Origin of the sequence: Actinosynnema sp. NPDC059797, assembly GCF_042732085.1 — a bacterium.
Taxonomy (GTDB): Bacteria; Actinomycetota; Actinomycetes; order Mycobacteriales; family Pseudonocardiaceae; genus Actinosynnema.
Window position 1 is genome coordinate 1 of record NZ_JBHWIE010000012.1, and the last position, 57,671, is coordinate 57,671.

A 57,671-nucleotide genomic window follows, 5' to 3' on the forward strand; every position below is an offset into this window, starting at 1 on the left:
CGGCCACGGGCTTCACCCGGTCGCTGTCCTCGTCCACGTGGTAGTCGTCGGCCTGGGTCTCGTCCGTGCCGTTGAACGCGCGGACCTTCTTCGCGATCAGCGTGACCACCACGGCGACCAGCAGGTTCGCGACGACCGCCACCGCGCCGACGTAGATCTGGACCGTCGAGCCGGCGAACGGGTGCCAGCCGAACAGCGACAGGTTGCCCAGCGGCAGCGCCGAGCCGGCGAAGTGCGCCTTGCCGATCGCGGGGTTGCCGATGGTGTAGAGCAGCCACATGCCGTAGCCCATGCCGGCGGCCCAGCCCGCGATGAGGCCCCACAGGTGGAACCACCGCGTGTAGAGCGCGATCGCCACGGCGGGCAGCGTCTGGAGGATCATCACGCCGCCGATGAGCTGGAGGTCGATGGAGAACTGCGGGTCGACGAACACGATGAACGCGACCGCGCCGAACTTCACCACCAGCGACGCCAGCTTGGCCTGCTTGGCCTCCTGCGCGGGCGACGCGTCCTTCTTCAGGTACTCCTTGTAGATGTTGCGCGTCCACAGGTTCGCCGCCGCGATGGACATGATCGCGGCGGGCACCAGCGCGCCGATGGCGATCGCCGCGAACGCGATGCCGGCGAACCAGTCCGGGAACTCCATGTCGAACAGCACCGGCACGATCGTGTTGGTGTCGGCGCGGCCGGTGGCCTGGTTGGTGATGGGCTTGACGCCGGCGCTGATCGCGACGAAGCCGAGCAGCGCGAGCAGGCCGAGGAGCAGCGAGTACGCGGGCAGCGCGACCATGTTCCGCTTGATCACGTTGCGCCCGCGCGACGCGAGGATGCCGGTCAGCGAGTGCGGGTACAGGAACAGCGCCAGCGCCGACCCCAGCGCGAGGGTCGCGTACTGGAGCTGGTTGTTGCCGTTGAGCAGCACGCCGTCGCTCGCGGCCTGGGACGCGTCGAACTTGGCCTGCGCGGCGTCCGCGATCGCGCCCCACCCGCCGAACTTGGTCGGCAGGTAGATCACCGCGACCAGGATGACGATGTAGATGAGCGTGTCCTTGACGAACGCGATCAGCGCGGGCGCCCGGAGCCCCGACTGGTAGGTGTAGAGCGCGAGGATCACGAACGCGATGAACAGCGGCAGGTGGCCGAGGATGCCGGAGCCGTTGAGGCCCATCGTGCGCAGCACGGCCTCCAGGCCGACGAGCTGGAGCGCGATGTACGGCATGGTCGCGACGATGCCGGTGATCGCGATGAGCAGCGCCAGCCAGTGCGAGCCGTAGCGGCCCCGGACGAAGTCGGCCGGGGTCACGTAGCCGTGCACGCGGGACACGGACCACATGCGCACCAGGGGCAGGAACACGATCGGGTACAACACGACCGTGTAAGGCAGGGCGTAGAAGCCCAGGGCCCCGGAGCCGAAGACCAGGGCGGGCACGGCCACGAACGTGTAGGCGGTGTAGAGGTCGCCGCCGACCAGGAACCAGGTGATCCAGGAGCCGAACTTGCGGCCGCCGAGGCCCCACTCGTCGAGGTGGTCCAGCGTGTCGCCGGCCTTCCACCGCGCCGCCACGAAGCCGAGCACGGTGACGAGCAGGAACAGGGCGGTGAAGACCACCAACTCGGTCCACTGCATCTACTTCGCCCCCTCGTCCAGGTCGTCCACGCCGAGCAGGTCCGGCTTGCCCTGGACCACCGGTTCGTCCTTCGTCTTCACGTACACCAGGCCGACGCACAGGACACCGACCGGGACCCAGGCGAACTGGTACCAGTAGAAGAACGGCAGCCCGAACAGCCTCGGCTCGTCCGAGTTGAACCACGGGGTGACGAGCATGAGCAGCGGGACGAGCAGGAGCAGGTTCCAGTTGCTCCAGCGGAGACTGGATTTTCGAGCGGTCGGCATGTGCGCCCTCCGAACGGCCCTGGTAACACGGTGACGCGCGATGCTAGGCCTGAAGGGGGATCGCAGTCACCATGTCGTGTGGGTTACCTACGGATGACGTAGCTGGATCGTGACCATCTGTCAGGCGTCGCGCAATCCGGTCGCCAGGTGCTCCTCGGCGCGGTCGAGGTAGCGGAGCATCGCCTGCTCGGCCTCCTCGACGCGGCCGGCGTCGAGGTGGGCGATCATCTCCTCGTTGAGGGTCAGGTAGTCCTCGTAGAACATGCGCGAGTCGCCCATGACCACGAACGCGAGGCGCAGCTCGGCGAGCAGGCGGCGCATCTCCTCGTCGAGGCGGGAGCTGCCGGCCAGGGCGGTGACGGCCTGGTGGAACCTGACGTTCGCGGTGCCGACGCCGGGCCAGTCGTCGCGCTCGCGCTGCCCGACGCCGAGGGCGACGGCGTCGCGGACGGCCTGCCGGGCGGCTTCGGGCGCGCGGTCCCAGCAGCGGATGGCGCCGCACTCGATGACGCGGCGGGCGGCGTAGAGGTCCCGGATGTCGGCCACCTCGGGGACGCGCACGAACACGCCCTTGCTGTACTCGTGCACGAGCAGGCGTTCGTGGGTGAGCAGGCGGAACGCCTCGCGCAGCGTGTTGCGGGAGACCCGGAGGGCCTCGCCGAGCGCCTTCTCGTTGAGCTGCCTGCCGGGTTTGATGTCGCCGGCGAGGACGCTGTCGCGCAGCTTGTCCGCGACCCGGTCGGCGGTGGTGGACCGGTCGAGGTCGGCCCGCTCCCTGGCCAGGGTGCTGAGCCAGTCGTCGGACTCGACGCTCGTCATGGCCGCCAAGTCTAGTCGTTGAACAACTCCACCGGAGCATTGCAGGATTGTTGAACGATCTGCACACTGAACGATACTACGAGAGGAGGGTCACCGTGGACCTCAACGCGGACCTGGGAGAGGGTTTCGGCCGTTGGTCGCTGGGCGACGACCGGGCCCTCCTCGACATCGTGACCAGCGCGAACGTGGCGTGCGGCTTCCACGCGGGCGACCCGGAGACCATGCGGCGGACCTGCGGGCTGGCGGCGGCGCGCGGGGTGGCCGTCGGCGCGCACGTGGGCTACCGCGACCTCAACGGCTTCGGCAGGCGGTTCGTCGACGTGGACGCCGCCACGCTCACCGCCGAGGTGCTCTACCAGCTGGGCGGCCTGGACGCGTGCGCCCGCGCCGCCGGCACCCGGGTGGCCTACGTCAAGCCGCACGGCGCCCTCTACAACGCGCTGGTGGAGCACGAGGCGCAGGCCGACGCGGTGGTGGACGCGGTGCGGGCGTACGACCCGGCGCTGCCGGTGCTCGGCATGCCCGGCGCGGTGTGGCTGAAGCGGGCCGAGGTGGCGGGGCTGCCGGTGCGCCACGAGGCGTTCGCCGACCGGGCGTACTCGCCGCGCGGCGCGCTGCTGGACCGGCGGCTGCCCGGCGCGGTGCTGCACGACCCGCACGAGGTCGCGGCGCGGTGCGTCGCGCTCGCCGTGGACGGGCAGGTGCGCGCGGTGGACGGCCGGCTGCTGCGGATCCGGGCCGACTCGATCTGCGTGCACGGCGACACGCCGGGCGCGGTGGGCATCGCGCGGGCCGTGCGGGAGGCGCTGACCGGGGCCGGGGTGGTGTTGCGGCCGTTCGCGGGCGGGCTGGAGCCGGCGGTCGCCTGAGGCCGGCGAGCGGCCCGGCCGGCGAACGCCCCGATCCGGTGGCCGCCCGCCACGGCGAACACTCCACCCGGCGAGCAGCCCACCCGGCGAGCAGCCCGCCCCGGTGGACGCCCGATCCCCGGACGACCGAATTCCCCCGGTGCCCGAATTTCCGGAGCCGATCGGGGGTTCCTCGGCGCGGGGTGAGTCGGGAGCATCGCGAGCGTGATCAGAAAACTCCGCACAGTGATCCCGCTGGCCGTGGGCCTGTCCGTGTTCTCGGCGGTCCTCTCGCCCACCGCCCACGCGCAGCCGGCGCCGTGCTTCGACGCGAACGCGCCCACCACCGTGGAGGAGCAGCGCCTGGCGGACCGCCTCACGCCCACCGGCCCCGAGGTCGGCCCCGAGCTGGTCCGGCTCGGCGGCTTCGACGACGACGTCGCCCTCTTCACCACGCGGCTCTGCGCCGCCACCAGCCGCACCGCCGCGCAGCAGCTCGCCGGCGGCGCGGGCACGAGCCTGTGGCGGGCGGCCGTGCAGCGGGCCCGGTCGCCGCAGACCTGGGACGCCTACGACGACCGGCCCCTGTACTGGGCGCGCCTCCAGGCGACCAAGGCGCTCCGGCAGTGGCAGCCGCCCTTCGCGCTCACCCCCGCCGAGCGCGCGGACCTGGTCGACCGGTTCGACCGGGCCTCGCGCGGCGTCACCGACGCCCGGTTCGGCGCCGGGGTCAGGCGGATCGCGGTGACCGGGTTCGACCCGTTCCAGCTGACCGGCACGTCCGTGCGGCGCAGCAACCCGGCCGGCGCGGCGGCGCTCCAGCTCGACGGGCGGGTCGTGGACACGCCGACCGGTCGCGTGGTGTTCCAGGCCGCGGTGCTGCCGGTGCTCTGGGGCGCGTTCGACCGGGGTGTGGTGGAGCGGTTCTTCGGCACGGCGGCGGATCAGGCGCCGCACGCGTTCGTGACGGTCAGCCAGGGCCGGCCCGGCCGGTTCGACGTCGAGCGGTGGGCCGGCCGCTGGCGCGGCGGGTTCTGGGACAACAACGACGTCGGCGCGTTCGGCCCGGTGCCGGACGCGGCCGGCTGGCCGCAGCCCGCGCACGAGTTCATCGAGACGACCCTGCCGGTCGACCGGCTGGTCAACGCGGGCACCGCGCCGTTCCCGGTGCTGTTCAACCGGTCCTTCTGCGAGTGGGTGCCCGGGTTCCCGCCCGGCGAGGGCCCGGTGGACTGCCGCGAGGACGAGCCGACGCCGGGCGCGGCGGCGGCGTCGGGCAGCGGCGGCGACTACCTGTCCAACGAGTCGATGTACCGGGCGAACCGGCTGCGCGTCGGGCTGGGCGCGACCGGCGTCGCGGGCGGGCACCTGCACACGCCCGAGCTGCGCCAGCCGGTCGACCCGGCCGCGCTCACCGACGCGGCGTTCGAGCAGGAGCGCAGGGCCATCGCCGATCAGGTGGTCGCACTGGTGTCAGTAACCTGACCGGGTGAGAGGACGGCGGGCGGCGGTCGCGGCGGTGGCCGCGCTGTCGCTCGTCGCCTGCACCGCCCACGTGCCCGGCACGCCGGACGCCGAGGTCGTCCGGCCCTCGCTCACCCCGTCGCCGCAGGAGTTGCCGCAGGTGGGCGGGTGCACCGACACCGGCGTCGAGGTGCTCGACTGCGCCTCGCCCCACGAGGCCGAGGTGACCTCGGTGGGGCGGCTGCCGGACCTCGGGGCGGCCTACCCGGAGGAACGCGACCTGCGCCGCGCCGCCGTGCCCCCGTGCCGGACCGCGCTGGCCGAGCACGTCGGCAGCGCCGACCACGACGCCACCCGGCTCCGGGCGCGGGCGTTCTGGCCGAGCCTCGACGGGTGGGCCCGCGGCGACCGGTGGCTCGTGTGCGCGGTGGTCGAGGTCGCGCCGGACGGCACGCGGGTGCGGCGCACCGGCAGCCTCAAGGGCGTCCTGGCGGCGGCGGGCTTCGGCACCCTCCAGCTGTGCGCGACCGGCTCGCCGGGCGTGGACGAGGACGCCGGGCTCACCGGCTGCGACCAGCCGCACCGCGCCGAGGCCGTGCCCGGCGTGCTCGACATCGGCGAACCCCAGGACCCCGCGCCGTCACTCGAACAGGTCAGGCAGCAGGCGGCCGACCACTGCGCGCGAGCGGTCACCTCCTACGTGGGCGCGCCGCGCGAGGACGTGTTCGCGTCGTGGCGCTCGTTCGGCAGCCTCGCGTGGTCCGAGGGCTACACGTCGGTGATCTGCTTCGCCGAGGCGACCCGCCCGTTCACCGGCCGCCTGTGGGGCCTGGGGCGCAACCCGCTGCCGCCCTGACCGGTTGTCCACAGGCCGCGGCGCGCGTCGGCGGAGTTGTGCACACCACCCACAGGCTGTGCACAGTTCTGTCCACAACCTGTGGACAACTACCGCCGGTGGACCGCGCAGACGACCAGCAGCACGCCCGCGAAGACCGGCGCCCCGCCGTCGAACACGGGTCTGAGCACCGGCAAGAGGGTGACGAACCCGAGTTCGTACACCACCGAACAGGTGATTGCGGCGATCCCCGCCGCCAGGGGCGCGGCTGGGGACAGCTTCCCCCGGCACACCAGACCCACCAGCAGGCCCGCGAGCCCCAACGCCACCAGGCCGCGCGCCCGGACCTCGTTGAACTGGTCGATCCCATAGCCCCACGCGAACGCCGCGACCACCGCCGCCACCGCGCCGAGCAGCGCCCCGGAGAGGTGCCACCACGCCGTTACCCGCTTCTCGCCCGTTTCAACCGGGTAATGGCGAACGATGCCCGGATCGGGTCCGACACGCGCCTCTCGTGGCAGGTCGTAGTGCAGTCCGCCGAGGAAGTCGTCCCGCTGCGTCACCCTTCCTTGGTACGCCCGAGCGGGTCGGAACTCACCCGCGGCAATGAAAAAGAGACCCGGTGGGCGTCGTTGGCCACCGGGTCCCTTCACCGCGGGAGCACCCACCGCGGGGGTTCGGGGATCAGCCGAGCCGGAGCTTCAGCGCCTCCAGCTCGTCGCGCAGCGAGGTCGGCACCTTCTCGCCGATCTTGGCGAACCACTCCTCGATCATCGGGATCTCGGCCCGCCACTCGTCGGCGTCGAACGCCAGCGCCGCCTCGATGTCCTCGCGCGACGCGTCCAGGCCGTCCAGGTCGAGCGCGTCGGCGGTCGGCACGTGGCCGACGGGGGTCTCGACGGCGGCGGCCTTGCCCTCGATGCGCTCGACGGCCCACTTCAGCACGCGCGAGTTCTCGCCGAAGCCCGGCCACAGGAACCGCTTGTCCTCGCCGCGGCGGAACCAGTTGACGTAGAAGATCCTGGGCAGCTTGTCCGCGTCGGCCGACTTGCCGGTGTCGATCCAGTGCTGGAAGTAGTCGCCCGCGTGGTAGCCGATGAACGGCAGCATCGCCATCGGGTCGCGGCGCACCACGCCGACCTTGCCGGTGGCCGCCGCGGTCGTCTCGCTGGACAGGGTGGCACCCATGAACACGCCGTGCTGCCAGTCGCGCGACTCGGTGACCAGCGGGATCGTGGTGGCGCGCCGGCCGCCGAAGAAGATCGCCGAGATCGGCACGCCCTTCGGGTCCTCCCACTCGGGCGCCTTGATGTCGCACTGGGCGATCGGCGTGCAGTAGCGCGAGTTCGGGTGCGAGGACAGCTCGTCGCCGCCGGGCGTCCAGTCCTGCTTCTTCCACGAGGTCAGGTGCGCGGGCGGCTCGCCCATGCCCTCCCACCACACGTCGCCGTCGTCGGTCAGCGCGACGTTGGTGAACAGCGAGTTCCCCTTCTCGATGGTGCGCATCGCGTTGGGGTTGGTGTGGTAGTCGGTGCCGGGCGCGACGCCGAAGAAGCCGTTCTCCGGGTTCACCGCGTACAGCCGGCCGTCCTCGCCGAACCGCATCCAGGCGATGTCGTCGCCCAGGGTCTCGACCTTCCAGCCCGGGATGGTCGGCTCCAGCATGGCGAGGTTGGTCTTGCCGCAGGCGCTGGGGAACGCGGCCGCGATGTAGTAGGTCTTCCGCTCCGGCGAGGTGAGCTTGAGGATCAGCATGTGCTCGGCCAGCCAGCCCTCGTCGCGCGCCATCACCGAGGCGATGCGCAGCGAGTAGCACTTCTTGCCCAGCAGCGCGTTGCCGCCGTAACCCGAGCCGTAGGACCAGATCATCCGCTCTTCGGGGAACTGGGTGATGTACTTGGTCTCGTTGCACGGCCACGGCACGTCGTCCTGGCCCGGCTCCAGCGGCGCGCCGATCGAGTGCAGCGCCTTCACGAAGTCGGCGTCACCGCCAAAGCGGTTGAGGGCCTTCGTGCCCATGCGGGTCATGATGTGCATGGAGACGACGACGTACTCGGAGTCGGTGATCTCCACGCCCAGCATCGGCTTCTCCGCGTCCAGCGGGCCCATGCAGAACGGGATCACGTACATCGTGCGACCGCGCATCGAACCGCGGTACAGCTCGGTCATGATCCCCTTCATCTCGGCGGGATCCATCCAGTTGTTCGTCGGGCCCGCGTCCTGCGGGTCGACCGAGCAGATGAACGTGCGCTCCTCGACGCGCGCCACGTCGGTGGGATCGCTGGCCGCCCAGAACGAGTTGGGTTTCTTCTTCAGCGGGACGAACGTGCCCGCGTCCACGAGCTTGGCAGTGAGGCGGTCCCACTCCTCCTGGGAGCCGTCCGCCCAGACGACCTGGTCGGGACAGGTGAGGTCGGCGACCTCCCGCACCCAGGACAGCAGGCGCGCGTGGTCGGTGGGTGCCTGGTCGAGACCGGGGATAATCACTGCCGTCATCTCGTCTCGTCTCCTAGCTGAGCGCCAGCCCACGGTGGACGTCGATGTCCGGTGGGACGTCTCCGGGAATGGCTCCGCCCGCCCGGTGGAGGGCGTGCCGTTTAAGGGGATAGACGGAGGTTAGCCGGGTTAATCACCGGTAACGCACATCTGACCTGTCGGCTGCCTCACAAAACCGATTCTGGAATCGATTCAGCACCCGATCACCTTAAAACCTCGTGTGACCTGGGCTTTAGTTGGTGGAATGCAAGGGCGCGGAGGTGCGTCGATCACCACACGACGACGTGACCACCACGTTACGCCCTGGGACCGCTCCCAGTTCAGGTACAGGAATTTTCCCGACCCCGACTTGACGAAATGACCGAATTTCTCGACCGTTCCAGAAATTCACGTGGAACGGTCCAGCGGCGGCGCGGACGGATCAGCGGTCCAGCACCTTGTAGTACCGGACCTGCGGGAACGCGGTGAAGCCGGCCTTCTCGTAGGTGCGGCGGGCGGGCGCGTGGCCGGGGTCGCCACCGGTGCCGACGACCACGAGGGTGACGCCGGTCTCGCGCAGCCGTTCGACGGCGTAGTCGGTGAGGGCGCCGCCGATGCCCTGCCGCTGGTGCCCGGGGTCGACCGCCAGCATGTGGATCTCGCCGTCCCCGGGCCGCACCGCGACGAAACCCACGGCGCGGTGCCCCCGGTCGGCCACCCACACGCTCGTCGCGGGGTCCCGGCAGACGTCCTCGACGGCCTCGGCCTGGGTGGTCCGCCAGTCCGGGAACAGCGCCGCGTAGACCGGCCCGCCCAGGGCGGCGCGGAACGACTCGAACACCGGCTCCCAGGCGCGGAGCGAGAACTCGACCACGGTGGCGACGTCGTCGGCCGTCAGCGGGCGGATGACCATGCGGACATCATCGCGGCCGGGCGGTCGCCCCCGCACGTCGATTCCCGACTCCCGGGCCGGGCCGAACCGGGTTCGACCGGATCGGGTTCGACCGGATCGGGTTCGACCGGATCGGGTTCGACCGGATCGGGTTCGACAGCCCTGCTCGGCGCGCGCGACGATGCGGGCATGACCGCACCGGCGCCAGGACGGCCTCCCCGCTCGCGCGCAGGGGGGTGGCCCCACCCCTTCCGCGAGCAGCCCTGGGACCGCATCGCCGCCTGGTTCCACGAGGTGGCCGCGCAGAACCGGCACTACCGCCACATGGCCGACATCGTCGACAGCGTCCGGGCGTGCGGCGGTGAGGAGCGCCTCGCCGGCCTCACCTCGATGCACGACCTCGTGGTGACGCCCCGCCCGGTGCGGGCGGCCCCGCCCGTCGAGGTCGTCGTCGTCCGCGCGCCCTCGTCCGGGCTCGTCGGCGAGGGCGGGGTGCTCATCGCGCACTGGTCCACCACCGGGCGCGACGACGAGATCCACCGGCCCGCCGACGAGGCCGTGCCGCTGTTCTGGCGCTTCGTGATCGAGAAGTTCGGGGTGGAACCGGTGCGACCGCTCAGTTCGGGCTGATCCACTGCCCGGTCACGGAGTCGATGCGCACCACGCCCGACACCGTCACCTTGCCGTCGCCGCCCCACGCACCGTCGCTGTCGGGCGAGTACTTGCCGTCCTCGCCGATGCGGCCGTGCTCGACCTCGGTCCACTCGTCCTCGCCGGTGTGCCGCGAGACCGTGACCTCGCCGTCGCCGGTGATCTCGGTGGCCAGGTCCGCCCGGCCGTCACCGTCGGAGTCGGTGAACAGCCAGGTGTCGCCCTCCTCGTCGGTGACGACGGCGGTGTCCGCGCGGCCGTCGCCGTCGGTGTCCTCGGTGGCCGGGCCGACCTCCTGGTCGGGGCCGTCTTCCACGTCCACCACGATCGACCGGCCGGCGTTGGTGTTGGTCCGCTGGTCGCGCCCGTCGTCGTCGGGGTCCACGGCCACCCAGTCGCCGGAGTCCTCGTCGAACTCGGCCTGCCCGGTGACCTCGCCCTCGGCGTCGAAGCTGGTCATCAGGTCCGCGTCGCCGTCGCCGTCGGTGTCGCTGAACGCCAGGTGACCGCCGTCGTCGGTCTCGACCACGGCGCTCTCCTCGACCCCGTCCTGGTCCAGGTCGTAATTCGCCTCGGCGGTGTACTCCTCGTCGCCGACCGTGACCTTCAGCTCGCCGTCGGTCGTGCCCGTCTCGTCGATGTACACCGTACCCCACCCTCCCGCGTTCGTGTGCCGGATATGACTCACGTTATGCCGGTTCGGTTCCACCCGGAAGCTCCCCGGCGCGAGCCGGGCGCACCGGGCGGCGCGGTCAGACGCGGTCGCGGACCGCCCTGATCCGCGCCAGCAACTCGTCGACCTTCACCCGTCCGGCGGTCAGCTCCGCGAGCCGCTTCGTCACCGCCTGCAACGCCCGCGTCCGCTCGCCCGCGCTCATCCGCAACGCCTTGTCCACCTCGCGCAGCTCCGCCTCGATCGCGTCGACCCGCCTGCCCAGCGCGTCGTCCAGCGCCAGCGAGAGCTGCTGCTCCGCCTCGATCAGCTGCTCGGCCACGAGCTGGTCCAAGGTGGACCGCGCGTCGGCGATGGCGTCGGACAGCCACTGCTTGAGGTGCTGCTTGTCGGCCGAGTGCTTGCGCGTGCGCGCCATCCACCAGCCCGCGCCCAGGCCCAGCGCGATCGTCACCGGCAGCACGACCGGGTTCAGCGCCGCCACGCCCAGCCCGGCCAGCGGCATCGCCGCGAGCCTGCCCGCGCCCAGCCCGCCGGACACGCCCATGAACACCAGCAGCTTGTCCTCGGCGGTCGGCACGCGCTTCTCCGGCGGGCGCAGCACCACCGGCGGCGTGGCACCGCGCGCGAACTGGCCCCGGATCACGGCCAGCTCGTCGGGCGAGAACAGGTCCGCCAGCGCCGCGTCCGCCACCCGCGCCAGCCGCGCGCCCAGGCCCGCGCTGATCCGCCCGGACACGAGCTGGAGCGCCGCGTCCACCTGCTGCGGCAGCGCGGTGAGCTGCTCGCGCGACGCCGAGTCGATCGCCGTGCGGAACCACGTCTGCACGTCCCGGACCTGCCGGCTCACCTCGTGCGCGCCCTCGACGCGGGCCCGCTGCACCTCGCCGCGCAGCCGCACCTGCCAGCTCCGCGTGGACGAGCGGCGCTGCGAGTTCAGCTCGTCGCGCCGGGCCCGCAGCGACTCGGCCTCCTCCTCGCCGGACGACAGGGCCCGCTTGTCGGCCTCGGTGCGGGCGACCAGCTCGTCCAGCACGGTGGCCAGCGCGCGCAACCCGTTGGCCTCGCCGAGCATCGCCGCCCGCCCGACCACCAGCTCCTGGAGCGCCTCCTGCAGCGCGCCGACGCCCGAGCGCTCCCGCAGCATCGCCGCCGCGTCCGGGTTCGGCGCGGTCGCGGCCAGCTCGAACAGGCGCGACGACACCGGGTGGAACTTCGCGTCGCGGAACCTCGGCGCGTGCTCGGCCAGCAGCGCCCGGTCCGCCTCCAGCACCTGCTGCCAGCCCCGGTACTGGTCGACCTTGGCCAGCGCGAACACCACGGTCTCCACCCGCTGCCCGAGCGCGCGCAGGAAGTCCAGCTCACCCCGCGTGAACGGGGCCGAGGCGTCGACCACGAACAGCAGCGCGGTCGCGTCCGCGGCGGCCTCGGCGGCGAGTTCGCCGTGCGCGGCGTCCAGGCCGCCGACACCGGGGGTGTCGACCACCGACAGCCGCTCCAGCAGCGGGATCGGGGCGTCCACCTCGACGTACCGGGGCGGCAGCATCCCCTCGGGCAGGTCGTGCGCGGCGGACACCCAGCGCGGCAGCTCCTCCCGGTCGAACGGCACCGGCGACATCGACCCGGCGTAGCAGGCCCGCGCCGACCACTCCGCGCCGTGCCGGAACACCAGGTACGCGGCGGTCGCCACCTCCGCGTCCACCGGGGACAGGCCCGGTGTCGCCAGCAGGGCGTTGACCAGGGAGCTCTTCCCGCGGTTGGTCTCGCCGACGACGACCACCGACGCGGGCCCGCCGCGGCGGGTCTCCACGAACGACGCGGCGGCGGGGTCCAGCGAGCGGACCAGGCCGGTCAGCTTCTCCCTGGTCTGCCGGACGGTCTGCGGCAGGCCCGTCATCGGGCCGTGTAGACGGTGACGACCGGGGCGCGCAGCGTGCGGCCGCGGTCGACGAAGCCGACCACCTCGGTCTCGGCGACCACGCCGTCCAGCGCCACGTCGTCCGTGGGCACGGTGCCGCCCGCCTCGTGCCGGGCCGGGTCGAAGCGCTCGCCGTCCGGGCGCAGCGCCGTCACGCCGATCCCGGCCAGGCCCTCCTCGATCCGCTCGACGATGCCGGAGCTGCGGGCCCGGTCCAGCGCGTACAGGCAGAGCTGCACCAACGCGCGCCGCTCGGCCAACGCCTGGTCCAGCAGCTCATCGGCGATGGTGCTGTTCACACCGGCATCGGACGCCGCCGCGCCCGGTTCCGTTCCGCCACCCGGTTCCAATCCCGTCACCGCCGCCCCCGCAGTTGTTGCCAGATCAGGAAGTACGCCCGGTGCACCACGTGCGCCACCCGGCTCTGCGCGGGCGTGGCGCCGAACGACGCGAAGGACCGCCACCAGCCCGCCCGCTCCAGCGCGTGGGCGATCAGCTCGTGCGGCGGCCTGCCGGGCAGGCCGAGCTGCTCGGACACGTCCCGCGAGCTGCCGAACCTCAGCACCTCCTCCAGCAGGTCGTCGGGCATCGCCACGGCGCCGGAGGAGACCAGCGTCAACGCCTCCAGCAGCCGGAGCTGGTGCGCCTCGGGCTTGGCCAGCAGCACCTCGATGGCGTTGTGCACGCGCTGCCGCTCGTTGGGGTCGCCGGACGCGGCGGCCAGCGCGGTCACCGACGCCAGCGCGGCGGCGGCCTTGATGCCGTCGGCGCGCGCCCGGAACACCGCGTTGAGCTTGGCGCGCACCCCGTCCAGGCCGGAGGCGTCGAGCAGCTTGCGCCGCAGCGCGCCCGCCGTGATGCCCGGCTCCGCGTCCAGGGCCTCCAGGGCCCTGCGGACGCCGTAGAGGTCCAGCTTCTCCAGCAGGCGGGCGCGCACGCCGGCCGGGACGCCGCACTCCCAGGAGGTGAACAGGTCCGCCGAGATCAGCACGGTCTCGCGGGTCGCCGCGTCCAGCCCGGCCAGCGCGCGCAGCGCGTCCGCGTCCGCCGAGGTGAAGCCGCCGGTCTCGGTGGACTCGGCGACCAGGCCGATCACCGGCAGCACGTCCGCGACCCGCGGCTTGAGGGTGAGCGCCTGGCGCTCGGCGAGCAGCACGGCCGCCCGCCACGTGTCGCCGTCCGAGCCCGACACGGTCTCCGCGGCGATCGTGTCGGCCTTGTTGAGCACGGCGATCGCGTTCACCGGCCCCGCCTCGCGGCCCGCGGTGGCGGCGGTGAACGCGGCCAGCGCCTGCTGGTCGTCGGCCCGCACGCCCTGCGTGACCACGTACAGCACGGCCTCCGCGCCCGCGACCGCGTTGCGCGACACCGGGTCCAGCTCGCCGGTGTCGGCGCCCCGGCCCAGCAGCGCCTCGGTCCGGGCCACCGACGCGGCGTCCAGGGAGCCCAGGCCCGGGGTGTCGATCACGGTGAGGTCCCGCAGCACCGCGTTGGTCAGGTACGCCTCCACGTGGGAGACGCGCTCGACGTCCACGCCCAGGTCGCGCGGGATCGACCCGTCCGGCTCGAACGGCAGCACCTGCTTGCGGCCGTCGGTGAACACCACCTCGACCCGGTCCACGGTGCCGTACTGGAAGCGGGTGACCAGGCGCGTGCACTCGCCCACGTCGGTCGGCGCGACCCGGCGGCCGATGAGCGCGTTGACGAGCGTCGACTTGCCCGACTTGATGCGGCCGGCCACCGCGACCTGCAGCGGGGCGGACAACCGGCGCAGCACCTCGCCGAAGCCGGCCGCCGTCGCCGGCGAGACCTGCGGGCGCAACCCGGCGCACAGGTTCGCCACGGCCGCCGAGAGCGGTCCGGCGAGCGGCTGGGCCTGGGTCGTCACGCCCGAATCGTGCCACGTGCGGGTGACGTCCAGTTTGTGAACGGCGGTTCGGGGGTATTTCCGGCGGTGACGAGGGAGGTCACGTCATGGAACAGGGTTACGCTGCGTTCCTGCTGCTCGGCGTGGTGCTGGTGCTGATCGACGGCCAGCTCATCTACCGCAGCGGCAAGGGCTACATGAACCGCGCGTACGGCGACCCGGAGGCGGCCAGGTCCATGACCCGCCTCGCGACAGTTCTCTTCCACCTGGTGGTCCTGGGCCTGCTGGCGCTGGTGTCGATGATCTCGATCGAGACGGGCGACCCGGTCAAGGACGTGGTGGCGAAGCTGGGGATCGTGCTGCTGGTGCTGGCGCTGGTGCACGCGGTGACGATGGTCATCCTCGGCCGCATCCGCGACCGGCAGATCCAGCAGCAGCTCGCGGACGAGATGGCCGAGGACCACCGCCAGTTCGAGCAGCAGCAGCAGCACCGCGTGCCGGTGCAGAGCCGGATGGAGCCGCTGGCCCACCCGACCACCACGTCGCCCGCGGCCACCGCGCCGACGGCGACCCCGGCGGCGCCGCAGCCCCGGGTGGAGCAGCCCGCGCCGACCGCCGAGCAGCAGGTGGACCCGACGCAGGTCAAGACGATCCGCTAGCCCCACCGGCCCCCGGTCCTCCGGTCGTCCGACCGGAGGACTAGGCCGGGTCAACCCGTGGCGCGACGCGTGACGGGACCCCTCCTGCCTAACCTGGTCGCGTGCGGCGGCTGAGCCTGTGGATGCGAGCGCACCCGGCGTTCGGGGACTCCCTGATCGCCGGGTTGCTGTTCGTCATGGACCTGGGCACGATCGTCGCCGCGTCGGTGTCCGTGTCGCCGGGCACGATGCTCCTCGTCGGCCTGCTGATGGTCGTGCCGGTGGTGTTCCGCCGCAAGCACCCGCTGGGCTCGGCCTACGTGGTCCTGGCCGGCGGCGTGCTCCAGCTCCTCACCCACGGCGACCTCCAGACCGGCGTGCCGGTGCGGGCCTCGGACTTCGCGCTGGCCGTCGCGCTCTACACGGTCGTGGCGTACGCGGGGCGGCGGCAGGGCCTGCTGTACGCGGCCTGGCTGGCCCTCGGCACGTTCGTCTGGGCGTTCTGGCGGCTCGACCTGGGCATCGACACCGTCTTCGTGCTGTTCGTGATCACGGTCGTGTTCGGGTTCAGCTGGGCCCTGGGCGAGTTCGTCGGCGCCCGGCGCGCCTACCACTCCGAGCTGGAGCAGCGGTTGCGGCTGCTGGAGACCGAGCGGGACCAGCAGGCCCGGATCGCGGTCGGCGAGGAGCGGTCGCGGATCGCGCGCGAGCTGCACGACGTGGTGGCGCACGCGGTGAGCGTGATGGTGGTGCAGGCGGACGGCGCGGGGTACGCGATCCGCGCCAACCCCGAGCTGGCCGAGGCGGCGGTGCGGACCATCGCCGACACCGGGCGGCAGGCGCTGACCGAGCTGCGGCGGCTGCTGGGCGTGCTGCGGTCGGAGGACGGGTCCGGCACGCAGTGGGTGCCGCAGCCGGGCGCGGGCGACCTGGGCGAGCTGGCCGAGAACTGCCGGGCGGCCGGGCTGCCGGTGCGCCTGGAGGTCGCGGACGACCTGGGCGCGCTGCCCGCGGGCCTCGGGCTGGGCCTCTACCGGATCGTGCAGGAGGCGCTGACCAACACGCTCAAGCACGCCGGGTCCGGCGCGTCGGCGGTCGTCCGGGTCGCGCGGGAGGGCGAGCGGCTGACCGTCGAGGTGGCCGACGACGGGTTCGGCACGCCCCACGACCTGGTCGCGGTGTCCGGCGGCAACGGCCTGATCGGGATGCGCGAGCGCGCCGGCGTGCTGGGCGGCACGCTGGAGGCGGGCCCCAACCCCGGCGGCGGGTGGCGGGTCCGGGCCGTGCTCCCCCTGACGCCGTCATAGGGTGGTTCGGTGATCCGGGTACTGCTCGTCGACGACCAGGAGCTCATGCGGATGGGCTTCCGGATGGTGCTCGGCGCCCAAGACGACATCGAGGTGGTCGGCGAGGCCGGCGACGGCCTGGACGCCGTGCACCTGGCGGCCTCGCTCCAGCCGGACGTGGTGCTGATGGACGTCCGGATGCCCGTGCTCGACGGGGTGGAGGCGACCAAGCGGATCGCCGAGGCGGGCACCGCGAAGGTCCTCGTGATGACCACGTTCGACCTCGACGAGTACGCGCTGTCGGCGCTGCGCAACGGGGCGTCGGGGTTCCTGCTCAAGGACACGCCGCCGGGCGACCTGCTGTCGGCGCTGCGCGCGGTGGCCAGCGGCGACGCGGTGGTGTCGCCGTCGGTGACCAAGCGGCTGCTGAGCCGGTTCCTCGGCGACGGCGGCGGCGAGCTGCGCGACGCGTCGGTGCTGGAGGTGCTGACCGAGCGCGAGCGCGAGGTGCTGGTGCTGATCGCCAAGGGCCTGTCGAACACCGAGATCGCGCGGAAGCTGTTCCTGTCCGAGGCGACGGTGAAGACGCACGTGGGGCGCATCCTGGCGAAGCTGGAGCTGCGGGACCGGGTGCAGGCCGTGGTGCTGGCGTACGAGACGGGGCTGGTCCGGCCCGGCGACGTGTGAGCCGCCGGGCCGGGTGCGGTGTTCCCGGCGTGCCGCTCAGCGGTACTTCGAGGCGTCCGCGGTCGTCGGGTCGACGCCCGGCTTGAACACCTCCTCGTACCAGCGGCCCCAGTCCGGCTTCGAGCCGTCCACGTCGGTGAAGCCGTACTCGCGCATGAGGGTCCACGACGCGAGCGCCTTGCCGTTGTGGCGGTGCCGGTCGGGGTCGGCCGCGAGCGCGGCGATGCCGCGGCCCACGTAGCGCGGCGACTCCGCCATCGCGTAGTGCGGCTCCTTGGCGATCGCGTCGCGCCAGTTCTCCTCGGTCACGCCGAAGTGCTCCAGCATCTGCTCCGAGCGCAGGAACCCGGGCGTGACGGCGACCGACGTGCAGCCCAGGGGCCCCAGCTCCTTGCCCATCACGGTGCCGAAGCGGCGGATCGCCACCTTCACCGAGTCGTAGGCCAGGGAACCGGAGTAGAACTCGTCGCTGTCGCCGTCGGTGACCTCGACCAGCAGGCCGCCCGGCTCGCGGACCAGCAGCGGCAGCAGGCGGTGCAGGGTGACCAGGTGCGCCTGCACGCTGTTCCGCCACAGCCGCAGCTGCTTGTCCAGGTCCTGCTCCCAGTACACGCCGAACTCGGTGTCCGCCTCGCCGCCCCACACGTCGTCCACCAGGACGTCCAGCCGCCCGTCGCCCTCGGCCTCGACGCGGGCCCGGAACGCGTCCACGTCCTCGGGGACGGTGAAGTCGCAGCGCACCGCGATGCCGCGCCCGCCGGCGGCCGTGACCAGCTCGGCCGTCTCCTCGATCGTCTCGTCCCGGCCGATCGGCGACTTCCGCTCGCGCGTCGACCGGCCGCCGACGAACACCGTCGCGCCCGCCGCGCCCAGCTCGACCGCGATCGCCCGGCCCGCGCCGCGCGTCGCGCCCGTGACCGCCGCGACCTTCCCCCTCAGGTCAGCCATCATCTCCCCTTCCACGCGGCCAGCACCGCGTCCACGTCCTCCACCAGCCGGTCGGCCAGCGCGCCGCGCGGCCGGACCGACCAGTCCATCGACACCCCGTAGAGCAGGGCGGTGAGCACCCGCGCCGCGCGTTCCGGCGACGGCGCGTGCGGCAGGTCGGCCCGGCGGGTCAGCTCCAGCACGGTCCGCCCGGTCGCCTCGTACAGGTCGGCGAGCAGCGCGCGCAGCCCCGGGTCGACCAGGTCCACGCCGAGCTGCGCGAGGTGGTTCTGCGCCTCGTTCGGGTCGGTCATGCCCTCCAGCCACGTCAGCAGCGCGGCGCGCAGGCCCTCGACCGGGTCCGGCACGTCGGCCGCGGCGCGCATGCGTGCCACCTGCGCGGCCGAGGTGTGCCTGGTCAGGGCCTGGAGCAGGCCGTTCTTGGAGCCGAAGCGCTGCGCCACCGTGCCGACCGACACCCCGGCCTCGGCGGCGACCTCGGCGAGCGTGAAGCCCGGTCCGCGGCGGCCGATGACCTGCCCGGTCGCCGCGAGCAGGCGCTCGTCCGTGATCGTCCTGGGTCGGGGCACGGAGTTATTGAATCACGGTTCATTAATGGCTCGCCGGCTAGGGTGCCGACGTGACCTGGAAACCCCGCCTCATCGCCCTGGACATCGACGGCACGATCACCCCCGTGGGGCGCGAGGAGGTGGCCCCCGCGGTCCGCGCGGCGATCCGGAGGGCCGTCGACCACGGCGCCCACGTGGTGCTCTCCACCGGCCGCAGCCTCGTCGGCGCCCGCCCCGTCGCCGAGGACCTGGGCCTGACCGGGACGGCGATCTGCTCCAACGGCGCGGTGTGGTGGGACGCGGCGGCGCGGGCGGTGGTGCGGAAGGTGGCGTTCGACCCGGGGCCGAGCGTGGCGCGGTTGCGGGCGCTGCTGCCGGGCGCGGTGTTCGCGGCCGAGCTGACCGGGGTGGGGAACCTGTCGCTGGGCCGGTTCCCGGACGGCGACCTGTGGGGCGTGGTGCGGGAGGTCCCGTTCGCCGAGCTGGTGGCGGAGCCGACGTCGCGGCTGGTCGTGCGGTGGGTGGGGCGGACGCCGGAGGAGCTGCGGCTGCGGCTGCTGGACGTGGAGCTGCCGGGGGCGACGTGGTCGGTGGACCACACGGAGCCGTGGCTGACCCTGACGCCGCCCGGGGTGACCAAGGGCGCGGCGCTGGAGGAGCTGAGGGCCGAGCTGGGCGTGCCGGCTGCGGACACCCTGGCCATCGGCGACGGCGACAACGACGTGGAGATGCTGCGGTGGGCGGCCCGCGGGGTGGCGATGGGGCAGGCGCCGGTCGCCGTGCGGGAGGCGGCGGACGCGGTGACGACGACCGTGCTGGAGGACGGGGCGGCGGCGGTGCTGGACCGGTACTTCGCGGCCTGACCGGGGTCGCGGGCGGTGGGTTCGGGGGTCCTGGGCGTACGACTCGGTGGTCTTGAACGTACGACTCGCGCGGCTTGGGCGTACGACTCGCGGTGCCTGAGTGGAGGACACGCGATGTCCGGGTGGAGGACACGCGGGTCGTGACCCTGAGGGGGGAGGGACGGGGGACCAGGGGGCGACTCAGGGTGATCACGGATTACTGCGACCGAGGTAGGGAAGACGATAAGACTGAAGTCGCACGCACGAGTCAACTACAGACCGATGTGCCGACCCCCACCGGCGGGGCAGGGTTTGACCGAACACCGGGGGATGTGCGGTCCAGGGGAGAAACCATGATCGAGGCGATCGGCCTCACCAAGCGCTACGGGAAGACCGTGGCCGTGGACGACCTGTCGTTCACCGTCGCACCGGGCCGGGTCACCGGCTTCCTCGGCCCGAACGGCGCGGGCAAGTCCACCACCATGCGCATGATCCTCGGCCTCGACCGGCCGAGCGCGGGCAAGGTGCTCATCGACGGCAAGACCTACACGAGCCTCGACCGCCCGCTGCGGACCGTCGGCGCGCTGCTGGACGCCAAGTGGGTGCACCCGAACCGCTCCGCCAGGGCGCACCTGGAGTGGCTGGCCAAGTCCAACGGGCTGCCGGGCCGCCGCGTGGACGAGGTGCTCGACCTGGTCGGCCTCACCAAGGTCGCCAAGCGCCGGGCCGGTGGCTTCTCGCTGGGCATGTCCCAGCGGCTCGGCATCGCGGGCGCCCTGCTCGGCGACCCGAAGGTGCTGCTGTTCGACGAGCCGGTCAACGGCCTCGACCCCGAGGGCATCCTCTGGATCAGGCAGTTCATGCAGGGCCTGGCCGCCGAGGGGCGGACCGTGCTGGTGTCGAGCCACCTGCTGTCGGAGATGGCGCTCACCGCCCAGGACCTGGTGGTCATCGGGCGCGGGAGGCTGATCTCGCAGACCAGCACCGAGCACTTCATCCAGGAGGCCACCGAGAACAGCGTGCGGGTGCGCAGCCCGCACGCCGACAAGCTGGGCGCCATGCTCGTGGACAAGGGCTTCACCGTCCGCGACGGCGAGGACGGCGCGCTCACCGTGTCGGGTGCCAGCAGTGACCAGATCGGGGACATCGCGGCGGCGGGCGGCGTGGTGCTGCACGAGTTGAGCCCGCAACGCGGTTCGCTGGAGCAGGCCTTCATGCAGCTCACCGGCGATTCCGTCGAGTACCACGCCGAACTCGTCGAGACCGGGAAGTGACCGCGCGATGACTCTGCTCGCCGTTGAACGGATCAAGCTCTTCTCCACCCGCTCGCCGTGGTGGTGCATGCTCCTCGCCCTCGGCCTGACCGCGGGCATCACCGCGATCATTGCGGCCAACTGGAACGACTCGCCGATCCCGGTGATCGCCACGGTCTTCACGCACTCGTTCGGGCTGTACGTGGTCATGGTGATGGCGGCGCTGGCGGTCACCACCGAGTACCGCTTCGGCACGATCAAGGCGACGTTCCAGGCGGTGCCCGACCGGACCTCGCCGATGGTCGCCAAGGCCGTCGTCGTGGTGCTGCTGTCCGCCCTCGTCGGCGAGGCCGCCGCGTTCGGGTCGTGGGGCCTGAGCTGGCTGCTGGCCGACGACACCTCCCAGCTCGCGCTGGACTCGGCCAACGACTGGCGGCACGTCGCGGGCGTCGGCCTGGTGTACGGGGCGGGGGCGCTGCTCGCGCTGGGCGTCGGCGCGCTGGTGCGGCAGACCGCGGGCGCGGTGTCGATCATCCTGGTGTTCGCGCTGGTGCTGGAGAGCGTGGTCGGGTTCATCCCGAACATCGGCGACGACATCCAGAAGTGGATGCCGTTCACCGTGGCCAACAAGTTCATCATGGGCGACCCGGACGTGGGCGCCATGCCGGAGGGCGCGGGCCCGGCGGCCGTCGGCGACCTGAGCCCGTGGGGGTCGCTCGGGTACTTCGCCGCCATCGCGGTGGCGGTGTACGTGATCTCGCTCGTGGTGGTGAAGCGGCGGGACGCGTGAGGGGGACCCGCGCGGTCGCGCTTCGGGGGCCGGCCGCGCGGGGATCGGGGGGTTGGGAAGGGGGAGCTCGGGTCACCTTCGGGGAGGTGGCCCGGGCTCGTTCTCGGCGTTCCGCGATCGGACGGGAGAAGTCATGATCGAAGCGATCGGCCTCACCAAGCGCTACGGGAGGACCGTGGCGGTGGACGACCTGTCGTTCACCGTCGCACCGGGCCGGGTGACCGGCTTCCTCGGCCCGAACGGCGCGGGCAAGTCCACCACCATGCGGATGATCATCGGCCTGGACCGCCCCACCCGGGGCCGCGTCACCGTGAACGGGCGGGACTACCGGACCCTGCGCCACCCGCTGCGGACCGTCGGCGCGCTGCTGGACGCCAAGTGGGTGCACCCGAACCGCTCCGCGCGCTCCCACCTGAGGTGGCTGGCCAGGTCGAACGACCTCCCGGCCGGCCGCGTCGACGAGGTGCTGGACCTGGTCGGCCTCACCGAGGTCGCCGACCGCCGCGCGGGCACCTTCTCGCTGGGCATGTCCCAGCGGCTCGGCATCGCGGGCACGCTGCTCGGCGACCCCGAGGTGCTGCTGTTCGACGAGCCGGTCAACGGCCTCGACCCCGAGGGCATCCTCTGGATCAGGCAGTTCATGCACCGGCTCGCCGACGAGGGCCGGACCGTGTTCGTGTCCAGCCACCTGCTGTCGGAGATGGCCCAGACGGCGCACGACCTGGTGGTGATCGGGCGCGGCAGGCTCATCGCGCAGACCGGCACCGAGCAGTTCATCCAGGAGGCCACCGAGGGCGTGGTCCGCGTCCGCTCGCCCCAGCCCGACCGGCTGCGGGCACTGCTGGAGGGCCAAGGGCGCGTGGAGACCGCGGCCGACGGCGCGCTGGTCGTGCACGGGGTGGAATCGTCGGCCATCGGCGAACTGGCCGCGGCGAACGGCGTGACCCTGCACGAGCTGAGCCCGCAGGTCGGTTCGCTCGAACAGGCGTTCATGCAGTTGACGAAGGAATCAGTGGAATACCACGCCACCCAATAGGCAGAACTGCGGAATGGCGCCGGACTTTTGTCACCACCGGTCGGTGCGCCAGAAGTCGTCGTCCGGCGGCGGGATTTCGGTGACGACCGGGACCGGGGCGCGGCGGATTCTGTTCCGGCGCGCCCGCAGGAGGGCGATCGCGACCACCAGGACGACGGCCGCGCCGAGCCCGCCGGCGATCGGCGCGAGGCGGTCGCCGCCTTCCGGGGCGGCCGGCGGCAGCGCCTGGGCCGGCGGCGCGGACGCGGTGGTCGCCGGGGGCGGCGGCGGGGGCGGCGCCAGGGGGTTGCGGTCCACCGCCGGCACCTCGGCGGTCAGCGCGGCCACCGGGTTGACCAGGCCGAAGCCCGTCGCGCCGTCCCGACCGGGCGCCTGGAGGTCGGTGGCCGTGGCGATCAGGCGGTTGACCACGTTGCCCGCGTCCAGGTCCGGGCGGTGGGCGCGGACCAGCGCCGCGACCCCGGACACCAGTGCCGTCGCCGCGCTGGTGCCGTCGACCTGGGCGAACCCGGTCGCGGAGGCGTTCAGCGTGATGGCGGTGACGATGTCCTCGGCGGGTGCGGCGAGCACGGTCTCCGGGCCCGTGTTCGACGACGGCCACGGCGCGTTGCCGCGGACCGTGCCGGACACCGCGACGACGCCCTTGATGTTGGCGGGCGCGCCCACGTGCTCCTGGCCGTCGTTGCCCGTGCCGGCGACCACCACGACGTCGTTGTCGAACGCGTGGTTCACCGCGCGCAGCAGGTCGGGGGTGAGCGTGGCGGCGGAGGTCAGGGACAGGTTGACCACGTCGGCGCCCTGGTCGACGGCCCAGGTCACGCCCTCGGCGACGGACGTGGTGGTGAACTTCTCGCCGTCCGCGCCGACCGAGACCGGCAGGATCCGCGAGGCCGGCGCGACGCCGAGCACGCCGCCGTCGACGCCCCGGCCGCCGATCAGCGCCGCCATGGCGGTGCCGTGCCCGTCGCCGTCCAGGGTGCCGTCGGTGCCGCTCGCGGAGCCGAAGCCGGCCCCGGGCAGCAGCGCGCCGGCGAGGTCGGGCCGCGTGGCGTCCACGCCGGAGTCCACGACCGCCACCACCACGCCCTCGCCGCGCGTGGTGGCGTGCGCCGCCGGCACGCCCAGGGCCTCCAGGTGCCACTGCTGCTCGCGGATCGTCTGCGCCCGCGCCCCCTGTCCGGGTCCGGTGGCGACACCGGTACCGGGTGCGGTCAGCACGAGCGCGACCGAGGCCGCCACGCTCAGAACCGCTCTCCCCAACACGCAATTCCCCCTGTGGTTGATGTCACAAATATTCCATGTCAGTCATGTTTCGCAGTTCCAGGTTGAGGCAACTGGAGTAAGACGTTCGTTAAGACGTCGTGAACTCCGGCACAGGGCCATGACAAAATCATCTGAACCCGGTCAGATGGAAAGCAACGAATCGTGAGGTGGGTGTCCAGCCCGCACGCGAATTCGTGACCCCCGTCAAGGAACCCCCCGGAGGTGAACCCGTGACGGTGCTTGATCCGGACCTGAACGCCGAGTCCTCGGCCACCGGGTCGAAGAAGTTGCCACGGCAACGCGACCACGCCCTTCGCGTCGAACCGATGATGGCGCTGGAATGGTCGCACGCCATCGAGGCCGCGGGAGGCGTCGGCATCGCCGACTCGCCCGCGCAGAGCCGTCGAGCCTGGATCCACCGGGCCGACGAGCAGCAGGTGCTCGCCCTGTTCCGGGCGGTCGGACCCGAAGCCCCGGCACCCTGGTGGTTGCGGGCCCTCGACCGCGGCAAGATCGCCTCGCGCGCGGCGGCGTTCGCCGTCGAGGACGAGGTGACCCGGCTCCTGGCCAACCGGCCTGGCTGGGTGTTCGTGCCCTGGGCATCCGAGGGCGAAGTCGGCTACTGGGAGTTCGTGCCGTCCGAGAGCGGCGTCTACGGCCCCGCCGAGCCGACCACCGTGCAGTTCACCGACCGGCACCCCGGTTTCGTCGACCTGCTCCCCGCGCACCGGGGCCCCGGTCAGCGCCAAGCCATCGAGTTCACGCCGGGCGAGCTGCGCGAGCAGATCGAGGACCTGGAGAACATCGCCTGACGCACGGCCATAGGCTGTACGTCCGTGACGTCCAGCCACCAGCGACCGCCCCACCACCGAACCGTCGTGAGCTACGTGCAGCGCGGGGAGCGGATGACGGTGGGGCAGCAGCGCGCATGGGACCGCCACTGGGAGCGTTGGGGCCGCGAGGTCAAAGCGCTCCCGGCCGGTCCCGTGCGATTCGACGAGTGGTTCGGCCGCGAGGCGCCGGTGCTGCTGGAGATCGGTTCCGGGATGGGCGAGACGACCTCCCGGCTGGTCGCCGCCGCCCCTGAGCTCAACTACGTGGCCGTCGAGGTCTACAAGCCCGGCCTGGCGCAGCTGCTGCTGCGCGCCGAGGCCCTCGGCGTGGAGAACCTGCGGGTGCTGCGCGGCGACGCCGTGGACCTGCTCACCGATCACGTGGAACCCGGCTCGCTCACCGGCGTGCGGATCTTCTTCCCCGACCCGTGGCCCAAGAAGAAGCACCACAAGCGGCGGCTGGTCCAGCCGGAGTTCGTGCGCCTGGTGGCCACGCGCCTGCGGCCCGGCGGCACGCTGCACCTGGCCACCGACTGGGAGCACTACGCCGAGCAGATGCTGGAGGTGTGCTCGGCCGAGCCGCTGCTGCGCAACCGGTTCGACGGGTGGGCGCCGCGGCCGGACTGGCGACCGGTGACCAAGTTCGAGCAGCGGGCCGTCGAGGAGGACCGGGTCAGCCACGACCTGATGTTCGAACGGGTCGAACTCACCTGACCGTGGGATCAAGGTCCGGTGCCCGGGGAACGGGGAGCACTCCGGGTCGTTTCGTCACTCGATGGTGCGTTCTTTTTTGATCACCCGTTGTGCCCCGTCCGGCAGTGACGGGTGACGCGGTTCCGCAACTACGGTTGCCGCCCGTGACCGCACTCGACAACGAACCGATAACGTTCGACCTGGACGCCGCGGAGTCCTTCCTCCGCATGTTCCACATCGCCCACCCCGAGGCGGGTCCGGTCGGCCCGCGCCTGAGCCGGGTCCGCGACGAGGTGGCCGGGACCGGCACCTACCGCCACACCCCCGAGGAGCTGTCCTACGGCGCGCGGATCGCCCTGCGCGACAGCGGCTGGTGCACCAGCGGCGTGCCGTGGCGCCGGCTCAAGGTCCGCGACCTGCGCGGCCTCCGCAACGCCGCCGCCGTGGCCGCCGAGTGCGTCGAGCACCTGCGCCTGGCGACCAACGGCGGCGAGATCCGCCCGCTGATCACCGTCTTCGCCCCGGACACCCCCACCGCGCCCGGCCCGTGCATCTGGAACGAGCAGCTCGTCCGGTACGCGGGCCACCCCGACGGCTCCGGCGACCGCCGCTACGCCGCGTTCACCGACGCCGTGCAGGGCATGGGCTGGCGCCCGCCCGAGCAGCGGAGCCGCTTCGACGTGCTGCCGCTGGTGGTGGAGACCGCGCACGAGGGCGCGCGGCTGTTCGCCGTGCCGCCGGACGTGGTGCACGAGGTGTGCCTGGAGCACCCCGAGCTGCCCTGGTTCGGGCGGCTGGGCCTGCGCTGGCACGCCGTGCCGGTGATCTCGAACATGCGGCTGTCCATCGGCGGCGTCGACTACCCCGCCGCGCCGTTCAACTCGTGGTTCGTCGGCTCCGAGATCGGCGCCCGCAGCCTGGCCGACGAGCACGCCCTCGGCGCGGCGCGCCAGGTCGCCGAGGCGCTGGGCCTCGACACGAGCACCGAGCGCTCGCTGTGGCGCGACCGCGCCGTGGTGGAGCTGAACCGGGCCGTGCTGCACTCGTTCGACCTCGCGCGGGTCACCGTCACCGACCACCACGCCGAGTCGCTGCACCGCCTGTCGTGGCTGCGCTCCCGCCAGCGGACGGCGGGCAACCGGCCCGCGTTCCGGCTCGACCCCGGCGCCGCCCGCCGCGCCCGCGCCGGCGGCCCCGCGCGCTTCTCGCCCCACCCCGTCGAGACGACCCGGCCCCAGTTCCCCGGGCGCCTCGCCGAGCTGCTGCGGCGCCACGCGGGGACGTGACGGGCCCCGGCCTACCGCTGCGAGTCGATCAACACTCCCGACAACGCCATCAACACCAGCACCAGCAGGCCCACCACGGCGCCCGCCCAGGTGGCGACCACTCCGAACATCGCGTCCTCCGTTCCCCGACTGACTCCAGGGTCGCCCCGGGTTTCGTCATCCGGCATCGGCCACTGGTGTGTATCCGCAGGCGTTCGGGTCAGCCTCACGACCGATGGTCCGCCCGACCGGGGTAGGACGCGGCATCCGCCCGGAGGTCTTACGGTGACTCGTCGTGGAGAGCACTGACCTCGGGTGGCGCGCGCTGCTCCGCCGCCAGTGGCCCCTCGCCTGCGCGCTGCTCTTCTTCCTCGCGGGCGAGGTGTTCAGCGAGCAGAGCACCTGGTGGCAGCTCCCGGGGTCGGTCGTGGTGTGCGCGCTGGCCGTGCTGGCGCCCCGGCGGCCGTTCGACGCCGCGCTGGCCGCCGCGACCGCGCTGGCGGCGGGCTCGGTGGTGCTGCGGCTGACCGACCACGCGCCCGCCGTGCCCGTGGTCGGCGGCCTGGTGATCTCCGAGACGGCGGCGGTCATGGCGATCATCGCCATCGCGGTGCGGCAGGTGGCCCCGGTGCGGGCGGCGGTCGCGGTGGCGCTGCTGGTCGCGGTGTCCGCGGCGGTGGTGTGGGTGCGGCCGAGCTACTGGGCGGCCGAGTGGCCCGAGTACGAGCCCCCGGTGTGGCAGCACCTCATCGGCGGCGGGGTGCTGCTGGCGCTGTCCCTGGGCACCGGGCTGTACTTCCGGGCCCGCGACCGCGAGCGGGCCACCGCGGTGCGGGCCGAGGTGGCGGCGGCCCAGCACGCCGAGCGGATGGCGCTGGCGCGCGAGCTGCACGACGTGGTGGCGCACTACGTGACCGGGATCGTGGTGCACGCGCAGGCGGCGCAGGCCGTGCCCGCTGCGGCGGGCGAGGTGCTGCCGATCATCGTGCACAGCGGCAACGAGGCGTTGACCGCGATGCGCAGGCTCGTCGGGACGCTGCGCGGGGCCGAGGTCGAGGCACCGGCGCCGGCCGCGACCAGCGACCTGGCCGACGACGTGCGCGGCGTGGTGGAGGAGTCCGGCCAGCCCGTGCGGCTGCACCTGGACCTGCCGGTGGCCGTGCCGCCGTCGCTGGGCCGCTCGGTGCTGCGGCTGGTGCAGGAGTCGCTGACCAACACCCGCAAGCACGCCGGCGGGGTGTCGCGGGTCGACGTGTCGGTGACGGTGGTGGACGGGCAGGTGCGCGTGGTCGTGGCCGACGACGGGCGGGAGCGCAGGGCCGCGCCGGTCGGCGGCTCCGGCGGCTACGGGCTGGTCGGCATGAGGGAGCGCGTCGAGCTGCTGGGCGGCGCGTTCGAGGCGGGCCCGCGCGCGGGCGGTGGCTGGGAGGTGCGGGCCACCCTGCCGGTCGGCGGGTGAGCCGCGTCGTTCAGGCGCGCGGGTCGGGCAGTTCCGCGGGCAGCGGGTAGGTGAACGCCTGCGACGGGTCCTCCAGCGCGAGGTGGCGGCTCGCGACGGCGCCCTGGCGCTGGGAGGGGATGTCCGGGCGGTAGGAGCCGAGCCACGAGGTGACGTCGCCGGTCAGGCGGGCGTTCTCCGCGCGCAGGGCGAGCACCTCCTCCTCCAGGGCGGTGATGCGCGCCAGGTGGCGTTCCTCCATCTCCCGGTGGACCCGGACCACCGACCACAGCAGCTCGTAGGCCCGCTGCTCCTGGTCGGGGCGCTTGGGGGCCGATTCCGAGGTGAGGGCTTCGGCGGCGAGGGCTTCGGGGGTGAGGGCTTCGGGGGTGAGGGCTTCGGGGGTGAGGGCTTCGGGGGTGAGGGCTTCGGGGGTGAGGGCTTCGGCGGTGCGGGGCTCGGGCAGGCGCGTGACGGGCTGCCGGGCTTCGGTCTGCCGGGTGTCGGGTTCCCGGAGGGCGAGCGCCTGGGCCTGGGCCGGGGTCGCTTGGCCCGAGGTCGCCGAGGTCTTGGCCGCGAGCGCCGTGGGCTTGGCCGGTCGCGCCTTCACCGCCTCGGGCGCCCCAGGCACTCCGGGCGCCCCAGGCACTCCGGGCGCCCCGGGCTCGGCCGCCTCGACCAGGTGGTGCCGCCGGGCCCACTCGGGACCGCCGATCATCGCCGTGGTGACGTGCTCGGCCGTCACCCAGTCCGGGCACTTCAGCCGCTCACCCGCGGGCACGCGCTCCCCCGTGGCCCGGCAGTGCAGGTAGCGGGCGGTCGCCAGCACCTCCGGCGCCTTCTCCGGCTCCACCACGGCCTCGACCAGGTCGGCGATCCGGTCCCACGGCGGCCGGCAGTCCTGCCGGGCGCCCACGCCGATCCAGCGCGCCACCTCGGCCCGCACCGCGCCCAGCGACCGGCCGTGCGCCCAGTGCCCCGGGTCGCCCGCCGCGCGCTTGAGCACCCGCCGGTAGGCGCCGCTCATCCGCCCGTGCTCGTCCACGAAGTGCACCAGCAGGTACAGCGCGAGGCGACGGCGTTCGCGGGACAGGCCCGAATCGGTGAAATCCACTTCGGACCGCAGCACCGCCACCGCCCGCTGACCTCGTCGGTTCCCACTGCCACCAGCCACCGTCGCTCCTCCCGGACCAGCGCCGCCATCCGTTCGGCAGGCTACGACCGGACCGGCGGCCCGCACCCGTTGAGCGGACCAAACCAACTCTTCGGGTTATCAGGCCGGGTGACACCCGGACGGGTGCGGCAGGATCTGGACCATGTCGCTGCGCCTGCACGCCCCGGTGGTCCTGCCCTGCGATCCCTCCTGCTCGGTCCTGCGCGACGCCGTGGTCGACGTCGTCGACGGCCGGGTCGCCCACGTCGGACCGGCCGCCGACGCGCCCGCGTTCGACGGCGAGGTCCGCGAGCTGAGCGGGATCCTGCTGCCCGGCCTGGTCAACGCCCACGCGCACAGCCCGATGGTGGTGCTGCGCGGGCTCGGCGGCGACCTGCCGCTGCTGCGCTGGCTGCGCGAGGCGATGTGGCCGGCCGAGGCGAAGATGGTGCCGTCGGACATCCGGGCCGGGATGCTGCTCGGCGCGGTGGAGATGCTGCGCAACGGCGTCACCACCAGCGCGGAGATGTACTTCCACGGCGAGCAGCTGGCCGACGCGGTGCTCGCGGCCGGGTCCCGGGTGCTGTTCGGCGCGGCGATCATGGACCTGCCGGGCATGCCGTGGCGGCCGATGACCGAGGAGATCACCCGGTGGATCGACGCGGACGGGCTGCGGTTCGGCCCGCACGAGCGGGTCGAGCTGAGCTACGGGCCGCACTCGGCGTACATCCTGTCGCCGGACGCGCTGGGCGAGGTGGCCGGCCTCGCGCGGGACCGGGGCGCGCTGGTGCAGGTGCACGTCGCCGAGTCGGCGGAGGAGGACCTGGCGCAGCGCGAGTCGCACGGCTCCGTGCCCCGGCTGCTGGAGCGGGCGGGCGTGCTGGGCGGGCGGGTGCTGTCCGCGCACTCGGTGCACCTGTCGCCGGAGGACGTGGAGATCTACGCCAGGCACGGCGTCGGCGTGGCGCACTGCCCCGGCTCGAACACGAAGCTGGCGTCCGGGATCGCGCCGGTCAGGTCGTACGTCGACGCGGGCGTGAAGGTCGGGCTGGGCACGGACGGGCCCGCGTCCAACGACGACCTCGACCTGTTCGAGGAGGCCCGGCTGGCGGCGCTGCTGGCGCGCGTGACGTCCGGGGACGCGACCGCGATGCGGGCGGCGGACGCGCTGCTGCTGGCCACGCGGGGTGGCGCGGAGGCGCTGGGCCGGGACGACCTGGGCGCGCTGGAGCCCGGCCGGTGGGCGGACGTGGTGCACGTCGACGTGGACGACCCGGCGTTCGCCACCGGCCTGGACGCGCCGGACGAGCAGGTGCTGGCGAACCTCGTGTGGGCGTCGGGGACGCGGCGGGTCAAGGACGTGTGGGTCGCGGGCGAGCGGGTCGTGGCCGACGGCGAGACGACCCGGGTCGACCGGCGCGAGGCGCAGGCCGGGGTGCGGGAGGTGGCCGCCCGGCTGCGCTAGGGGTCTCAGCCCCGCCGGGGCCTCGGGCGGAGCACGACGTCGGTGACGTGGGCGTCGTCGGTCGCGTTGACGGCGCCCGCGACGGCACGGGCGACGGAGTCCGCGTCCAGGTACAGGTGCGGCTCGTAGTCGCCGGACTCCTGGGCGCGGACGCCGCGCTGCATGTCGGTGTCGACGCGCCCGGGGTGGACGGAGGTGACGCGGAGGTCCTCCTCCTCGGCGCGCAGGGCGTCGGCGAAGGCGCGGAGGGCGAACTTGCTCGCGGCGTAGACGCCCCAGCCGGGGTTGGCGCGCAGGCCCGCCCCGGAGTTGATCAGCACGACGTGGCCGCGGCTCGCGCGCAGGAGGGGCAGCACGAGGCGGGTCAGCTCGGCGACGGCGACCACGTTGACGTCGAGGGTGCGGCGCCACGTCCCGGCGTCGGCCTCGGCGAGGGGACCCAGCTCGGCGACGCCCGCGCTGTGCACCAGGACGTCGAGGCGGTCCAGCGCGGTCACGGCGTCGGCGAGCGCGTCGGCGTTGGTCAGGTCGACCGGCCAGGGCGCGGCCGACCCCAGGGACCCGGCCAGCTCGTCGAGGGCGGCACCGTCGCGGCCGCCCAGGAGGAGGTCGTGGGTGGGGGCGAGGGCACGCGCGACCGCCGCGCCGATACCGCGCGACGCACCGGTGACCAGGGCAACGGGTCGACTCATGGGAGGGACCTTAACCCCGCCCACCCCCGCGAGTCGTACCTCCAGGACGCGCGAGTCGTACGTTCCGGACCACCGTGTCGTACGCCCGGGAGCGCCGAGTTCTGCGCTGCCGCCCGGCAGGAGGCGCCCACCGGGGTCCGGAACGTTGAATTCGGGGGTCCTGGACGTACGACACGGTGGGTCTGAACGTACGACTCGCGCGTTTCGAGTGGAGGGCACGTGGGTGGGTGGAGGGCTCGCGGTGGCGCGAGCCCCCCTCCCGGGATCAGCCGCAGATGCGGCCCTTGTCCTTCTTCCAGGCGGCGACGACCGCCGGGCGCGGCTGGGTCGCGCCGCCGTCCGGCCAGTGGGACAGCGGGGTGTCGGCCGAGGCGCCGTCGATCTCGCCCGGGTGCTGGACCGAGACCAGGACGAAGTCGTCCTCGATGACCGGGCCGCAGGTCTCCGCGCCGCGCGGCACGGTCAGGAACTGCTTGACCCGGCCCCGGTAGCGGCCCTCCACCGGCACGGCGAACAGGCCGTCGTTGGAGCCGAGGGCGTTGCCGTCCGTGGAGATCCACAGGTTGCCGCGCGAGTCGAACGCCACGTTGTCCGGGCACGAGATCGGCGAGACCTGCGACTTGTCGTAGCCGCCGAAGTAGGTGTCGGCGGTGTTCGGGTCGCCGCAGACCAGCAGCAGCTTCCAGGAGAACGTGGTCGCGGTGTTGTCGCCGCGGCGCTCCTCCAGCTCCAGCACGTGGCCGTGCCTGTTGCCCACGCGCGGGTTGGGCTCGGTGGCGCCCTCCTTGCCCGCCTTGCCGCGGTCGGTGTTGTTGGTGAGCGCGGCGTAGACCCGGCGGTTGCGCGGGTTCGGCTCGACGTCCTCGGGGCGGTCCATCTTGGTCGGGCCGACCGCGTCCGCGGCGAGGCGCGTGAAGACGTAGACCTCCTCGGCGGTGAAGCCGGGCACGAACGAGCGGTTGCCCGAGGCCAGCGGGATCCACTCGCCGGTGCCGTCGAACTCGCCGTCGGACGGCAGCTTGCCGGAGCCGTCGAACTCGGCGGCCGGGCTGTCGCCCTTGAACTTCGCCACGTAGAGGGTGCCCTTGTCGAGCAGCTTCTTGTTGTGCTCGCGGGCGTGCTTGCTGTTGCCCGGCTTGTACCGCTCGTCGGAGACGAACTTGTACATGTAGTCGAAGCGCTCGTCGTCGCCCATGTACGCGACCACGCGGCCGTCGCGGGCGATGATCACGTTCGCGCCCTCGTGCTTGAAGCGGCCGAGCGCAGTGTGCTTGACCGGCGTCGAGTCGGGGTCGAGCGGGTCGATCTCGACGACCCAGCCGAACCGGTTGACCTCGTTGGGCTCCTGGGCCACGTCGAAGCGCTTGTCGAACTTCTCCCAGCGCCGCTGGGACGCGCCGCCGGACAGGCCGTAGCGGGACAGGCGCTGCTTGGCCACCGGGTCGGTGACGGTGCCCGCGTTGGCGAAGTACTGGTTGAAGTTCTCCTCGCCGGACAGGATCGTGCCCCACGGGGTCACGCCGCCGGCGCAGTTGTTCAGCGTGCCGAACGCCTTGGTGCCGGTCTTGTCGGCGGAGGTCTTGAGCAGGTCCGAGCCCGCGGCCGGGCCGGTGAGCCGGAACTCCGTCTTGACCGTGATGCGCCGGTTGTACTGGCGGTCCACCTTGGCCACGAGCTTGCCGCTGCGGCGGTCGCGCTCGACGAGCACGACCGACATGCCGTGCGCGGCCCACGCGATCTCGACCTGCTCGCGCGTGGTGGCGTCGGCGGTCCAGCCCTTGAACATGGCGGACTCGGTCGTGTACTCGTGGTTGCTCACCATGAGCCAGCGGTCGCCCCAGCCGAGCGGCACCAGCCCGCAGAAGTCGTTGTTGAAGCCGAACTGCTTGGCCTGCGCGTCCGCGGTCTGGCGGTCGAAGTCGAACTTCGGCGCGCCGGGCAGCACCGGGTCGCCCCAGCGGATCACGACCGACTGCTCGTAGCCGTCGGGGACGACGACGCGGTCCTCGGTGTTGGGCGCGACGGCGGTGAAGTTCAGGCCGTCCTTGCGGCGGCCGCCGCCCAGGTCGACGTCGACGTCGCGGTCGCCGCGGGGCGCGGCGGCGGCCGTGCCCGTGCCGACGAGGCCCGCGCCGGCGCCCGCGACGGCCAGCACCGCGCCCGCCTTGAGCAGGCCGCGGCGGCGAACGACCTCGCCGACGATGTCACCGAAGTAGGTGTTGTCGGAGGTGTTGGGCGCCTCGTGGGCACACGCGTCGCCGCAGCGGAACTTGCAAGTCACCGCCGACCTACCCAGGGGGTGGTTGGGCAGCAGGGGCAGCAGGCGCCGGCCCCGATCGGTGGATGAGGACACGCGGACCTCCGGGATCGCTCAGTGGGAACTGGGCGACCGTAAGAGCGCAATTCCTCATTCAGCGGTCTTCGAGGTGAACGCAGGACGAACACCTGGCAGTACCACCTACCGGAACTGGCTGGTCACCGCACGTGTCACTCCCCGATCCGGCGCCCCGGGCGCCACACCGCGACCACCGACGGGCGCGGCTGGGAGTCGCCGCCGTCGGGCCAGTGCGACACCGGGGCGTCGGCCGACGCGCCGTCGACCTCGCCCGGGTGCTGCACGCACACCGTGACCACGCGCTCGCCGATCACCGGCCCGCACGTCTCCGCGCCGCGCGGCACGGTGAGGAACGCCTTGAGGTGGCCGCGCTCGCTCCCCGACACCGGCACCGCGTACAGGCCGTCGTTGAAGCCGTCGAGCGCGCCGTCCGAGTCGCTGGACACCCACAGGTTGCCGTGCCGGTCGAACGCCACGTTGTCGGGGCTGGAGATCGGGGACACGCGGGACTTGTCGTAGCCCGCGAAGTACGTGTCGGGCGAGGCCGGGTCGCCGCACACGAGCATGAGGTTCCAGGAGAACGCGAGCGACAGCGGGTCGCCACCGCGGTCGGTCAGCTCCAGGACCTGGCCGTGCTTGTTCGCCACGCGCGGGTTGGGCTCGGTGGCGCCCTCCTTCCCCTCCTCCCCCCGGTCGACGTTGTTGCTCAGCGCGCAGTAGACGACGCCGGTGCGGGGGTGGGTCTGGATGTCCTCAGGGCGGTCCATCCTGGTCGCGCCGACCGCGTCCGCGGCGAGCCGCGTGAACACGTACACCTCCTCGGCGGTCATGCCCGGGACGAAGGAGCGGTCGCCGGACGCCAGCGGCACCCACTCGCCGGAGCCGTCGAAGCGGCCGTCGGACGGGAGCGCGCCGGAGCCGCCGACCTCGCCCGCCGGGCTGTCGCCGGTGAAGCGGGCCGCGTACAGGGTGCCCTCGTCGAGCAGGGTCATGTTGTGCCGGCGCGCGGACCGGCTGTCGCCCCTGCGCAGCTTCCGGTCGGAGATGAACTTGTAGATGTACTCGAAGCGCTCGTCGTCACCCGAGTAGGCGACCACGCGGCCGTCGCGGGTCACGCGGACGTTGGCGCACTCGTGCTTGAAGCGGCCGAGGGCGGTGTGCTTGACCGGCGTCGAGCCGGGGTCGTGGGGGTCGAGTTCCACGACGTAGCCGAACCGGTTGGCCTCGTTCGGCTCCCGGGCGAGGTCGAAGCGCCGGTCGAAGCGCTCCCACTTGCGGTCGGTGGCGGCGCCGGTGATGCCGTAGCGGGCCAGGCGGGGGTCGGCCCGCTGCTCGGCGTTGGCGAAGTACTGGTGGAAGTTCTCCTCGCCGGACAGGACCGTGCCCCACGGGGTGACGCCGCCCGCGCAGTTGTTGAGGGTGCCGAGGACGAGCGTGCCGGTGGGGTCGGCGGAGGTCTTGAGCAGGTCGGAGCCCGCGGCCGGGCCGGTGAGCCGGAACGGGGTGGTGGCGGTGATCCGGCGGTTCCGGTCGGAGTGGCGCGGGGTGAGGCGGCCGTCGCCGTCCTGCTCGACGAGCACGACCGACATGCCGTGCGCGGCCCAGGCGATCTCGACCTGCTCGCGCGTGGGCGCCTCCGCGTCGTAGCCGCGGAACATGAACTGCTCGCTGGTGTACTCGTGGTTGGTCACCAGGAGCTGCTCGCGGCCGGTCGGGTCGAGCGGCAGCAGGGCGGCGAAGTCGCAGTTGAAGCCGAACTGGCGGGCCTGCGCGGCGGCGGTCTGCCGGTCGAAGTCGAACTCGGGGGCGTCCGGGAACAGGGGGTCGCCCCACCGGATGACGACGGCCTGCCGGTAGCCCTCGGGGACGACGACCTCGTCCAGCCGGTTGGGCGCGACGGGGGCGAAGTCCAGGCCCGCCGGTCGCGGCTCGGGCTCGCCGCCGCACGCCGCCGTCCCGGCCCCGACGACGCCGACCGCCGCGACGACGACACCGGCGCGGAGGGCCGTGCGGCGGCTGACCAGGTCCCCGAAGTAGGGGTTGGCCGAGGTGTTGGGGACCTCGTGGAAGCACGCGTCACCGCAGCGGTAGCGGCAGGTGACGGACGCGCGGCCGGCGCGGTGGTTCGGTAACAGGGGTAGGTGTCGCACTCGAACGCCTCCTGCGGTCGGTCGGTCCCGGCGCCGGTCCTGATCCCGGACCGGGTCCGATCAACCGACCGTAAGCCGGCGGTCACCCTTTGTTAACCGGCGATTTCCTCGCCGACCAGGACGGCGGTGGCCGGCACGGCGTGCCGCTGCGTGCGGCCGACGGCCAGCAGGGCGGCGGCGAGGGCGCAGGCGACGGCGGCGACCACGAACGGCTGGGGCAGGTGGCTGACGAACGTCGCGGCCAGGGCGCCGCCGAGCCAGCGCAGGAAGTTGTAACCCGCGCTCGCGACCGGGCGCGGCGCCGGGCTGACGCTCATCGCGGTGCTGGTGAACAGGGTGTTGAGCAGGCCGGACACGACGCCGGAGACGATCACCGCCACGACCAGCAGCGGCTTGCTCGGCAGGGCCATGACCAGCATCAGGGCCGCGTAGGCGAGCACCGCGACGACGGTGGTCCGGCGGTCGCCGAAGCGGTCGGCCAGGCGCGGCGCGAGCCAGACGCTGGAGACCGCGACGCAGACGCCCCAGCCGAAGAAGACGAGGCCGATCTCGACCGCGCCCCAGCCGAGCACGAACGGCGACCAGGCCAGCACGGCGAAGAACGCGGCGGTGTAGAGGGCGGAGCCGAGGGCGGTGCGCAGCAGGCCGGGGTGGCGCAGCGCGCGCAGCGGGTCGAGCAGGCGGATGCTGTGCTGCGGCTTGTCGTTGGCCAGGAAGACCGAGCAGAGCACGAAGGCGACGGCCATCAGCACGGCGGTGCCGAGGAACGGGCCGCGCCAGGAGATGCTGCCGAGCAGGGCGCCCAGGAGCGGGCCGACGCTCAGGCCGAGGCCGAGCGCGGCCTCGTAGAGCAGGATCGCGCCCTTCTGGCCGCCGCTGGCCGCGCCGACGATGACGCTCAGGGCGGTGGCGATGAAGAAGGCGTTGCCGAGGCCCCAGACGGCGCGGAGGCCGACCAGTTGGCCGATGCTGCCGGCGAGGGCGCAGAGCAGGGTGGCGACGACGATCAGGGCCAGGCCGCCGACGAGCGTGCGCTTGGCGCCGAAGCGGGCGGACGCGACGCCGGTGAACAGCATGGCGACGACCTGGACGCCCAGGTAGGAGGAGAAGAGCAGGGTGACCTGCGACGGTGTGGCGTGCAGGCCCTCCGCGATGGACAGCAGGATGGGGTCCACGAGTCCGATGCCCATGAACGCGATGACCGCGGCGAACGCCGTGACCCACACCTGACGGGGTTGGTCGAAGAGTTTCACTTAGCCATCCTAACCGTTTTGCTTAGCATGGCGAAGTAAGGGCGCTCACACTACGGTCGGCCGGGTGGATGCGGTGGTGTTCGACCTCGACGGCGTGCTGGTGGACTCCGAGACGGTGTGGGACGAGGTGAGGCAGGCGTTCGCGGCCGCGCACGGCGGTTCGTGGACGGCCGGGGCGACCAGGGCGATGCAGGGCATGAGCACGCCCGAGTGGGCGGCGTACCTGGTCGAGGCCGTGGGCGTGCGGCTGACGCCCGAGGAGGTGGCGGCCGGCGTGATCGCCCGGATGGAGCGCCGGTACGAGGCCGGTCCCCCGGTCCTGCCGGGCGCGGTGGACGTGGTGCGCCAGGTCGCCGACCGGTGGCCGGTGGCCATCGCCAGCTCGTCGCCACCGGCCCTGATCAGGTCGTTCCTGGAGGCGACCGACCTGGTGGACGTGGTGCCGGTCGCGCTCTCCAGCGAGGAGGCGGGCGCGGGCAAACCCGCCCCGGACGTCTACCTGCTGGCCGCCGCCCGGCTCGGGGTGGCGCCGGGGCGGTGCGCGGCCGTGGAGGACTCGACCAACGGGCTGCGGTCGGCGCTGGCGGCGGGGATGGCGGTGTACGCGGTGCCGAACCCGCACTTCCCGCCGGACCCGGCGGTGCTGGCGCGGGTGACGGTGCTGGGCGGGCTGGCCGAACTGCCCGCTGCACTAACCTCGTCCCGTCCGGGTGAATGACCTGCGGATTCGAACACACGTTCGATAAGGTGGAGTGATGACGTCGAGGCGCGAACAGGCGGCGCTCTTGCTCGCTCTCCGCGCGAGCGGGCGACCGTGGGCCGAGGTCGCGAGCACGGTCGAGGACGAGCGGTCAGCCTTGACCGTGCTCGACGCGCTGCTCACCCCGGCGCAACCCACGCTCGACCACGACGAGAACGAGCACTCGCACCGGCTCGACGAGGTCGAACGCGAGATCGAGGCATGGGCCGCCGAGGGAATCGACCTCATCACCCTGCTCGACGACGACTACCCGGTTCGCCTGCTGATGGTCCACCAGCGCCCCCCGTTCATCACCGTTCGCGGCACGCTCTCACCCGCGGACGAGCAGGCGGTGGCCGTGGTCGGCAGCCGCACGGCGAGCCCGCGGGGCCTGCACATCGCCCGTGAGATCGCCGGCGCGCTCACGACACGCGGCATGACGGTGCTCAGCGGCCTCGCCACGGGCATCGACACGGCAGCGCACCGGGCCGCGCTCGACGCGGGTGGCCGCACGGTGGCCGTGGTCGGCACCGGGCTCCGACACACCTACCCGGCGGCCAACCGCGCGCTCCAGGCCGAGATCGCCGAACGCGGAGCGGTGGTGTCGCAGTTCTGGCCGGACGCGGGTCCGGCGAAGCACCACTTCCCGATGCGCAACGCGGTGATGAGCGGCTGCGGCATCGCCACCGTGGTCGTCGAAGCGGGTGAGCACAGCGGCACCCGCATCCAGGCGCGCCTGGCCCTGGAGCACGGTCGGCACGTGTTCCTGCTGCCCGAGGTGGTCGAGGGCACGACGTGGGGCCGCGAGATGGCCCGACGCCCGAACACCACGGTCCTCAAGGGCCTCGACCACCTGCAGGAGGTGCTCGACGAGCTGACGGCGGAGATCCCCGAGCTGATCGACGTGTGACATGAGCCCGTACAGCCTGCTTCGCGAGCGCTACAGCAACGTGCTGGCGGCACCTCCACCCGTCGACACGTCGATCTGCCGAGTGTGCCGTCGAGATACGAATGAGTTCACCCGCTGCTACCACTGCCACCGCCACCAGACCGATTTCGGGGCCGAGGTCGCCGACGCCGTTGTGCCCATCTCGATCGCGGTGAAGGGTGACCAGCTCGCCCGCGAGCTGTGGCGCTACAAGAACAGTTCGATCGAACGCGAACGCCGCGATTTCACCAACGGTCTCGCGTACGTCCTGGCCGCGTTCCTGCAAGGGCACGAGACCTGCCTGGCCCGTGCCGCGGGGACCGACGGCTTCGGGGTGGTCACCAGCGTTCCCAGCACGCGAACACCCGAGCCGCTGGCAGGCATCCTGGGCGGCAAGGTGGGCCGGACCAGCCGGCGGTACGCCACGCTGCTCCGCTCGGTCAAGCCGAACGAGGACCGGCTCCGCCCTGATTCCGTGATCGTCGTGGGCGAGCCGGCCGGTCAATCGGTCCTGCTGGTGGACGACACCTGGACCACCGGTGCGAGCCTCCAGTCGGCCGCGGTCGCGCTGCGGCGCGCCGGGGCGCGCGTGGTCGCCGGCCTGGTCGTGGGACGGCATTTCGACCCCACGCACGAACGAGCCACCGCATACCTGGAGAAGGTCCGTGCCCGGCCGTTCGACTGGGAGGTGTGCGCCCTCTGCCGCACCGGCCTAGCTTGATCGCCATGGGACAACGGGTTGCGGTGGTCACCGGGGCGGCTCAGGGGATCGGGCGGCGGATCGCCCGGGTCCTGGCCGCGGACGGGTACGAGGTGGTCGGGTTCGACCTGCTGGAGACGCCCGGTGGCGTGGTCGGCGACGTCGCCTCGGTGGACGACGTCGAGCGGCTGGTCGAGCGGGTCGGGGACCGGGTCGACGTGTTGGTCAACAACGCGGGCATCTCCGGCATCGGGGCGTTCGAGGACACCACGCCCGAGCAGTGGGAGCGGATGCTGGCGGTCAACCTGACCGGGCCGTTCCTGCTCACCCGGGCGCTCGGCCGGCTCATGCTGGCCCGCCGCTCGGGTTCGGTGGTCAACATCGCCTCGGTGGCGGGCCTGCGCGGCGTGGCCGACCGCGCCGCCTACAACACCACCAAGCACGGGCTGATCGGCCTGACGCGCACGCTCGCCGTCGAGTGGGGCGGGCGCGGGGTGCGGGTCAACGCGGTGTGCCCGGGGTGGGTCAAGACCGAGATGGACGTGGCCGACCAGGCCGGCGGGCACTACTCGGACGACGACATCACCGAGCACGTGCCGATGGGGCGGTTCGCCTCGCCGGACGACATCGCGCAGGCCGTGGCGTTCCTCGCGGATCCCGACCGCAGCGGGTTCGTCAACGGGGTCGCCCTGCCGGTGGACGGCGGGTGGGCGGCCGACGGGTCCTGGCGGTCGCTGCGGCTGTCCAAGCGGTGATGTGATCCGGGTCGCACCCCTGTCCCCACGGGCCGCCGCGCACGTCCGATTCCCCGGGCGGGGGTCACCCGTTGGTGAGTGGAGCAGGGGGAAGACATGCGCAGGGGTGTGGCGGTGCTCGTCGCGGTGACGGCGGCGGTCTCGCTGGTCGGGTGCTCCTCGGGGACCTCGAAGTCCTCGAAGGCCGGGTCCGCGGTCACCAAGTCGACCGCGAAGAAGAAGACGACCGCGAAGAGCGGCGACCCGGCCGCCTGCGCGTCCCTGGGCGTGTCCACCGAGGCCGTGCGGACCGAGGGCGGGCAGCGCAGCCTGCCCCTCGTGTTCACCAACGAGGGCGACGTGACCTGCACGGTCACGGGTTTCCCCGACGTGCGCCTGGACGGCGTCGACGGCGTCTCGTGGGACATCACCCGCCGGGACGAGCAGGCCCGCGCGGTGACGCTCGGCCCCGGTCGGCAGGCCGTGGCGAGCCTGGCCCTGGGTCCGGGGCCCGGCGACTGGGAGGTGCGGGCGCTGGTGGTCACGCCGCCGAACACCTCCGCCGAGCGGCGGCTGTCGTGGCCGGCCGGTCCGCTCGTGCTCCAGGACGGGGCCACGCGCCCCGTCACCCACGTGGGACCGCTTGCCCCGAAGGGCTGACGCGGGTGGTGGCCCCGACCCCGCGCGGGGACCGGGGCCACCACCCGGGTGCTCAGCGCTCCACGTCGCCGCGGATGAACGCCTCCACCGCCTCGTGGGCCTCCGAGTCGGAGTACTGCACGGGCGGGGACTTCATGAAGTAGGACGAAGCCGACAGGATCGGCCCGCCGATGCCCCGGTCGAGGGCGATCTTCGCCGCGCGCACCGCGTCGATGATGATGCCCGCCGAGTTCGGCGAGTCCCACACCTCCAGCTTGTACTCCAGGTTCAGCGGCACGTCGCCGAACGCCCGGCCCTCCAGCCGCACGTAGGCCCACTTGCGGTCGTCCAGCCAGGCCACGTAGTCCGACGGGCCGATGTGGACGTTGCGCTTGCCGAGGTCCCGGTCCACCTGGGAGGTGACGGCCTGGGTCTTGGAGACCTTCTTGGACTCCAGGCGCTCCAGCTCCTTCATGTTCAGGAAGTCCATGTTGCCGCCCACGTTGAGCTGCATGGTGCGGTCGAGCTGGACGCCCCGGTCCTCGAACAGCTTGGCCAGCACGCGGTGGGTAATGGTGGCGCCCACCTGCGACTTGATGTCGTCGCCCACGATCGGCACGCCGGCCGCGCGGAACTTCTCCGCCCACTCGGGGTCGGAGGCGATGAACACCGGCAGCGCGTTGACGAACGCCACGCCCGCGTCGATGGCGGCCTGCGCGTAGAAGCGGTCGGCCTCCTCCGAGCCCACCGGCAGGTACGACACCAGCACGTCGACCTCGGCGTCGCGCAGCGCCTGCGCCACGTCCACCGGCTGCTCGTCGGACTCCTCGATGGTCTCCCGGTAGAACCGGCCGAGCCCGTCGAGGGTGTGCCCGCGCTGCACGACCACGCCCAGCGGCGGCACGTCCGCGATCTTGACCGTGTTGTTCTCGCTGGCCACGATCGCCTCGGACAGGTCGGTGCCGACCTTCTTCGCGTCCACGTCGAACGCGGCCACGAACTCGACGTCGCGCACGTGGTAGGGCCCGAACTGGACGTGCATGAGACCGGGCACGCGGGTGGCCGGGTCGGCGTCGCGGTAGTAGTGGACACCCTGCACCAGCGACGCCGCGCAGTTGCCGACCCCGACGATGGCCACTCGAACGGTGCGGCGGTTGTCGCCCATGCCGAGTCCTCCTTCTAGTTCTGCTTGAGTCATTCGTCCCGCTCGCGCTGCTCGGCCTGTTCGTGGGCGATCAGCTCGTTCAACCACCGCACCTCGCGCTCGGTGCTCTCGAGCCCGAGCCGGTGCAGCTCCCGGGTGTACCTGTCGATCCGCTCGCTCGTCGTCGATAACGAGTCGCGCAGCCCTTCCCGGCGCTCCTCGACCCGCCTGCGGCGGCCTTCGAGGATCCGCATCCTCACGTCGGCGGGCGTGCGGGAGAAGAACGCCAGGTGGACGCCGAACGAGTCGTCGTCCCACGTCTGGGGGCCGGCGTTGGCCAGCAGTTCGGCGAACCTCTCCTTGCCCTCCGCGGTGAGCTTGTAGACCTTGCGGGCCCGGCGCCCCCAGCGGGCCGCGTCCTCCTCGGGCACCTCCTCGACGATGAGCCCGCCACGTTGCAACCTGCGCAGCGTGGGGTACAGCGTCCCGAAGGAGAACGCGCGGAACGCCCCCAGCAGCTCGGTCAAGCGCTTGCGCAGCTCGTAGCCGTGCATGGGCGCTTCGTGCAGCAGGCCGAGGATCGCGAACTCCAGCACGTAGCACCTCCGCTCAGTGAGCGCCGATGGGTGTGCTCACTATATCGGTGCGATACATCCGATCGCGCTTCGGAAGTGTCGCGTGCCCCACAGTCCGGGGCGCGCCCGTGCCCACTGCCCTGAACGGCCCATCAACGGGGTTGGGCCGCCACGTACTCTGGTCGCGTGCTGACCCAACGCCAGGTCGTGGACTACGCCTTGCAGCGCCGTGCGCTGCTGGCGGAGGTCTACGCGGGTCGAGTGGGCACGATGGAGGTGTGCGACGCCAGCCCGTACCTGCTGCGAGCTGCGAAGTTCCACGGCCGACCGAGCGACGTGACCTGCCCGGTGTGCCGCAGGGAACCCCTCACCCACGTGTCCTGGGTCTACGGCGACGAGCTCAAGCACGCGGCCGGCTCCGCGCGCACCGTCGATGAGCTCACGCGCATGGCGACCCTCTTCGAGGAATTCACCGTGTACGTGGTCGAGGTTTGCCGCACATGCAGTTGGAACCACCTGGTGCAGTCATACGTCCTGGGAACGCGCGGGGTGAACACCCGCAAGCCGCGCAGGAGGACCGCGGCCGAGTGAACCTGCTCCGGCCCCGGGCGTCGCTCCACCAGGGAGCGGCGGCGTACGACCACCGAACCGCGTGCGCCCGCACGCCGGTCTGGGAGGCCATTTCGTGAACGACCAGCACGACGAGAGGCACCGCGGCGGGGAGCCGCAGTGGCCGACCGGGGAGGACCCGGACGGCGGCGCGCACCCCCATCGACGCGGAGCCGGAGACCAGCCGGAACGACCGAGCACGCCACCCGGCGGGTTCGGCCGCGTCCCGGCGGACGGGCCCGGCCCCCGGCACGGGACGCCCCCCGGCGGGTTCGCGCGTCCCCCGGCACCCGGCACGCCGCCCGGCGGGTTCGCGCACCCCCCCGCGCCCGGCACGCCGCCCGGCGGGGTGCCGCGGGCCGGTGCGCAGCCGCCGCGCCGACCGAACGGCCCGGGTGGCCCCGGCGGTCCTAACGGCCCCGGTGGTCCCGGTGGTCCCGGTGCCGGCGGCTCTGGCGGTCCTGGTCGTCCCGGTGGCTCTGGCGGTCCCGGCGGCTTCGGCGCGCCTGGTGGGCAGGGTGGTCCCGGTGGTCAGGGCGGCCCCGGAGTTCCGGGTGGCCCCGCCGGTCGCCCCGGCGCGCCGGACGCCCGCTCGGCCGCGGGCAGCGTGCCCGGCGGCCCGCCCCAGCGCCCGAACACCCCTCCCGGCGGCGTGCGCCGCCCCGGTGGCCCGGCGGGCCCGCTGCCCCCTGGCGGCCGTCCCGCGGCGGGAGGCCCCGGCGGTCCCCGCCGCCCCGGCGACCCCGGCCGGCAGCACCGTCCCGGCGAGGAGCCGACGGACATGCTGGCGCCGGTGCACCAGAGCCTGCCCCGCGAGCCCGAACTCCTCACGCACCGCGAGGACGAGGTCGAGCTGGAGCCGTTCTACGACGAGGACGAGTACGACTACGAGCTGTCCGAGGAGGAGGCCAAGGCCGTGCGCCGGAAGAAGATCTGGCGCCGCGTCCGCCGGACCACCTACGTGGCGCTCGGCCTGATGCTGCTCGCCCCGGTCGTCGCCTTCGCCATCGCCTACCAGGTGGTCGAGGTCCCGAACCCGGAGGAGGTGGCGGCGGGTCAGAGCAAGGTCATCTCGATCCGCTACTCCGACGGCTCGGAGATGGCCCGGATCGCCCTCGGCGAGGCCAACCGCACGTTGGTCAAGTACGAGGACATCCCGGACTCCATCAAGCACGCCGTCTTCGCCGCCGAGGACCCGACGTTCGAGACGAACCTCGGCTTCGACATGCGCGCCATCGTCCGCGCGGTCTGGTACCAGGCCACCGGCCGCTCGTCCGGCGGCTCCGGCCTGACCCAGCAGTACGTCAAAGAGGCGACCGACCAGTCCGACGCCACGTTGACCCGCAAGTTCAACGAGATGGTCGCCGCCTACAAGATGTCGGAGCAGCAGGACAAGCCCGACATCCTCACGGCGTACCTGAACACCGTGTACTTCGGCCGCGGCGCGTACGGCGTCAAGACCGCGGCGAAGGCGTACTTCGGCGTCGACGACCTCCAGCAGATCACGCCGTCGCAGGCGGCCGTGCTGGCGGGCATGATCCAGAGCCCGAGCCGCTCCGAGGACCAGGCCTACGTCGAAGAGCGCTGGAACTACGTGATGGACCAGCAGCTCAGGTTCAACTGGATCGACTCGGCCTACCGGCAGGCGGAGACGCTGCCGGAGCGGATCTCGGTGGGCGAGCAGAGCGGCCTGAGCGGCCCGCGCCTGCACATCCGCCAGCAGGTCCTCGACGAGATGGCCCGGGTCGGCTGGGACCAGGAGAAGGTCCAGAAGATCGGCGTCACGGTCCACACCACGATCGACCCGAAGATGCAGCAGTCGGCCGAGGACGCGGTGGCCGAGGTGCTCAACGGCCAGCCGGAGGACCTGAGGACCTCGCTGTCGGCCATCGACCCGACCAGCGGCGCGGTGCGGGCCTACTACGCCGGCAAGGACGGCGTCGGGCAGGACTACGCGCGCGACACGATCCAGGAGGCCGGCTCGTCGTTCAAGCCGTTCGACCTGGTGGCCGCGCTCCAGAACGGCAAGGGCCTCGGCAGCACCTACGACGGCCGGTCGCCGAAGACGTTCGACATCGGCACGGACGAGCCGCTGGTGATCCGCAACGCCTCGGACCCCCGCAACACGTGCGGTGAGCGGTGCCCCATCCGCAAGGCGATGGAGATGTCGCTGAACACCGTGTTCTACGAGATGGTCCTGGAGATCGGCACCCAGCCGGTGGCCGATGCGGCGTTCGCGGCGGGCATCCCGAAGAAGGTGACCGTTCAGGGCAGGGAAGAAGAGCTCCTGATCAACAAGGAGACCGGCGGGGCGCCCAACATCGGTATCGCGCTCGGTGGCGGCGAGGCCCAGGTGCGGCCGTTCGACATGGCGTCCGCCTACGCGACGTTCGCCGCACGCGGCGTCTACCACGAGCCGTTCTTCGTCTCGAAGATCACCAAGGACGACGGCGAGGCGATCTACCAGCACGTCGACGTGTCGCGGGTGGCGTTCGACAGCGACCCGACGAAGAGCCAGGACATCGCGGACAACGTGACCGAGGCGCTGAAGCCGGTGCTGAAGTACTCCAAGATCGAGTGCGCGGGCGGCCGCGAATGCGCGGGCAAGACCGGCACGCACGAGCTCCCGGACGACGCCAGCCAGAACTCGAAGGCGTGGATGGTGGGCTACACGCCGACGCTGTCGGCGTCGGTGTGGATGGGCAAGGACGCGGGCAACGTGGCGTTGCAGGACGCCGACGGCGACCCCATCTTCGGCAGCGGCCTGCCGGGCCAGATCTGGAAGAAGTTCATGGACAACGCCCTCGCGGGGGCGGAGTCCGGGAAGTTCCCGAAGGCCAAGCCGATGGGCCAGTACGAGAACCCCAGGCCCGTCGTCACCACGAACCCGTCCACGAACCCGTCGCGAGACCGGGATCCCGACGACCGGGACGACGACAAGACCACCACCACCCCGCCGACCAGCACCACCACTCCGACGACGACGACGCGGACGCCGCGGCCGTGCACGGGCCTCGTCTGCCCGACCACGCCGACCACGACGCCCACGACCGGCGAGGAAGACCCCAACCCGGGCAACAACGTCAGACCACCGGGCGGCGGTGGCTGATCCACCCGTGACCAGAAGGGCCCGGCTACCCGCCGGGCCCTTCTGCTTTGTCCGGAAGAACTGTCAACGAAGTACTTCTCTTCACCCAAAAAGACGTAAGTGATCTGCACCACAACACAAATAATTGACTTTAGACCCACCCTGTAGTTGTCTCGATTTGATGGGGTTCACGGCAGCCAGGGGGGCGCGAGTGGGCAAGATCATCGAAACTATTTCGCAACTCGGCGGGAATTCCGCTTATTCCTGGCGAGCGCCGAGGTAGCGATTCCCGGCCGCCTCGGCGCCCGCAGGTCGTCACACCGACCTCGCCGAGCAGGTCTTTCCACGCAAGTACCACCGCGGCCACGCCGCGGCACCGAACCACGCCCGCACCACCGGCGAGCGCCAACCCGGGCGCCCGCCCAGCCGAACGCGCCCGGTCGAGCGCTCGGCCGAATTGACCTGCAATCATTTCGAAGAATGGTGGGCACATGCGAAGAAGGAGAATGGCGCTGCCCGTGGCGGCAGCGCTGGCCGCCGCGCTGGCAGCGGCTCCGGTCGGTTCGGCCGAACCGGCGCCGGAACCCGAGCAGAAGCCGGTCGCGCCCGCGGCCCCGGTCGAACCGCCCGCGGTGGCGGCCGAGCAGCGGGGTGAACTCCTCGGCGCCGACTGGCGGGCGTCCGGCGACCGGCTGTGGACCACCGGCGGTGACGCCAACGGCTTCCACGTGCTGGTGGCCGAGGCCAAGACCGGGTACACCTGGCGGACCGCGGCCACGCTGCGCAAACCGGGCCTGGAGGCGGACGCGTGGGTCGGCAACGCGTGCGTGACCGGCTCCGGCACCAAGGCCGTGGTGGTCTACGCGCCGCGGGCGTTCACCAACGACGAGAAGCTCTTCGCCCGCGGTGGGTTCTCCGCGGTGGTCGACCTGGTGTCGGGCGAGGTCACCGACCTGCCGGTGCGCACCACGCTGGCCTACTACAACCCCGGTTGCGGTCTCGGCGAGGAGGTCGCGCTCACCCAGGCGGGGGACACCGACCTGGTGAAGACCGGTCTGCGCACCGTTGACGCGAGCACCGGGAAGCTCAGCGACCGCACCGAACTGGACGGCCAGCTCACCTCCGCCGTCCCGCTGCGGGACGGTTTCGCGGTGGCGGGCGGCACGGGCGTGCTGCACGTCGGCCGGGACGGGAAGAAGCAGCGGATCGCCAAGACCGCCGGCGTCCCGTTCCACCTGAAGGCCGACCGGGACGGCGGCGTCGTCTTCATGGCCGCCGAGGACGCCGAGACGGTCAACGTCCAGCGCTCCACCGGCGTGCGGGGCCGGACGTCGCTGCTCGCGCGGGGCGCCGTGGGCCGGGTCGGCCTGACCGCGGCGAGCAGCGGCCGGGTGTTCATCACCGGTGACGCGGAGCTGGAGGCCCTGCCCGCGACCGTCGCCGAGCTCGACGCGCCGGCGGGCGCCGCGGTGTCCACCACCGCCGAGGCCGTGATCACCGGGCTGTCGCCCGCCAAGGTCTCGCGCGAGGCCCTCTCGCAGCCGTGGAACATCAAGGCCAGGAGCCTCAAGACCGGCCGGGAGATGGGTTTCGGGATCGACCCCGCGAACGCGCTCACCCCGCGCGAGGTCGAGGCCGGCTACACCTGCGCCATCCCCCGCAACGACCCGCAGCGGCAGGTGCTCCAGCCCAAGCCCAAGCAGGTGGAGTGGGCGGTGGACATGGCGGTGAAGGGCCACCTGAACATCTTCCGGGACCTCTACTGGGGCGGCCACACCGGCGGCTACCGGCCGCAGCAGATGTTCCCCCAGCACACGATGCTCAACGCCAACGGCGGCCAGGTGCCCGCGCAGGTCATGCTCGGCATCACCGGCCAGGAGTCGAACATGTGGCAGGCCGCCCGGTTCATCCTGCCGGGTGAGACGGGCAACCCGCTGATCGGCAACTACTACGGCCAGCAGCTCTACGACGCCAACGAGGGCAACGACTGGGACGTCGATTTCGCCCACGCCGACTGCGGCTACGGCGTCACCCAGATGACCGACGGCATGCGCAGGCCCGGCGCGGGGGAAGCCCTGCCCTACGAGCAGCAGCTCGCCATCGCCACCGACTACGCGGCCAACGTCGCCGCCGGCCTGCGGAAGCTCCAGGAGAAGTGGAACGAGCTCCAGTCCGCCGGCATGACGTTGAACAACAACGACATCACCAAGATCGAGAACTGGTTCTTCTCGGCGTGGTCCTACAACTCCGGCTTCAAGCCGCAGGGCGACGACCCGACCGGCGCGTGGGGCCTGGGCTGGGCCAACAACCCCGCGAACCCGAACTACGACCCGAACCGGCTCCCGTTCGGCGAGAACCCGAGGGACTTCGCGCACCCGCAGGACTGGCCCTACCCGGAGAAGGTGCTCGGCTTCGCGGCCAACCCGCCGACCGGCTGGGAGGACCCGTACACCGAGGTGCCGTTCTTCCTCTACGGCCTCTGGCCGGGCGGCAACGGCCCGGTCACCGAGCAGGGCAGCGCCGCGTACAACAAGCACCGCGTGAAGCCGGACCGCTTCCTGTTCTGCACGGCCGCCAACGACTGCGTGCCCGGCGGCAGGTTCACGCCGAACGACCCCGACGTCGACGACGACCCCGAGCGGGACACGGGGCCGTGCGCGCACAAGAACAACGTCGGCCAGTACGACCTCAAGTGCTGGTGGCACACCTCGGCCGCGTGGAAGCCGAACTGCAACACCTGCGGTGTCGAGTACGTGCGGTACGACTACCCGGAGTACGGGCTGGAGCCCGCGAACGGCGGCAGCTGGCCGCCCTACTGCCCCCCGTCCATCGAGCTGCCGCACAGCTCCCGGAGCCTGGTCGTCGACCACGGCGCGCCGACACGACGAGCCGGGTGCGCGAACAGGATGTCGACACTCGGCACCATGGCGTTCCGCCAGGACAAACCGGCGGCGTGGGTCGACCTGCACCAGATCGGCACCGGGTTCGGCGGGCACTTCTGGATCAGCCACAGCAAGCGGAACACCCCGGCCGAGCTGAAGGCCGTCACGACGGTCGACTGGACACTCAACCAGAAGCTGCGCGGCCGCGTGGGCGTCTGGGCCTACATCCCCTCGCACGGCTCGGCGAAGACCCCCGCGGCGGTTTACGAGCTGGAGACCGCCTACGGCAGGCAGACCGTCACCAAGAGCCAGCGCGACTACCGCGGCCAGTGGATGCCATTGGGCAACTTCGACTTCGACAACATCCCGAAGGTCACCTTGAGCTCGCTCTCGGGCGACGGCACCGGTGGCCACGTGGTGGCGTTCGACGCCCTCATGTTCTCGCCGCTGACCGAGTTCCAGCAGGACACCGACTACGTCGCCCCCCAGTTCGTCAACATCTGGAGCAACAAATGCGTCGCGGCCTCGACCACGACCTACCCGGCGCCGGTCCTGATCCGGGATTGCTTGTACAACATCAGCGACGACTGGTTGATCCGCCACGTCCCCAACACCGCGAACTCGCAGAAATTCAAGGAATACCGGCTGATCCAACGATCCACAGGACTGTGCATGGTCGCCAAGCACGACCCGGTGGCGAACAAGAACTTCGCCGAGGCCAGGCAGTGCGGGTCCGACCCGCGCACGGACGTGGGAGCCCTGTGGCACGCAGCCGCCCTGTCGAGCGGGGCGAAGGACATGAACCAATCGCAGACATCAGGCATCTGCAACGCGGACCTGCAGGTTGGCGGGTGCCTCATGCCGGAGAACGAGAGCACGGCCGACGGAGCCCGGCTCGTGCTGGACGACTGGGGAGCGCACACCCTCTCCTACTTCCAGTGGTGACCTGATCCACCGCGTACCGCCGGCGCCGAATTCCCCGGACTCGGCGCCGGCGGTTCCCCCTTCCCCGGGAAACCGCCGGATAACGAGGAGGAACAATCGTGAGGACCACGCGGAGGATTTTCGCGGCCGTCGCCGCGGGCTACGTCATCCACTTCGACGAGGACAACTTCCCGACCTGGAAGAACCGGATCTCGTCGTTCATCGTCCACGGCAGGTACCACTCCTCCCGCGCGAAGTCAGGAAGAGGATGACAAGAAGACGCACAGGTCGAACACTCGCCGCATCGGCGGTCTCGTTGGCACTCCTCGCGCCCACCCCGCCGATCGCCGCCGCGGCGCCCGTCCCGCCGCAGGCCCGGCAGCAGCCCACGGCCTCCGGGCCGTCCCCGCCCAACACCACCGACCCGGCCAAGCGCGATCAGGTGCTCGGCTCGGGGTGGCGGCAGTCGACGGATCGGGCGTGGACCACCAGCGGTGATGGGGATGGCTTCCACGTCTTGGTGGCCGACGCCTCGACCGGGTACACGTGGCGCACGGCGGCGACCCTGTCGGAACCGGGGTTCGAGGCCGACCAGTGGATCGGCAACGCGTGCGTGACCGGGTCCGGCGAGCACGTGATCGTCGTCTACGCGCCGCGGATCTTCACCAATCGGGACCGGTTGGCCGGGCGGGGCGGGTTCAGCGCGACCGTGGACCTGGACACCGGCGCGGTGACCAAGCTGCCGGTCCGGTCGAGCCTCGCCTACTTCAACCCGGGGTGCGGCGCCGGTGAGGACGCCGTGCTCACCGAGGAGGGCGATGACCTGGGCCGGACGCGGTTGACCAGGGTTGACGCCGACACGGCGACGACGGCGAAGCCGATCGAGGTGGAGGGTCAGGTCACCTCCGCCGTGCCAACGCCCGCCGGTGTGGTGGCGGCATCCGGATCGGCGCTGGTCAGGATCGACGAGAGCGGGAACCGCACCCGCGTGGCCGTCACGACCGGGTCGCCGTTCATGGTCCGGTCGGACGCCGACGGCGGCGTGGTGTTCCTCGAACGGCTGGGCGACCGGGTGCGAGCGCGGCGGGCGCTGCCCGACGACCCGGGGGCGAACGTGACCACGCTCGCCTCCGGTGGGATCGCGGACCTGGGCGTCACCTCGGGCCGAGCGGGTTCGGTGTTCCTCACCGGCAAGGCCGACGAGGTCGGTGTGCTGCCGCGGTCCGTGATCAAGGTCGACGCGGCCAGGGACGCGCTGGTGTCCACCGAGGGTCGCGTCGCGGTGGAGCGGTCCGGCTGGGCCGGCGCGCCCGGACCCGATCCAGCCGCCGCCCGCCCGGTGGAGGTCGGGCTGAAGGTCCTCGGCAACGGGGAGAGGCTGGACTTCACCGTCGACCCTGCCGAGGTGGTCGGCACGCGCGCGGTGAGCGGGCGCGAGCCACACCCCGGGTCCCGGGGGTCCGGGGAGGTGTCGGCGAACACCGACCTCACCAACCCGGTGGACGCCGAGCGCACCTGCGCCCTCCCGCGCGGCGACGCCTCGGCCATGGCCACCCAGCCCACGCCGCTCCAGGCGGAGTGGGCGGCGGACCGCGCCGTGCTGGGCACCCTGGAGAACACCGACGGGGCACAGGCCATGTTCCCGTCGATCCCGCTCGACGGCGGTCAGAAGGTGCCGCCACAGATCCTGCTCGGCATCATGGCGCAGGAGTCCAACCTGTGGCAGGCCGCCCGGTTCGCGCTGCCCGGTGTGAGCGCCAACCCGCTGATCGGCAACTACTTCGGGCTCGCGATCTACAACGAGGACGGCGGCGACGACTGGGACATCCACTGGGACGACGCCGACTGCGGTTACGGCATCACGCAGGTCACCGACGGCATGCGGATGGCGGGCCGCGAAGGCGACCACGCGTCGGCACTCCCGGCGAACCAGCAGCGGGCGATCGCGCTGGACCACAAGACGAACATCGCGCGAGGTCTCCAGATCGTCCAGGAGAAGTGGAACCAGACCCGAGCGGCCGGCCTCGTCGTGAACAACGGCAACCCGCGCAAGATCGAGAACTGGTTCTTCGCGGTGTGGGCCTACAACTCGGGGTTCAACGCGAACAAGGGCGACGGCTCGCCGTGGGGCGTGGGGTGGACCAACAACCCGATCAACCCGCGCTACCCGGCCAACCGGCTGCCGTTCCTGGAGTTCAGCCAGGCGGACGCGGTACGGCCCAACCTTTGGCCGTACCCGGAGAAGGTCATGGGCTGGGCCGCGCATTCGATCTCGACGACGTCGGGGCCGGGTTTCGCCCCGGCGTGGTGGAACACCACCCTCCAGCGGGAACGGGTGAAGCCGCCGATCGACCTGTTCTGCACGCCGCAGAACGACTGCCACCCGGGTCAGCAGTGGGTGCCCGACGACCCGTCGGTGCTGCCGGGTCCCGGTGACGACCCGGAGCCACCGGGACCGTGTGACCACCGGAACCCGGCCACGGGCAAGCGGGACCTCAAGTGCTGGTGGCACCTGCCCGCGACGTGGAAGCCCGACTGCGACGTGAGTTGCGGCAACTGGAACTTCACCTTCGACGTGGAGCCGGCGCCCGCATGGGGTGCGAACTACCCGCCGCGGTGCGCGCAGGACACCCTGCCCGCGAACGCCCTGATCGTCGACGACCTGCCTGCCACGCCCGCGCCGCTGCCGGCGAAGTGGGCGGATCCGAACCGACGCTGCACGCGGGACTGGACCAGCCAGGGCACGTTCGAACTCGCGTTCGGCACGCCGTCCGCGAAGATTGATTTCCACCAGATCGGCGCGGGCTTCGACAACCACTTCTACTTCGGCCACACCCGCAAGGGCGACGCCGCGGGCGACCTGGGCAAGGTCACCGGGACGTGGACGCTCAACCGCCGGCTCGACGGCTGGGCCCGGGTCCTGGTGCACGTACCGGATCACGGCGCCCACACCAGGCAAGCGCGGTACGAGGTCGAGACCGGCTCGGCGACCAAGCACCGGACCGTGCTCCAGCGGACCGAGGCGAACAAGTGGGTCTCGCTGGGCGTGTTCCAGTTCTCCGGCACGCCCAGGGTGAGGCTGTCCACCACCACGTTCGACGGGGTGGGTGTGGAGGACGTCGCCTGGGACGCGGTGGCCTTCCAGCCCATGGCGCGCAAGCCCGACAACGTGGTCGTGGCGCTGGGTGACTCCTACTCCTCCGGCGAGGGATCGGGCGGCAACGGCGCCTACCACCGGGAGACGAACGTCCTCGGCGACACGCCGGACCTGCGCAACGCCTGCCACCGGTCGCCGCACGCCTGGTCGAGGCAGGGCAAGCTCGCCGCGCACGGCGGCAACACGATCGGCCAGATCGCCGACTTCTACAACGACCCCACGCTGGACTACCACCTGCTCGCGTGCAGCGGCGCGCGAGCCCGGCACGTCCTGCCGTTCCACTCGGCGAACGGCGACCCCCCGAAGGACGCGCTGGGCAAGACCGGCGAGGGGATGTACCGCGACCTGTCGCAGCTCGACCGGGGGTACGTCGACGAGAACACCACGCTCGTGACCATGTCCATCGGGGGCAACGACGCGCGGTTCACCGACATCCTGACGACCTGCCTCACCTACCTGTTCGACTGCCCGGAGCAAGTCCTGGAGGGCGATGCGAAGATGCTCAAGGAAGCGGCGCCCGAACGCATCCGGAACGAGGTGATGCCGTCGGTCGCCACGACCGTCCGGGAGATCCACCGCCTGGCGCCGAACGCCAAGATCGTGCTGATGGGGTACCCCAAGCTCCTGGAACACGGCCCCGCCTGCGAGTTGGCCTACTCGGGCCGGACGATCGACTGGCTCGCCGAGATGTCCGACCTGCTCGCGATCGAGTACAGCGGGCTGGCGCTCGACCTGAACACCGAGGGGATCCCCGTGGAGTTCGCCGACCCGCGGGCCGCGTTCAACGGCAAGGGAGCCTGCGGCAACCCGGCGCGGATCAACTTCATCGTGACCACGAGGACCGACGGCGACCAGCCGGTGCTCAACCAGCCCGTCGCCGCCGAGTCGTTGCACCCGACCAGGGAGGGGCACCAGTTGTACGGTGAGGTGTTCACCGGTGCGCTGAGGAGGTTGGGGCTGTGATCCGAGCGGGTCTCCTGCCGGCGCTGCTGGTCGCGGCCTGCGCGCTCTCGTGCTCCTCGGCGGACGAAGCGGTCGAGTACGCCGCGCAGGAGGCCCGCGACAACGCCGAACGCGGTCGGCAGCACGTGGAGGCCGCGGTCCGCGCCAAGCGGCACGAGGGCGCCGGCGCGGCGTTGACGGAAGCGGTCGTCCTCGACCCGGACGCGGTGTTCGCCGAACGCGTGGTCGACGGCGGCTTCGAGGTCGACGCCGCCTACTACGGCTCCGGCACCGCCGGCGGCGGTTGGAGCGCGGAGACGAGCCGCGTCCGGGTGTGCGTGCGGTTCGCGGCGAGGGTGGAGCCACCGACCGTCGAGGCCCGCGCGGTGGACTGCCCCGGCTCCCTGCCGACGGTGGTGCCGGGGTTCGGCACGTTCGACCGGACCGTTCCGCTCACCGATTAGACCCAGGTCCGCGCTCGCCGGCGGGATACCGGGCCGTCCCACCCGTGTCCCAGCGGGAAAGCTCGGAAAAAATTCTCCAAAACCGTCGTGATCCGCGCACCACCAATCTTCGTTGATCCTGGCACAGGGGCGTGGTTGCCTCTGCCGTGAAATCGGAACGCACATTCCAGGTAACCGTTCTCCCGCCGCCCTCCCCGGGCGGCGCACTCCACCGCACTCACCATTGAGGGGTATTCGCTGTGCGCAGGACCAGTGTTGTCGCGGCGGGCGTGCTCGCCGCCGGAGCGGTGCTGTCCGCACCTCTGACCGCGGGCGCCTCGACCGGCGCGCCGATCGTCCTCGGGACGCTGCCCGGCGGCGCCTACGGCAAGGCGGCCGACGTCAACGGGGCCGGTGTCGTCGTCGGCGAGGCGACCACGGCGGGCGGGCGGACGCACGCCGCGCGGTGGGGCGCCGACCACGTGGTCGGCCAACTCGGCACCCTGCCGGGCAGCACGTGGAGCACGGCCACCGCCGTCAACGAGGCGGGCACCGCCATCGGCACCGCGGGCACCGGCGCCGCGCCGCGGTTACCGGTCCGGTGGGACGCGTCGGGCGCGATCACCGCGCTGCCGCTGCTGCCCGGCGGCACGTGGGGCGACGTGCTCGCGATCAACGAGGGCGGCGTCGCGGTGGGCTACTCGTTCGCCTCGGACGGCCGCTCCCACGCGGTGAAGTGGAACGCCGACGGCGCGGTGGTCGACCTCGGCGCGCTGCCGGGCGGCCCCCACCCGTCACCCGAGCAGCGCGTCACGGACGCCGCGAGGTCGATCAACGACGACGGCGTGGTGGCCGGCACCGCCTACACCGCCGACGGCGTGGCCCGGCCCGTGCGCTGGGACGCGGCGGGCCCGACCCCGCTGGCCACGCCGAGCGGGTTGGCGGGCTGGGGGTCCTCCGTGAACGAGGTCGGCGACGTGCTCGGCGTCTACGGCACCGACTCGGGTCCGCGGGCCGCGCGCTGGACCGCGACCGGGACCGTGGTCCTGGGCACCATCACGGCGACCGGCTACGACGTGGTCGGGTTGGGCGACTCGGGCACCGCGGTGGGCAACGCCGTGGTCGGGCGGCTGAACGGCGCGAACCTCTACCGGGGCGTGTCCTGGGACGCGGCCGGTCAGCCGACCGCGCTGGCCCCGCTCGCCGGCGACGTGTCCGGCGAGGTCGTGGACGCGACGGAGGACGGCACCGCGATCGGCAACTCCACGTCGGCCCGGGAGACCGACCGGCCGGTGCGCTGGGTCGGCGGCGCCGTGCAGGACCTCGGCTCGCCGGCCGGCGCCACGTCGGCCTCCGCGGTCGCGGCGGCGGAGGGCGGCGCGGTCGTCGGCTTCGCGGTGCTCCCGGGTTTCCAGGTGCGCGCGGTGCTCTGGCCGGCGGCCTGACGCGACCGGTCCGAGGCGATCGGCGGGGTCCGCCGCGGGCACGCCCTGCGGCGGACCTCACATCCGTTGTTGACCGGTACCCGTAGCATCGCTGCCCGTGGCCAGCCCTTCTCACACGCAGGCGAACGCCGACGACGCCGACTCCCTCGGTCCCGAGGAGCGGGTCAACCCGACGTGGACCGAGGCGCCCGCCCGCGCGGTGAGCAGGCTGGTCGGCGGTCCCGTCGGCAGGCACGCCCAGGTCGGCAGGCAGTGGTTCTGGACGCCGGTGCGCGTGGTGCTGCTGTTCGCGGTCGTGACGCTGGCGCTGGCGTGGTTCCAGAAGTCGCCGTGCGTCCAGCAGTACGTCGACGACAACGGCGTGGTGCAGCTGGACTGGCGGGGCAGCAGGCAGTTCGTCGCCCTGTGCTACTCCGACACCGTCCCGCTCTACACCGCGGAGCGGTTGGACAAGCCGGGGACGTTCCCCTACAAGACGTCGTGGGTGGACGACGAGGGCAAGCCGACGGCGCACGTCCGGTACATGGAGTACCCGGTGCTGACGGGCATGTTCATGCTGCTCAACGCCCGGATGGCGCAGGGCTGGACGGTGATCGCCCAGTCGGGCTGGCTGCCGGACCCGATGACCGTGATCGTGTACTTCAACATCACCGCGGTGTGGCTGGCGCTGGCGTGGCTGGTGACGGCGTTCGCGGTGGCGCAGCTGGCCAGGCGACGACCGTACGACGCGGTGCTGGTGGCGATCTCGCCGCTGGTGGTCGTGCACGCGTTCACCAACTTCGACACGCTGGCCACCGCGTTCGCCACGGCGGCCATGCTGGCGTGGGCCAGGAAGAAACCGCTGCTGGCGGGCGTGCTCCTGGGCCTGGGTGGCGCGGCGAAGCTGTACCCGCTGTTCCTGCTCGGGCCGTTGCTGCTGCTGTGCTGGCGGTCGGGGAAGCTGCGGTCGTTCTTCACCACGCTGGCCGCGACCCTGGTCACCTGGGCGGCGGTGAACGCGCCGATCGCGCTGCTGTACCCGGCGGGCTGGCGGGAGTTCTTCCGCTTGAACACCGAGCGCGGCGTCGACCCGGACTCGCTCTACAACGTGGTCGCCCAGTGGACGGGCTGGCAGGGCTTCGACCCGGGCCTGGTGCAGGGGCAGGCGCCGGAGGTGCTGAACACGGTCAGCGCGGTCCTGTTCCTGGTGTGCTGCGCGGCGATCGGGTACGTGACCCTGTCCGCGCCGCGGCGGCCGCGGTTCGCGCAGCTGGGGTTCCTGGTGGTGGCGGCGTTCCTGCTGACGAACAAGGTGTGGAGCCCGCAGTACTCGCTGTGGCTGGTGCCGCTGGCGGTGCTCGCGCTGCCGCGCTGGCGGCTGCTGCTGGCGTGGATGGCGGTCGACGCGCTGGTCTGGGTGCCCCGGATGTACTTCTACCTCGGCGTGGAGAACAAGGGGCTGCCGATCGACTGGTTCCTCGGCGCGGTGGTGGCGCGGGACGTGATGGTGCTGGTGCTGTGCGCGCTGGTGGTGCGCGAGATCTACCGGCCGGAGCTGGACAAGGTGCGGCAGGCGGGCGACGACGACCCGGCGGGCGGGCCGCTCGACGGCGCGCCGGACCGGTTCGTCCTGCGGTTCGGGCGGAAGCCCGAACCGGTCAGCCCACCGGAGCGGGAGGTCGCCGGCGTGTGAGCGGGCGGTCGGTGAAGGTCACCTCGGACCGCAGGAACACCAGGAACAGCGCCGCCAGCAGCGCGGCCCGCCCCCACACCCCGATCACCACGGCCTGCGCCGCGAACCCGTCGTAGATGCCGGTCGGCAGGCCGGACTCGATGGCG

Annotated in this window: 50 protein-coding genes (1 of these 50 running past the window's edge); 29 read left to right on the forward strand and 21 right to left on the reverse strand. The window is 72.4% G+C overall.

Translation table 11 applies throughout. The annotated features are described in order from the left end of the window. From mctP to ACFV4N_RS06160, 3 genes are all read right to left on the reverse strand, one after another. A partial coding sequence (gene mctP, locus ACFV4N_RS06150; RefSeq protein WP_499671412.1) for a monocarboxylate uptake permease MctP occupies positions 1–1,627 on the reverse strand: 1,627 nt, incomplete at its 3' end. Further along, positions 1,628–1,894 carry a DUF3311 domain-containing protein gene (locus tag ACFV4N_RS06155; protein ID WP_499671413.1) on the reverse strand — a complete coding sequence of 89 codons (267 nt, stop codon included), beginning with the start codon at positions 1,892–1,894 and terminating at the stop codon, positions 1,628–1,630. 120 nt (positions 1,895–2,014) lie between these two features. Continuing rightward, the gene (locus ACFV4N_RS06160; RefSeq protein ID WP_499671414.1) at positions 2,015–2,713 is read right to left on the reverse strand and encodes a GntR family transcriptional regulator; all 699 of its coding nucleotides are present in this window, start codon (positions 2,711–2,713) and stop codon (positions 2,015–2,017) included. A 95-nt stretch (positions 2,714–2,808) separates the two neighbouring features. Between ACFV4N_RS06160 and ACFV4N_RS06165 the strand changes: the two genes are divergently transcribed. The 3 genes from ACFV4N_RS06165 to ACFV4N_RS06175 all read left to right on the forward strand — a co-directional run bounded on the left by ACFV4N_RS06165 (position 2,809) and on the right by ACFV4N_RS06175 (position 5,881). Continuing rightward, entirely contained in the window at positions 2,809–3,582 is a 774-nt protein-coding gene (locus tag ACFV4N_RS06165; protein ID WP_499671415.1) for a LamB/YcsF family protein, read from the forward strand. A 204-nt stretch (positions 3,583–3,786) separates the two neighbouring features. After that, positions 3,787–5,046, forward strand: coding sequence for a PA0049 family protein (locus ACFV4N_RS06170; protein ID WP_499671416.1), 1,260 nt, complete (start codon positions 3,787–3,789; stop codon positions 5,044–5,046). A 4-nt stretch (positions 5,047–5,050) separates the two neighbouring features. Continuing rightward, on the forward strand, positions 5,051–5,881 hold the full coding sequence (locus ACFV4N_RS06175; RefSeq protein ID WP_499671417.1) for a septum formation family protein: 831 nt from the start codon (positions 5,051–5,053) through the stop codon (positions 5,879–5,881). An 89-nt stretch (positions 5,882–5,970) separates the two neighbouring features. Here the strand turns inward: ACFV4N_RS06175 and ACFV4N_RS06180 are convergent, their stop codons facing one another. From ACFV4N_RS06180 to ACFV4N_RS06190, 3 genes are all read right to left on the reverse strand, one after another. Continuing rightward, entirely contained in the window at positions 5,971–6,423 is a 453-nt protein-coding gene (locus ACFV4N_RS06180; protein WP_499671418.1) for a hypothetical protein, read from the reverse strand. A gap of 121 nt (positions 6,424–6,544) precedes the next feature. Then, positions 6,545–8,356, reverse strand: a complete 1,812-nt coding sequence (locus ACFV4N_RS06185; RefSeq protein ID WP_499671419.1) for a phosphoenolpyruvate carboxykinase (GTP) — start codon at positions 8,354–8,356, stop codon at positions 6,545–6,547. 421 nt (positions 8,357–8,777) lie between these two features. Continuing rightward, positions 8,778–9,248, reverse strand: coding sequence for a GNAT family N-acetyltransferase (locus ACFV4N_RS06190; RefSeq protein WP_499671420.1), 471 nt, complete (start codon positions 9,246–9,248; stop codon positions 8,778–8,780). Positions 9,249–9,416: 168 nt separating this feature from the next. Here ACFV4N_RS06190 and ACFV4N_RS06195 point away from each other — a divergent pair, with 168 nt between their 5' ends. Continuing rightward, positions 9,417–9,857 (forward strand): hypothetical protein, encoded by a 441-nt coding sequence (locus ACFV4N_RS06195; RefSeq protein WP_499671421.1) that lies wholly within the window; start codon positions 9,417–9,419, stop codon positions 9,855–9,857. Here the strand turns inward: ACFV4N_RS06195 and ACFV4N_RS06200 are convergent. From ACFV4N_RS06200 to ACFV4N_RS06215, 4 genes are all read right to left on the reverse strand, one after another. Then, complete coding sequence (locus ACFV4N_RS06200; RefSeq protein WP_499671422.1) at positions 9,844–10,524, reverse strand: hypothetical protein; 681 nt, start codon at positions 10,522–10,524, stop codon at positions 9,844–9,846. The two genes, ACFV4N_RS06195 and ACFV4N_RS06200, sit on opposite strands and share 14 nt — an antisense overlap. Before the next feature lie 106 nt (positions 10,525–10,630). Continuing rightward, entirely contained in the window at positions 10,631–12,448 is a 1,818-nt protein-coding gene (locus ACFV4N_RS06205; protein WP_499671423.1) for a dynamin family protein, read from the reverse strand. Beyond that, on the reverse strand, positions 12,445–12,852 hold the full coding sequence (gene grpE, locus ACFV4N_RS06210) for a nucleotide exchange factor GrpE (protein ID WP_499671467.1): 408 nt from the start codon (positions 12,850–12,852) through the stop codon (positions 12,445–12,447). Before grpE ends, ACFV4N_RS06205 begins: the two co-directional genes overlap by 4 nt. Next, positions 12,825–14,357, reverse strand: coding sequence for a dynamin family protein (locus ACFV4N_RS06215; protein ID WP_499671424.1), 1,533 nt, complete (start codon positions 14,355–14,357; stop codon positions 12,825–12,827). Before ACFV4N_RS06215 ends, grpE begins: the two co-directional genes overlap by 28 nt. An 86-nt stretch (positions 14,358–14,443) precedes the next feature. On the opposite strand from ACFV4N_RS06215, the gene ACFV4N_RS06220 reads away from it, so the two are divergent. From ACFV4N_RS06220 to ACFV4N_RS06230, 3 genes are all read left to right on the forward strand, one after another. Continuing rightward, entirely contained in the window at positions 14,444–14,995 is a 552-nt protein-coding gene (locus tag ACFV4N_RS06220) for a hypothetical protein (RefSeq protein WP_499671425.1), read from the forward strand. 122 nt (positions 14,996–15,117) lie between these two features. Continuing rightward, entirely contained in the window at positions 15,118–16,281 is a 1,164-nt protein-coding gene (locus ACFV4N_RS06225; protein WP_499671468.1) for a sensor histidine kinase, read from the forward strand. 9 nt (positions 16,282–16,290) lie between these two features. Beyond that, positions 16,291–16,947 (forward strand): response regulator, encoded by a 657-nt coding sequence (locus ACFV4N_RS06230; RefSeq protein ID WP_344034522.1) that lies wholly within the window; start codon positions 16,291–16,293, stop codon positions 16,945–16,947. Positions 16,948–16,983: 36 nt separating this feature from the next. On the opposite strand, the gene ACFV4N_RS06235 is transcribed toward ACFV4N_RS06230, so the two are convergent. Beyond that, a complete protein-coding gene (locus tag ACFV4N_RS06235; RefSeq protein WP_499671426.1) occupies positions 16,984–17,895 on the reverse strand; it encodes an SDR family oxidoreductase in 912 nt (303 codons plus the stop codon). Continuing rightward, a complete protein-coding gene (locus ACFV4N_RS06240) occupies positions 17,895–18,464 on the reverse strand; it encodes a TetR/AcrR family transcriptional regulator (protein ID WP_499671427.1) in 570 nt (189 codons plus the stop codon). The genes ACFV4N_RS06235 and ACFV4N_RS06240 overlap by 1 nt, the downstream gene beginning before the upstream one ends. Positions 18,465–18,514: 50 nt before the next feature. Here ACFV4N_RS06240 and ACFV4N_RS06245 point away from each other — a divergent pair, with 50 nt between their 5' ends. From ACFV4N_RS06245 to ACFV4N_RS06260, 4 genes are all read left to right on the forward strand, one after another. After that, positions 18,515–19,306 carry an HAD family hydrolase gene (locus tag ACFV4N_RS06245; RefSeq protein ID WP_499671428.1) on the forward strand — a complete coding sequence of 264 codons (792 nt, stop codon included), beginning with the start codon at positions 18,515–18,517 and terminating at the stop codon, positions 19,304–19,306. A gap of 332 nt (positions 19,307–19,638) precedes the next feature. Further along, positions 19,639–20,559 carry an ATP-binding cassette domain-containing protein gene (locus ACFV4N_RS06250; RefSeq protein WP_499671429.1) on the forward strand — a complete coding sequence of 307 codons (921 nt, stop codon included), beginning with the start codon at positions 19,639–19,641 and terminating at the stop codon, positions 20,557–20,559. A gap of 7 nt (positions 20,560–20,566) precedes the next feature. Next, a complete protein-coding gene (locus ACFV4N_RS06255; RefSeq protein WP_499671430.1) occupies positions 20,567–21,328 on the forward strand; it encodes a hypothetical protein in 762 nt (253 codons plus the stop codon). Between the two features lie 133 nt (positions 21,329–21,461). Beyond that, positions 21,462–22,364 (forward strand): ABC transporter ATP-binding protein, encoded by a 903-nt coding sequence (locus ACFV4N_RS06260; RefSeq protein ID WP_499671431.1) that lies wholly within the window; start codon positions 21,462–21,464, stop codon positions 22,362–22,364. A 30-nt stretch (positions 22,365–22,394) separates the two neighbouring features. On the opposite strand, the gene ACFV4N_RS06265 is transcribed toward ACFV4N_RS06260, so the two are convergent. After that, positions 22,395–23,627: a S8 family serine peptidase gene (locus tag ACFV4N_RS06265; protein WP_499671432.1), complete on the reverse strand. Its 1,233-nt coding sequence runs from the start codon at positions 23,625–23,627 to the stop codon at positions 22,395–22,397. A gap of 230 nt (positions 23,628–23,857) precedes the next feature. On the opposite strand from ACFV4N_RS06265, the gene ACFV4N_RS06270 reads away from it, so the two are divergent. From ACFV4N_RS06270 to ACFV4N_RS06285, 4 genes are all read left to right on the forward strand, one after another. Beyond that, complete coding sequence (locus ACFV4N_RS06270) at positions 23,858–24,439, forward strand: hypothetical protein (RefSeq protein ID WP_499671433.1); 582 nt, start codon at positions 23,858–23,860, stop codon at positions 24,437–24,439. A gap of 93 nt (positions 24,440–24,532) precedes the next feature. Then, positions 24,533–25,174: a tRNA (guanosine(46)-N7)-methyltransferase TrmB gene (trmB, locus tag ACFV4N_RS06275; protein WP_499671469.1), complete on the forward strand. Its 642-nt coding sequence runs from the start codon at positions 24,533–24,535 to the stop codon at positions 25,172–25,174. Positions 25,175–25,317: 143 nt separating this feature from the next. Further along, on the forward strand, positions 25,318–26,439 hold the full coding sequence (locus tag ACFV4N_RS06280) for a nitric oxide synthase oxygenase (RefSeq protein ID WP_499671434.1): 1,122 nt from the start codon (positions 25,318–25,320) through the stop codon (positions 26,437–26,439). 274 nt (positions 26,440–26,713) lie between these two features. Then, positions 26,714–27,877: a sensor histidine kinase gene (locus ACFV4N_RS06285; protein WP_499671435.1), complete on the forward strand. Its 1,164-nt coding sequence runs from the start codon at positions 26,714–26,716 to the stop codon at positions 27,875–27,877. 10 nt (positions 27,878–27,887) lie between these two features. Here ACFV4N_RS06285 and ACFV4N_RS06290 read toward each other — a convergent pair whose 3' ends face one another. After that, entirely contained in the window at positions 27,888–29,030 is a 1,143-nt protein-coding gene (locus ACFV4N_RS06290; protein ID WP_499671436.1) for a hypothetical protein, read from the reverse strand. Between the two features lie 142 nt (positions 29,031–29,172). Here ACFV4N_RS06290 and ACFV4N_RS06295 point away from each other — a divergent pair, with 142 nt between their 5' ends. After that, complete coding sequence (locus tag ACFV4N_RS06295; protein ID WP_499671437.1) at positions 29,173–30,474, forward strand: amidohydrolase family protein; 1,302 nt, start codon at positions 29,173–29,175, stop codon at positions 30,472–30,474. Between the two features lie 5 nt (positions 30,475–30,479). Here ACFV4N_RS06295 and ACFV4N_RS06300 read toward each other — a convergent pair whose 3' ends face one another. From ACFV4N_RS06300 to ACFV4N_RS06315, 4 genes are all read right to left on the reverse strand, one after another. Then, on the reverse strand, positions 30,480–31,166 hold the full coding sequence (locus ACFV4N_RS06300) for an SDR family oxidoreductase (RefSeq protein WP_499671438.1): 687 nt from the start codon (positions 31,164–31,166) through the stop codon (positions 30,480–30,482). A 265-nt stretch (positions 31,167–31,431) separates the two neighbouring features. Then, positions 31,432–33,519: a PhoX family protein gene (locus ACFV4N_RS06305; RefSeq protein ID WP_499671439.1), complete on the reverse strand. Its 2,088-nt coding sequence runs from the start codon at positions 33,517–33,519 to the stop codon at positions 31,432–31,434. 134 nt (positions 33,520–33,653) lie between these two features. Beyond that, positions 33,654–35,651, reverse strand: a complete 1,998-nt coding sequence (locus tag ACFV4N_RS06310) for a PhoX family protein (protein WP_499671440.1) — start codon at positions 35,649–35,651, stop codon at positions 33,654–33,656. Positions 35,652–35,743: 92 nt separating this feature from the next. Further along, complete coding sequence (locus ACFV4N_RS06315; protein ID WP_499671441.1) at positions 35,744–36,904, reverse strand: MFS transporter; 1,161 nt, start codon at positions 36,902–36,904, stop codon at positions 35,744–35,746. Between the two features lie 64 nt (positions 36,905–36,968). Between ACFV4N_RS06315 and ACFV4N_RS06320 the strand changes: the two genes are divergently transcribed. The 5 genes from ACFV4N_RS06320 to ACFV4N_RS06340 all read left to right on the forward strand — a co-directional run bounded on the left by ACFV4N_RS06320 (position 36,969) and on the right by ACFV4N_RS06340 (position 40,665). Then, positions 36,969–37,622: an HAD family hydrolase gene (locus ACFV4N_RS06320; protein ID WP_499671442.1), complete on the forward strand. Its 654-nt coding sequence runs from the start codon at positions 36,969–36,971 to the stop codon at positions 37,620–37,622. Between the two features lie 37 nt (positions 37,623–37,659). Then, entirely contained in the window at positions 37,660–38,553 is an 894-nt protein-coding gene (locus ACFV4N_RS06325) for a DNA-processing protein DprA (protein ID WP_499671443.1), read from the forward strand. Between the two features lies 1 nt (position 38,554). After that, the gene (locus tag ACFV4N_RS06330; protein WP_499671444.1) at positions 38,555–39,292 is read left to right on the forward strand and encodes a ComF family protein; all 738 of its coding nucleotides are present in this window, start codon (positions 38,555–38,557) and stop codon (positions 39,290–39,292) included. A gap of 5 nt (positions 39,293–39,297) precedes the next feature. After that, entirely contained in the window at positions 39,298–40,026 is a 729-nt protein-coding gene (locus ACFV4N_RS06335) for an SDR family NAD(P)-dependent oxidoreductase (RefSeq protein WP_499671445.1), read from the forward strand. Positions 40,027–40,122: 96 nt separating this feature from the next. Continuing rightward, positions 40,123–40,665, forward strand: coding sequence for a DUF4232 domain-containing protein (locus ACFV4N_RS06340; RefSeq protein ID WP_499671446.1), 543 nt, complete (start codon positions 40,123–40,125; stop codon positions 40,663–40,665). A 52-nt stretch (positions 40,666–40,717) separates the two neighbouring features. On the opposite strand, the gene ACFV4N_RS06345 is transcribed toward ACFV4N_RS06340, so the two are convergent. Together ACFV4N_RS06345 and ACFV4N_RS06350 are read right to left on the reverse strand one after the other, a co-directional pair. Continuing rightward, complete coding sequence (locus tag ACFV4N_RS06345) at positions 40,718–41,809, reverse strand: inositol-3-phosphate synthase (protein ID WP_499671447.1); 1,092 nt, start codon at positions 41,807–41,809, stop codon at positions 40,718–40,720. Positions 41,810–41,838: 29 nt separating this feature from the next. Next, on the reverse strand, positions 41,839–42,384 hold the full coding sequence (locus ACFV4N_RS06350) for a PadR family transcriptional regulator (protein ID WP_344034503.1): 546 nt from the start codon (positions 42,382–42,384) through the stop codon (positions 41,839–41,841). A 165-nt stretch (positions 42,385–42,549) separates the two neighbouring features. On the opposite strand from ACFV4N_RS06350, the gene ACFV4N_RS06355 reads away from it, so the two are divergent. From ACFV4N_RS06355 to ACFV4N_RS06390, 8 genes are all read left to right on the forward strand, one after another. Further along, positions 42,550–42,954 (forward strand): DUF5318 domain-containing protein, encoded by a 405-nt coding sequence (locus tag ACFV4N_RS06355; RefSeq protein ID WP_344034502.1) that lies wholly within the window; start codon positions 42,550–42,552, stop codon positions 42,952–42,954. A gap of 799 nt (positions 42,955–43,753) precedes the next feature. Further along, positions 43,754–46,081, forward strand: coding sequence for a transglycosylase domain-containing protein (locus ACFV4N_RS06360; RefSeq protein WP_499671448.1), 2,328 nt, complete (start codon positions 43,754–43,756; stop codon positions 46,079–46,081). A gap of 470 nt (positions 46,082–46,551) precedes the next feature. Next, positions 46,552–49,887, forward strand: a complete 3,336-nt coding sequence (locus ACFV4N_RS06365; RefSeq protein WP_499671449.1) for a hypothetical protein — start codon at positions 46,552–46,554, stop codon at positions 49,885–49,887. A gap of 98 nt (positions 49,888–49,985) precedes the next feature. Further along, positions 49,986–50,138, forward strand: a complete 153-nt coding sequence (locus ACFV4N_RS06370) for a hypothetical protein (RefSeq protein ID WP_499671450.1) — start codon at positions 49,986–49,988, stop codon at positions 50,136–50,138. A gap of 44 nt (positions 50,139–50,182) precedes the next feature. Continuing rightward, the gene (locus tag ACFV4N_RS06375; protein ID WP_499671451.1) at positions 50,183–53,986 is read left to right on the forward strand and encodes a golvesin C-terminal-like domain-containing protein; all 3,804 of its coding nucleotides are present in this window, start codon (positions 50,183–50,185) and stop codon (positions 53,984–53,986) included. Beyond that, positions 53,983–54,429: a hypothetical protein gene (locus ACFV4N_RS06380; RefSeq protein ID WP_499671452.1), complete on the forward strand. Its 447-nt coding sequence runs from the start codon at positions 53,983–53,985 to the stop codon at positions 54,427–54,429. The genes ACFV4N_RS06375 and ACFV4N_RS06380 overlap by 4 nt, the downstream gene beginning before the upstream one ends. A gap of 239 nt (positions 54,430–54,668) precedes the next feature. After that, on the forward strand, positions 54,669–55,853 hold the full coding sequence (locus ACFV4N_RS06385) for a hypothetical protein (protein ID WP_499671453.1): 1,185 nt from the start codon (positions 54,669–54,671) through the stop codon (positions 55,851–55,853). Positions 55,854–55,950: 97 nt separating this feature from the next. Continuing rightward, on the forward strand, positions 55,951–57,525 hold the full coding sequence (locus ACFV4N_RS06390) for a glycosyltransferase family 87 protein (RefSeq protein ID WP_499671454.1): 1,575 nt from the start codon (positions 55,951–55,953) through the stop codon (positions 57,523–57,525). On the opposite strand, the gene ACFV4N_RS06395 is transcribed toward ACFV4N_RS06390, so the two are convergent. Continuing rightward, positions 57,491–57,671, reverse strand: the end of a protein-coding gene (locus ACFV4N_RS06395) for a glycosyltransferase family 87 protein (protein ID WP_499671455.1). Its footprint extends 1,220 nt past the window's final position; the window shows 181 of its 1,401 coding nt (coding positions 1,221–1,401); its start codon lies beyond the right edge, outside the window; the stop codon is at positions 57,491–57,493. The genes ACFV4N_RS06390 and ACFV4N_RS06395 overlap by 35 nt on opposite strands.

Bases quoted from the DNA above. Each gene is read 5' to 3' on its own strand.
- ACFV4N_RS06155 (WP_499671413.1), bottom strand. From the start codon at position 1,894: ATGCCGACCGCTCGAAAATCCAGTCTCCGCTGGAGCAACTGGAACCTG.
- ACFV4N_RS06160 (WP_499671414.1), bottom strand. From the start codon at position 2,713: ATGACGAGCGTCGAGTCCGACGACTGGCTCAGCACCCTGGCCAGGGAG.
- ACFV4N_RS06185 (WP_499671419.1), bottom strand. From the start codon at position 8,356: ATGACGGCAGTGATTATCCCCGGTCTCGACCAGGCACCCACCGACCAC.
- ACFV4N_RS06190 (WP_499671420.1), bottom strand. From the start codon at position 9,248: ATGGTCATCCGCCCGCTGACGGCCGACGACGTCGCCACCGTGGTCGAG.
- ACFV4N_RS06195 (WP_499671421.1), top strand. From the start codon at position 9,417: ATGACCGCACCGGCGCCAGGACGGCCTCCCCGCTCGCGCGCAGGGGGG.
- ACFV4N_RS06205 (WP_499671423.1), bottom strand. From the start codon at position 12,448: ATGACGGGCCTGCCGCAGACCGTCCGGCAGACCAGGGAGAAGCTGACC.
- ACFV4N_RS06220 (WP_499671425.1), top strand. From the start codon at position 14,444: ATGGAACAGGGTTACGCTGCGTTCCTGCTGCTCGGCGTGGTGCTGGTG.
- ACFV4N_RS06225 (WP_499671468.1), top strand. From the start codon at position 15,118: ATGCGAGCGCACCCGGCGTTCGGGGACTCCCTGATCGCCGGGTTGCTG.
- ACFV4N_RS06235 (WP_499671426.1), bottom strand. From the start codon at position 17,895: ATGGCTGACCTGAGGGGGAAGGTCGCGGCGGTCACGGGCGCGACGCGC.
- ACFV4N_RS06250 (WP_499671429.1), top strand. From the start codon at position 19,639: ATGATCGAGGCGATCGGCCTCACCAAGCGCTACGGGAAGACCGTGGCC.
- ACFV4N_RS06255 (WP_499671430.1), top strand. From the start codon at position 20,567: ATGACTCTGCTCGCCGTTGAACGGATCAAGCTCTTCTCCACCCGCTCG.
- ACFV4N_RS06260 (WP_499671431.1), top strand. From the start codon at position 21,462: ATGATCGAAGCGATCGGCCTCACCAAGCGCTACGGGAGGACCGTGGCG.
- trmB (WP_499671469.1), top strand. From the start codon at position 24,533: ATGACGGTGGGGCAGCAGCGCGCATGGGACCGCCACTGGGAGCGTTGG.
- ACFV4N_RS06295 (WP_499671437.1), top strand. From the start codon at position 29,173: ATGTCGCTGCGCCTGCACGCCCCGGTGGTCCTGCCCTGCGATCCCTCC.
- ACFV4N_RS06300 (WP_499671438.1), bottom strand. From the start codon at position 31,166: ATGAGTCGACCCGTTGCCCTGGTCACCGGTGCGTCGCGCGGTATCGGC.
- ACFV4N_RS06325 (WP_499671443.1), top strand. From the start codon at position 37,660: ATGACGTCGAGGCGCGAACAGGCGGCGCTCTTGCTCGCTCTCCGCGCG.
- ACFV4N_RS06330 (WP_499671444.1), top strand. From the start codon at position 38,555: ATGAGCCCGTACAGCCTGCTTCGCGAGCGCTACAGCAACGTGCTGGCG.
- ACFV4N_RS06335 (WP_499671445.1), top strand. From the start codon at position 39,298: ATGGGACAACGGGTTGCGGTGGTCACCGGGGCGGCTCAGGGGATCGGG.
- ACFV4N_RS06340 (WP_499671446.1), top strand. From the start codon at position 40,123: ATGCGCAGGGGTGTGGCGGTGCTCGTCGCGGTGACGGCGGCGGTCTCG.
- ACFV4N_RS06345 (WP_499671447.1), bottom strand. From the start codon at position 41,809: ATGGGCGACAACCGCCGCACCGTTCGAGTGGCCATCGTCGGGGTCGGC.
- ACFV4N_RS06360 (WP_499671448.1), top strand. From the start codon at position 43,754: ATGCTGGCGCCGGTGCACCAGAGCCTGCCCCGCGAGCCCGAACTCCTC.
- ACFV4N_RS06365 (WP_499671449.1), top strand. From the start codon at position 46,552: ATGCGAAGAAGGAGAATGGCGCTGCCCGTGGCGGCAGCGCTGGCCGCC.